This window comes from Flavobacterium soyangense, from assembly GCF_015277675.1.
GTDB lineage: Bacteria > Bacteroidota > Bacteroidia > Flavobacteriales > Flavobacteriaceae > Flavobacterium > Flavobacterium soyangense.
Genome location: NZ_JADHEC010000010.1, coordinates 57672 through 103456 on the forward strand (window position 1 = coordinate 57672; position 45785 = coordinate 103456).

The 45785-nt window shown below is 35.1% G+C and carries 44 protein-coding genes and 1 tRNA gene (1 of these 45 only partly in view); 32 read left to right on the forward strand and 13 right to left on the reverse strand.

The features are described 5' to 3' along the window. The 16 genes from IR213_RS06415 to IR213_RS06490 all read left to right on the forward strand — a co-directional run. Positions 1 to 220 carry the 3' end of a Fic family protein gene (locus IR213_RS06415; protein WP_194311479.1) on the forward strand. It extends 869 nt beyond the left edge of the window, so 220 of the gene's 1089 nt are visible here — the last part of the coding sequence; its start codon lies off the left edge, out of view; the stop codon is at positions 218 to 220. A 469-nt stretch (positions 221 to 689) separates the two neighbouring features. Beyond that, positions 690 to 836: a hypothetical protein gene (locus tag IR213_RS06420; RefSeq protein WP_194311480.1), complete on the forward strand. Its 147-nt coding sequence runs from the start codon at positions 690 to 692 to the stop codon at positions 834 to 836. 83 nt (positions 837 to 919) lie between these two features. Continuing rightward, positions 920 to 2182, forward strand: coding sequence for an ABC transporter ATP-binding protein (locus IR213_RS06425; RefSeq protein WP_194311481.1), 1263 nt, complete (start codon positions 920 to 922; stop codon positions 2180 to 2182). A gap of 3 nt (positions 2183 to 2185) precedes the next feature. Then, complete coding sequence (locus IR213_RS06430; protein ID WP_194311482.1) at positions 2186 to 3088, forward strand: methyltransferase domain-containing protein; 903 nt, start codon at positions 2186 to 2188, stop codon at positions 3086 to 3088. Then, a complete protein-coding gene (locus IR213_RS06435) occupies positions 3085 to 3978 on the forward strand; it encodes an NAD-dependent epimerase/dehydratase family protein (protein WP_194311483.1) in 894 nt (297 codons plus the stop codon). The genes IR213_RS06430 and IR213_RS06435 overlap by 4 nt, the downstream gene beginning before the upstream one ends. Then, positions 3957 to 5102 carry a glycosyltransferase family 4 protein gene (locus IR213_RS06440; protein ID WP_194311484.1) on the forward strand — a complete coding sequence of 382 codons (1146 nt, stop codon included), beginning with the start codon at positions 3957 to 3959 and terminating at the stop codon, positions 5100 to 5102. The genes IR213_RS06435 and IR213_RS06440 overlap by 22 nt, the downstream gene beginning before the upstream one ends. Positions 5103 to 5116: 14 nt before the next feature. After that, a complete protein-coding gene (locus IR213_RS06445) occupies positions 5117 to 5899 on the forward strand; it encodes a glycosyltransferase family 2 protein (protein WP_194311485.1) in 783 nt (260 codons plus the stop codon). 1 nt (position 5900) lies between these two features. After that, positions 5901 to 6743, forward strand: a complete 843-nt coding sequence (locus tag IR213_RS06450) for a glycosyltransferase family 2 protein (RefSeq protein WP_194311486.1) — start codon at positions 5901 to 5903, stop codon at positions 6741 to 6743. After that, the gene (locus tag IR213_RS06455; protein WP_194311487.1) at positions 6743 to 7648 is read left to right on the forward strand and encodes a glycosyltransferase family 2 protein; all 906 of its coding nucleotides are present in this window, start codon (positions 6743 to 6745) and stop codon (positions 7646 to 7648) included. Before IR213_RS06450 ends, IR213_RS06455 begins: the two co-directional genes overlap by 1 nt. 133 nt (positions 7649 to 7781) lie before the next feature. Continuing rightward, entirely contained in the window at positions 7782 to 8669 is an 888-nt protein-coding gene (locus IR213_RS06460; protein WP_194311488.1) for an FkbM family methyltransferase, read from the forward strand. A gap of 2 nt (positions 8670 to 8671) precedes the next feature. Beyond that, the gene (locus IR213_RS06465) at positions 8672 to 9613 is read left to right on the forward strand and encodes a glycosyltransferase family 2 protein (RefSeq protein WP_194311489.1); all 942 of its coding nucleotides are present in this window, start codon (positions 8672 to 8674) and stop codon (positions 9611 to 9613) included. A gap of 1 nt (position 9614) precedes the next feature. Continuing rightward, on the forward strand, positions 9615 to 10748 hold the full coding sequence (locus IR213_RS06470) for a glycosyltransferase (protein WP_194311490.1): 1134 nt from the start codon (positions 9615 to 9617) through the stop codon (positions 10746 to 10748). Continuing rightward, positions 10749 to 11690 (forward strand): glycosyltransferase family 2 protein, encoded by a 942-nt coding sequence (locus IR213_RS06475; RefSeq protein WP_194311491.1) that lies wholly within the window; start codon positions 10749 to 10751, stop codon positions 11688 to 11690. Beyond that, entirely contained in the window at positions 11691 to 12701 is a 1011-nt protein-coding gene (locus IR213_RS06480) for a glycosyltransferase family A protein (protein WP_194311492.1), read from the forward strand. It abuts the gene before it with no gap. 5 nt (positions 12702 to 12706) lie between these two features. Next, positions 12707 to 13618: a glycosyltransferase family 2 protein gene (locus IR213_RS06485; RefSeq protein ID WP_194311493.1), complete on the forward strand. Its 912-nt coding sequence runs from the start codon at positions 12707 to 12709 to the stop codon at positions 13616 to 13618. 378 nt (positions 13619 to 13996) lie between these two features. Beyond that, positions 13997 to 14380: an HU family DNA-binding protein gene (locus IR213_RS06490; RefSeq protein ID WP_194311494.1), complete on the forward strand. Its 384-nt coding sequence runs from the start codon at positions 13997 to 13999 to the stop codon at positions 14378 to 14380. A 690-nt stretch (positions 14381 to 15070) separates the two neighbouring features. Here IR213_RS06490 and IR213_RS06495 read toward each other — a convergent pair. Next, positions 15071 to 15454 (reverse strand): HU family DNA-binding protein, encoded by a 384-nt coding sequence (locus IR213_RS06495; RefSeq protein WP_194311495.1) that lies wholly within the window; start codon positions 15452 to 15454, stop codon positions 15071 to 15073. A gap of 443 nt (positions 15455 to 15897) precedes the next feature. On the opposite strand from IR213_RS06495, the gene IR213_RS06500 reads away from it, so the two are divergent. The 15 genes from IR213_RS06500 (at position 15898) to IR213_RS06570 (ending at position 33680) form a co-directional block, all read left to right on the forward strand. Then, positions 15898 to 16602, forward strand: coding sequence for an acylneuraminate cytidylyltransferase family protein (locus IR213_RS06500; protein ID WP_194311496.1), 705 nt, complete (start codon positions 15898 to 15900; stop codon positions 16600 to 16602). 748 nt (positions 16603 to 17350) lie between these two features. Further along, positions 17351 to 18394 (forward strand): N-acetylneuraminate synthase family protein, encoded by a 1044-nt coding sequence (locus IR213_RS06505; RefSeq protein WP_194311497.1) that lies wholly within the window; start codon positions 17351 to 17353, stop codon positions 18392 to 18394. Between the two features lie 260 nt (positions 18395 to 18654). Then, a complete protein-coding gene (gene neuC / locus IR213_RS06510) occupies positions 18655 to 19785 on the forward strand; it encodes a UDP-N-acetylglucosamine 2-epimerase (RefSeq protein WP_194311498.1) in 1131 nt (376 codons plus the stop codon). Between the two features lie 95 nt (positions 19786 to 19880). Further along, on the forward strand, positions 19881 to 20801 hold the full coding sequence (locus IR213_RS06515) for an alpha-1,2-fucosyltransferase (protein ID WP_194311499.1): 921 nt from the start codon (positions 19881 to 19883) through the stop codon (positions 20799 to 20801). 151 nt (positions 20802 to 20952) lie between these two features. Further along, positions 20953 to 21924 (forward strand): glycosyltransferase family 2 protein, encoded by a 972-nt coding sequence (locus tag IR213_RS06520; RefSeq protein ID WP_194311500.1) that lies wholly within the window; start codon positions 20953 to 20955, stop codon positions 21922 to 21924. A 57-nt stretch (positions 21925 to 21981) separates the two neighbouring features. Continuing rightward, on the forward strand, positions 21982 to 23379 hold the full coding sequence (locus IR213_RS06525; protein ID WP_194311501.1) for a CDP-glycerol glycerophosphotransferase family protein: 1398 nt from the start codon (positions 21982 to 21984) through the stop codon (positions 23377 to 23379). Then, positions 23372 to 24457 (forward strand): glycosyltransferase family 4 protein, encoded by a 1086-nt coding sequence (locus IR213_RS06530; RefSeq protein ID WP_194311502.1) that lies wholly within the window; start codon positions 23372 to 23374, stop codon positions 24455 to 24457. Before IR213_RS06525 ends, IR213_RS06530 begins: the two co-directional genes overlap by 8 nt. A 162-nt stretch (positions 24458 to 24619) precedes the next feature. Beyond that, complete coding sequence (locus IR213_RS06535) at positions 24620 to 25027, forward strand: endonuclease domain-containing protein (RefSeq protein WP_194311503.1); 408 nt, start codon at positions 24620 to 24622, stop codon at positions 25025 to 25027. A gap of 29 nt (positions 25028 to 25056) precedes the next feature. Beyond that, complete coding sequence (locus IR213_RS06540) at positions 25057 to 26280, forward strand: glycosyltransferase family 4 protein (protein ID WP_194311504.1); 1224 nt, start codon at positions 25057 to 25059, stop codon at positions 26278 to 26280. Then, a complete protein-coding gene (locus tag IR213_RS06545; protein ID WP_228479107.1) occupies positions 26277 to 27086 on the forward strand; it encodes an FkbM family methyltransferase in 810 nt (269 codons plus the stop codon). The genes IR213_RS06540 and IR213_RS06545 overlap by 4 nt, the downstream gene beginning before the upstream one ends. Before the next feature lie 4 nt (positions 27087 to 27090). After that, positions 27091 to 28638 (forward strand): glycosyltransferase family 2 protein, encoded by a 1548-nt coding sequence (locus IR213_RS06550; protein WP_194311505.1) that lies wholly within the window; start codon positions 27091 to 27093, stop codon positions 28636 to 28638. Further along, positions 28628 to 29629: a glycosyltransferase family 2 protein gene (locus tag IR213_RS06555; RefSeq protein WP_194311506.1), complete on the forward strand. Its 1002-nt coding sequence runs from the start codon at positions 28628 to 28630 to the stop codon at positions 29627 to 29629. Before IR213_RS06550 ends, IR213_RS06555 begins: the two co-directional genes overlap by 11 nt. A gap of 44 nt (positions 29630 to 29673) precedes the next feature. Further along, the gene (locus tag IR213_RS06560) at positions 29674 to 31035 is read left to right on the forward strand and encodes a glycosyltransferase family protein (protein ID WP_194311507.1); all 1362 of its coding nucleotides are present in this window, start codon (positions 29674 to 29676) and stop codon (positions 31033 to 31035) included. 192 nt (positions 31036 to 31227) lie between these two features. Further along, on the forward strand, positions 31228 to 31959 hold the full coding sequence (locus IR213_RS06565; RefSeq protein ID WP_194311508.1) for a class I SAM-dependent methyltransferase: 732 nt from the start codon (positions 31228 to 31230) through the stop codon (positions 31957 to 31959). A gap of 374 nt (positions 31960 to 32333) precedes the next feature. Beyond that, the gene (locus IR213_RS06570; protein ID WP_194311509.1) at positions 32334 to 33680 is read left to right on the forward strand and encodes an O-antigen ligase family protein; all 1347 of its coding nucleotides are present in this window, start codon (positions 32334 to 32336) and stop codon (positions 33678 to 33680) included. Between the two features lie 156 nt (positions 33681 to 33836). Here the strand turns inward: IR213_RS06570 and IR213_RS06575 are convergent, their stop codons facing one another. The 12 genes from IR213_RS06575 to IR213_RS06625 all read right to left on the reverse strand — a co-directional run bounded on the left by IR213_RS06575 (position 33837) and on the right by IR213_RS06625 (position 44738). Then, a complete protein-coding gene (locus IR213_RS06575) occupies positions 33837 to 34196 on the reverse strand; it encodes a four helix bundle protein (RefSeq protein ID WP_194311510.1) in 360 nt (119 codons plus the stop codon). A 155-nt stretch (positions 34197 to 34351) separates the two neighbouring features. Further along, complete coding sequence (locus IR213_RS06580; protein ID WP_194311511.1) at positions 34352 to 35233, reverse strand: SDR family oxidoreductase; 882 nt, start codon at positions 35231 to 35233, stop codon at positions 34352 to 34354. Between the two features lie 554 nt (positions 35234 to 35787). After that, the gene (locus IR213_RS06585; RefSeq protein ID WP_194311512.1) at positions 35788 to 36915 is read right to left on the reverse strand and encodes a methionine aminotransferase; all 1128 of its coding nucleotides are present in this window, start codon (positions 36913 to 36915) and stop codon (positions 35788 to 35790) included. Between the two features lie 598 nt (positions 36916 to 37513). Beyond that, positions 37514 to 37666 carry a hypothetical protein gene (locus IR213_RS16260; protein ID WP_228479108.1) on the reverse strand — a complete coding sequence of 51 codons (153 nt, stop codon included), beginning with the start codon at positions 37664 to 37666 and terminating at the stop codon, positions 37514 to 37516. A gap of 38 nt (positions 37667 to 37704) precedes the next feature. Continuing rightward, the gene (locus IR213_RS16265) at positions 37705 to 37896 is read right to left on the reverse strand and encodes a Cif family virulence factor (protein WP_228479109.1); all 192 of its coding nucleotides are present in this window, start codon (positions 37894 to 37896) and stop codon (positions 37705 to 37707) included. Positions 37897 to 38333: 437 nt separating this feature from the next. Further along, entirely contained in the window at positions 38334 to 38915 is a 582-nt protein-coding gene (locus tag IR213_RS06595; protein WP_194311513.1) for a transposase, read from the reverse strand. 274 nt (positions 38916 to 39189) lie between these two features. Further along, positions 39190 to 41367, reverse strand: coding sequence for a methylmalonyl-CoA mutase (scpA, locus tag IR213_RS06600; protein WP_194311523.1), 2178 nt, complete (start codon positions 41365 to 41367; stop codon positions 39190 to 39192). Beyond that, entirely contained in the window at positions 41367 to 41822 is a 456-nt protein-coding gene (locus tag IR213_RS06605; RefSeq protein WP_194311514.1) for a hypothetical protein, read from the reverse strand. Before IR213_RS06605 ends, scpA begins: the two co-directional genes overlap by 1 nt. Before the next feature lie 14 nt (positions 41823 to 41836). Continuing rightward, entirely contained in the window at positions 41837 to 43201 is a 1365-nt protein-coding gene (locus IR213_RS06610) for a methylmalonyl-CoA mutase subunit beta (protein ID WP_194311515.1), read from the reverse strand. A gap of 262 nt (positions 43202 to 43463) precedes the next feature. Beyond that, on the reverse strand, positions 43464 to 43796 hold the full coding sequence (locus tag IR213_RS06615) for an FtsB family cell division protein (RefSeq protein ID WP_194311516.1): 333 nt from the start codon (positions 43794 to 43796) through the stop codon (positions 43464 to 43466). A 118-nt stretch (positions 43797 to 43914) separates the two neighbouring features. After that, complete coding sequence (gene udk, locus IR213_RS06620; protein ID WP_194311517.1) at positions 43915 to 44523, reverse strand: uridine kinase; 609 nt, start codon at positions 44521 to 44523, stop codon at positions 43915 to 43917. Positions 44524 to 44663: 140 nt separating this feature from the next. After that, positions 44664 to 44738 (reverse strand) — tRNA-Pro (locus IR213_RS06625). Between the two features lie 157 nt (positions 44739 to 44895). Between IR213_RS06625 and IR213_RS06630 the strand changes: the two genes are divergently transcribed. Beyond that, on the forward strand, positions 44896 to 45369 hold the full coding sequence (locus IR213_RS06630) for a hypothetical protein (RefSeq protein WP_194311518.1): 474 nt from the start codon (positions 44896 to 44898) through the stop codon (positions 45367 to 45369). Positions 45370 to 45785: the final 416 nt, after the last annotated feature.

The following is a 45785-nucleotide window of genomic DNA, read 5'->3' on the forward strand; positions in this document are numbered from 1 at the left end:
GGAAACGCATCGTACTACTGATTTTAACCCGCGTCAACAAAAAATACTGCAGCTACTTTTGGAGGATTTTTTTGGCAAGCTTACCGTTTCTAAATATGCCAAAATTACTAAAGTCTCAACGGATACTGCTCTAAGGGATATTCAAGATTTGATGGCTAAAGGTATCTTGGAAAAAGAAGGAAGTGGTAGAGGGATTTCTTATCATTTGCTTATTGTTTAATCGCTTAATCGTTTAACTGTTTTATTGTTTAACCGTTTAACTCATACCCAACACCCAACACCTCAAACCTCAGGTGCCTAATATGGTAAAGAAATCCGTCCCGATGGCTATCAGGAATATCTGTGACTTCGCTTTAGCGAATCCGTGTTCATCTGCATCCAAAAAAAACAGCATCTCACTTGTGAAGTGACAAAAAAAAAATAACTTTGTCCTTTAGCGCCTTCGTGGCAAAAATAGTTTAATCGATTAACTGTTTAAACGATTAACCCCATAACCAATTAACCTTCTCTTGAAAGACATTATCTTAAAAGCCGAAAACATCGCCAACGCCATACCTGTCCATAAAACATAGATTTGATTACCTTTGTAACAATGAATAAAAATCTTTATATAATCGCAGAAAAAACATTAGAGTCTGAAATTACTATTTTGAACGAGCTCAAGTTCAATAAATTGAAAAATCAATACTATGAAAACCTATAAAAGAACTCCCAATCAAACTAAAATAATTGAAGGAATGGACAAAGTTTATGAAAAGCTGATTGAATTCAAAAAGAAAATGAATAGCGAGTTAGTAATTCTTAAAGAAGACAAAATAGTAAGAATAAAACCTTAAATAGTGAGAAGCGAGAAGTAAATAGTTTCACCATTCACGCTTCATCAAATAACCAAATAAACGATTAACCAATTAACCTTCTCTTGAAAGACATTATCTTAAAAGCCGAAAACATCTCTAAACAATACCGTCTTGGGCAGGTAGGAACGGGCACGCTCAGTCATGACCTGAACCGCTGGTGGCACCAGGTGCGCGGCAAGGAAAATCCCTATCTCAAAATAGGCGATACCAATGACCGCAGTACCAAAGGCGAAAGTGATTATGTATGGGCATTGCAAGACATTAATTTTGAAGTAGAGCGTGGCGAAGTTTTGGGCATTATAGGCAAAAACGGAGCGGGGAAATCTACCCTCTTAAAAATATTATCCAAGGTTACAGCGCCTACCACGGGCAGCATCAAGTCCCGAGGGCGTATTGCTTCTTTGCTGGAAGTAGGTACAGGATTTAACGGCGAAATGACGGGACGCGAAAATATCTTTTTGAACGGCGCCATTTTGGGCATGACCAAAAAAGAAATTGCCTCTAAGATAGATGAAATCATTGAATTCTCTGGTTGTGAACGCTACATAGATACCCCCGTAAAACGCTACTCTAGCGGAATGACGGTGCGACTGGCTTTTGCCGTAGCGGCTTTTCTTGAACCTGAGATTTTGGTAATTGATGAGGTACTGGCCGTGGGAGATGCTGAGTTCCAGAAAAAAGCGATTGGCAAGATGCAGGATATTTCTCGTACTGGAGGCAGAACGGTTTTGTTTGTGAGTCATAATATGGCGGCGGTTAAACAATTGTGTAGTAAAACTATCGTTCTTGAATATGGTGCTGTAGTTTTTGAAGGCAATACTAATGAAGGGATAGAGTATTATTTACAGTCTAACCAGTACGATGGTTATATAGGGCATTATGTAAATGAAGTTGTTGTTGAATCCGGATTTGTGAGTCTTGCTCTTGTGGATAAAAACGATGCCATTAGAACCGAGTTTGGATTTGACGAACCTATTGCCATCAAGATAAAAGTGAAAGTATCTGAAGAACACCTGAAATCTTATTTGAGTTTTAGAGTTTTAGACAGGAATGAAAGAATAATATTTACTTCTGAAATTAAATTAGCATCTGAAATAGATAAAGCTGGTTTGCATCAGTTTGAAGCAAAATTACCAAAGCAGTTTTTAGTGCCTAGCAAACTAAAACTTACCTTCGGGATGCATATTCCCAATGTCGAATTGATTGATTACCGAGAAGAATGTTTGTCTTTTGAGATTTTGGAAACTGGTACTGATTTTCATATTTATGGAAGTGCAGATTATGGCTGTGTATTAATTGATTGCAATTGGAACTTAATTAAATAAAAAATGTTTAAAAAGATTATAGTAAAAGCTTTCTCTTATTTTTCAAAAAAAGAAGTTGAAGCAAAATTGCAGAAACAAAAGCAAATTGCTAATATTTTCTTAGAAAACGGACAGATTCCTTGGTCGGAAGGATACGTAAGTCATAAAGAAGAATCAATTATTGCTAGTGTTTATAGTGCAGCTGTATTAGAAAAATTTATCAAGAAAAAAGTACCTGTTAATTATGGTTATCGTTTAGATGAAAGAATTGTAGAATACCCGTGGATTTTTGCTAACCTTAAAAAAGGAAAAACTATTTTTTTGGATGCGGGATCAACATTCAATTTTGACTATTTATTGAACAATGAATTAATCGAAAATAAAGACAAATATATTTATACTTTCTTTCCTGAAAGCAAGAGTTACAATCAAAAAAAAATATCTTATGTCTATGGCGATTTAAGAGATTTACCTTTTAGAGATAATTTTTTCGAAGAAATCGTTTGCCAATCGACCATTGAACATATTGATATGGATAATTCAATGTATGGGTATGATTTGAAATCAACTTTGGAACTTGTTACAAACAAGAGTTATGAGTATTTAAAAGTTATTGAAGAATTATTGAGAGTTTTAAAAACCAATGGTCAGTTATTGTTAACCTTTCCTTACGGAAAATTTGAAAACCATGGATTCTTTCAACAGTTTGATGATGAGATGGTAGCTAGAATAATTGATAAAATGAAAGATTTAGGATGTTGTGAATTAACTTTTTTTAAATATTTAGCAAAAGGATGGATTATTGCTTCTCAACAGGAGTGTAATGATGCGGAGTCATTTAATCCTCATACTCAAATAGGAAAAAAGGATGATTTTGCAGCTCATAGTAGAGCTATTTGCTGTATGAAATTTATTCAAACAAAATGAAAATCTTAATCATAGGTTCCAAAGGATTTATCGGCAGTCATTGCGTAGATTATTTTACGGCAAAGGGATTCGAGGTTTTTCAGGCTGATGTAAACGAATCTTCAGAAAGCAATTTTTATAAAATAAAACGGCTAAATTCTGATTTCTCGGCACCTTTCAAAGAAAATCAATTTGATATCTGTATCAATGCTTCGGGTTCTGCCCATGTGGGTTTCTCTTTCGAAAACCCTACCAAGGACTTTGAATTGAATGTGGTCAATGTTCAAAAAATATTGGTAGCTATCAGGGATTATAATAGTGATTGTAAGTTGATCAATTTTTCGAGTGCGGCCGTTTATGGGAATCCAAAAGTATTACCCATTATAGAAAATAGTGGTTGCAAGCCTTTGTCTCCTTATGGTTTTCATAAATTGCAAAGCGAGTTGTTGCTCACGGAATACCACAAGTTCTTTGGGTTGAATACTTGTAGTTTGCGTGTTTTTTCGGCTTACGGGCCCCGATTAAAAAAGCAGTTGTTTTGGGATTTGTATCAAAAGGCCAATCAAGGAGATGAGGTTTCACTTTTTGGTACAGGCAACGAAACCCGTGATTTTATATATATCGATGATTTGATGCAAATTATGGATTTGGTGATCCAGCATTCCCCCTTTCAAGGTTCTATTTACAATGTTGGCAGTCAGGTCGAAACTACAATAGCCGAAGCTGCACAAATTTTCCTAAATGAATTTTCTCCCAAGAAAAAAGTCATTTTTACTGGAGAAGTCAAAGTGGGTGATCCCAACAATTGGCTTGCCGATATGGGAAACCTCAAAAGGTATGGCTTTAAACGCCAATATAATTTATCTTTGGGACTTAAAAAATATGCTGAATGGCTAAGGGAAAACGAGTAGGAATTATATACAGCTTCGATGAAAATTGGATTGGAGGCGCTTATTATATCCAAAATTTAATTCGTTCCTTGAATTATCTCCCAGAAAAGGAACAAATTCAATTGTATGTTTTGACCAAGGATAAGTTTCATTTTCAAGAATTACAAAAAGTGACGGGTTATCCTAAATTGAAATTTATTCAATATAAACCGCAATGCAACAAAATAGAACGGTTTGTTAATAGAGTTTCTCAAAAACTTTTTAAAAAGAAATGGATTGTAAAAAAGATTAAGCTGGATTGGGTTTTTCCTCTTTACGGAATTCCATTAGATTTGAAACATATTAAAGAATTAATTTTTTGGATACCAGATTTTCAGGAAAAATACTTGCCAAATTTTTTTTCGCAGGAAGAGGTAATGAATCGACAATCGTATTATGAAAATATGGTAGTTTCCAACTATCCTATCGTTTTTAGCAGTCAGTCCGCTTTAAATGATTTTAATATTTTTTTTCCTGATGCAAAGAACAAAAAAAAGGTTTTACAATTTGCAGTTGTTCATCCAGATTTGAAATCAAACGATATTGGAGAAGTAAAATTAAAGTACGGTATTGAAGAAAATTATTTTTTTTCGCCCAATCAGTTTTGGCAACATAAAAATCAGACAGCCATATTGGAAGCGGCAAAAATACTGAAAGACAAGGGAATTGGGGTGAAAATTATTTTCACTGGCAAAGAACACGATTACAGGAATCCTGACTATACTAATGATTTGAAACAAAAAGTAAATGAGTATGGACTAGAAAATGAAATCTTGTTTTTAGGTTTTATTGATAGAATTGACCAGTTAGTGCTAATGAAAAATGCACAAGCCATAATTCAACCCTCGTTATTTGAAGGTTGGAGTACCGTTGTAGAAGACGCGAAAGCATTGGGTCAAACCTTAATTGTTTCCAATTTAGCAGTTCATCAGGAACAATTAAGCGACAAAGGATATTATTTTTCACCAAATAATTATAATGAATTGGCAAATAAAATAGTTGAAGTAATGGAGAATCCGGTACACAAATTAAGATATGATTTGGACTATTCGGCAAATATCAAAAAGTTTGCTTTAAATTTGAAATCACTAATAAATAATAACTAAGATTATCTTTGATAATGAACAAAAAGCTATCCATAATAACCATCAACTACAACAACCTCGAAGGACTTCAACGAACCATTGAGAGTGTTTTGAACCAAACTTGGAAAGAGTTTGAATATATCGTTATTGATGGTGGTTCTACGGATGGCAGTGCAGCTTATATTGAAAGTCAAAGTGAGAATATTGATTATTGGGTAACTGAGCAAGACAACGGAATTTATAATGCCATGAACAAAGGCATTCTAAAGGCTACTGGCGAATATTTGTTGTTTTTGAATAGTGGGGATTGTTTTTTTTCTCAAACGGTACTACAAGAAAATTATAATTTAATAGTGAATAATGATTTAATTTATTTCGATCTTCAAGTAATTGGCACAACGGAAACATTCATTAAAAAATATCCAGATGAATTGTTATTTTCATATTTCATAAACGATACTTTGCCTCATCCTGCAACTTTTATCAAAGCTTCGTTATTTGATAAAATTGGGTTGTATGATGAAAGTTTAAAAATTGTTTCCGATTGGAAATTTTTTATAGAAAGTATATGTAAATTTAATTGCTCGTATCTAAGAATAGATGAAACTTTATCTACTTTTTATTTGGATGGCTTAAGTTCAGACCCTCAAAATAAAGTTTTGATTTTTGAGGAAAAGCAGAATTTTTTAAAATCAGATTTCCAAGCATTCATTCAAGATAGAGATGAATTATTTGAATTAAAAACTATTATCTCAAATCTCAGAAAATCAAGAAAAATTAAAATATTAGTGAAGTTCGGAATATTAAATAAATTTTAAAATGAATGCTATAGTTTCTATAATTGTTCCATGTTACAATCAAGCCCAATACTTGGATGAGGCTTTACAATCGGTATTAGACCAAACTTATCAAAATTGGGAATGTATTATTGTAAATGATGGCAGTTCAGACAATACAGAGGAAGTTGCTCAAAAATGGGTGCAAAAAGATGTGAGATTTCAATATTTTTTTAAAAAAAATGGAGGAGTAAGCAGTACCAGAAATTTGGGTATATGTTATGCAATTGGTGAGTTTATCTTGCCTTTAGATGCAGATGATAGGATTGGGAGAACTTATATTAATTCAGCAGTAAGGGTATTTAGGCGCAATTCTACTTTAAAACTAGTGTACAGTAAAGCCGAATATTTTGGTGATAAGACTGGATTATGGTACTTACCGTCATTTTCAATTCAAAATTTGGCACGATTTAATATGATTTTTTGCTCTGCAATATATAGGAAAAAGGATTGGGAGTTGGTAGGTGGGTATGATGTAAATATGATATATGGCATTGAGGACTGGGAATTTTGGATCGCAATTTTAAAAGACGGAGGAAATGTTTTTCGTTTAGATACAGTAGAATTCTATTATCGGGTAAAAAAAGTTTCAAGACAAAAACAATTAGATGGGAAAATGACAAAAATGATGAATGAATATATGTGTATTAAACATGTGGATTTCTTTGTTAAACAATTGGGGTCTTTTCTTGAGCTCAATGAAGTGATAGAAGCTAATAAAAAATGTTCTGAAAACTTAAAAAGCGAGAAATTTGTAATAGATGTTTTTTGTACTACTTTTTTTGGTTTTTCTGTATTTGGATTGTATAAAATAAAAAAACAGTAATGCTGGCTATAGTAATTCCCTATTACAAACTCATTTTTTTTGAAGAAACGTTACTGTCGCTAGCCAATCAAACAGATCAGCGATTTAAAGTTTATATTGGTGATGATGCGAGTCCAGAAAATCCTAAGAATTTATTAGAACAGTATAAAGGAAAATTTGATTTTGAGTATCATCGGTTTGAAAATAATTTTGGAGGAACATCTCTAGTGAAACAATGGGAGCGTTGTATTGCATTGTCTATTGAAGAGGAGTGGATTATGATCTTAGGTGATGATGATTATTTGAGTGATAATGTTGTTGCTTCGTGGTATAAACATTATGGTGAGTTTGATGAAAAATCTAATGTTATCAGGTTTGCTTCACGATCTGTTAATATGAAATTGAATGGAATTATTAGTGATTCCTTTACTCATCCTTTGTGGGAAATAGCACCGGATGCTTACTATAGAAGGTTTAAGGGGCTGACAAGAAGTACGATGTCAGAATATGTTTTTTCTAAAAAATCTTTTTTGAAATATGGGTTTTATGATTATCCATTGGCTTGGCATAGTGATGATGCCGCTTGGTTAGATTTCCCTGATTATAAGCCTATTTACACCATTAATGAAAGTGATATATTTGTTCGATTTTCTGAAACTAGTATTTCTGGAAGTAGTGGAAATCTAAATTTAAAAAATCTGGTATCCGTTGATTTTATTAAGAAAAGTATCTTAAATAAACTCTGTTTATTTAGTAAAAATCAGAGAATAGATTTGTTATTTTATTATGAAAGTGCAATAAAAAAAAATAGAAAATTGAAATGGAGTGAATGGGGTGCTTTACTGTATCATTACACAATGAATTTTAAATTTTTAGATTTTATGAAATTTTTAAGAAGATTTTTTGTTGCGTTAATTTACGAATGAAGCCGAAGGAATATCTGATAAATAATCTTTCAAAATTATAATTATTTAACATTTTTCATATTTTTTTTTTCAGTAATTATAAATATTTATAATTTTAGTATCAATTTATCAATTTAATATAATATAATAATCAATGAAGAAGTATATTTATCAGTTATTTAGAAAATTTGGATATAGAATTTCTAATGAATCGAAAAGGAAAAAAGAATTAATGGATTTAGTTAAATCTTATGGCATTGATAAGGATTATAATAATTTAACCTTTAGAGCTATTAGTTACTATAATAAAATAAAAGACCATTACCCTACTATTATTATAAAATCACATAAACAAGGGGTAATTATTGAAATTGAAAACTTAAAACTTTATTTAGAATCACCAGAAGAATTCTATATTGTAAAAGAAGTTTTTGTAGAAAAAGATTATAATTTTTTAGCTGATAACAAATTTGTTGTCTTTGATATTGGAATGAATATCGGTATTAGCTCCTTGTTTTTTTCTTTGAATAAAAACATTGATAAAATTTATTCTTTTGAACCCGTTTTAACAACTTATAATCAAGCACTTTATAATTTAGGATTAAATACTAAAAATTCTAATAAAATAGAAACTTTTAATTTTGGATTAGGTGGTTCAACAAGAATGGAGAAGGTTTTATATAATTCTCAAGCGAAAGGTAATTGTGGGATACGGTTAGGTTTAAGTCCCAGTATAGATATCGATAATTCTAAAGAAATTGAAATTGAAATTAAAGCAGTTGAGGAAATACTTCCGGAATTATTAGGCCAGCATCTAAATCAAAAAATAGTTTTCAAAATTGATTGCGAAGGAGCTGAATATGAAATTATAGAGAAATTAAGCAGTGAAAATTTGTTGAATATAATTGACATGCTATTAATTGAATGGCATGATAAAGGACCTAAGATGATTGAAGAAGTATTGATTAATTATAATTTTATCATAATTTCACGAGTATTTAGCCCGATTTCTGGGATGATTTATGCTTTCAAAAAAGAATAATTATGAGTCCATTAGTATCTATTATTATTCCCACTTACAATCGAGCACACTTGATTAGCGAAACGCTGGACAGTATTGTAGCTCAAACATATACTAATTGGGAATGTATCATTGTTGATGACGACAGTACTGATAATACGGTAGAAATAATAAATAAATACATTAAAAACGAAAGTCGTTTTCAATATCATTTGAGACCAAAAGGCCGGCAAAAAGGACCTAATTCTTGTCGAAATTTTGGATATGAATTAAGTAAAGGTAAATTTATAAATTGGTTTGATAGCGATGATATAATGTTATCTTGTTTCTTAGAAAAACAAATATGTTCAATTTCAAAGCAAGCTGATATGAGTGTTTGCAAGTTGGTTTATTTTGACTTTGATAAAGAAATCATAACCAAAGAAAGCACAATAGTTTCAAACAATTTAATAGAAGATTATTTGTTAGGTAAAATCCAATTTTATGTTTCGCCTCCTATGTGGAATAAAGTATTTCTTATAAAACAAGTTGAATTATTTGACGAAACTTTAACTAATTTAGATGATTGGGATTTTAATTTACGAATGTTATACCAAGCACCAAAAATAGCACTTGTAGATGAAGTATTAATTAAATATAGGATACACGCTAGTTCTTTATCACAAGAAATAAACAAACTCAATTTTGAAGAAATTAAATCCGAATTTAGAGCCAGAGAAAAACATTTGAAATTAATAAAAGGAAATAAGAATGTGAATTTATTTGTTGTACAAACATACATCAAAGATCGTTATAAGTATATATTAAGAGACGTTATGGTACAAGGAAACGTTCAAAGACGGTATTTTTTAAAAAAACTTTTATTTTCACAAGTAAAACTTTTTGATTTCGCCGGAATTTTGAAAACGTTATTTAGTTTCATAATATTTAGTATTTTTAGGAAAGGTTATAAATTTTTGAATTAATATGAAAATACTATTTATTTCTATGCCTTCTATTCATGTCATTCGTTGGCTAGAAAATCTGAAAGATACTTCTCTTGATTTGTACTGGTTCGATGTGTTAAGTAGAGGAAAACTAGATACTTTTGATAATGTAAAACAGTTTGTAGATTGGGAAAAGCGAAAGTTACCATATATACGAGGAGAGTATTTTTTAAGTAAAAAGTTACCAGAAGTTTACGAAAAAGTCAAGCCCATATTTGAAGTAACAACAAATGAAGCTTTGGAAAAGATAATTTTAGAAATACAACCTGATGTTGTTCATAGTTTTGAATTGCATTATTGTTCATTTTCAGTATTAAAAACAATGAAAAAATTTCCAGATATCAAATGGATTTATTCTTGTTGGGGTAGTGATATTTTTAGACATCAAGTTTTAAAAAGTGATATTCAAAAAATAAGGGAAGTTCTACAGCAGGTTGATTTTTTAATAACTGACTGTGAAAGAGATTTCAATTTAGCAACACAATATGGTTTCAAAGGTTTGTTTCTTGGAGTTGTTCCAGGTGGAGGTGGATACAATATAAAAGATATTGGAGCCTATTTTCAAGATATTGAATCTAGAAAGTTAATTTTAATCAAGGGTAATCATAGTGAAACAGGGAGGGCAATTTTTGTATTAAAAGCAATAAAAAAAATAATGCATTTGTTAGATGATTACGAAATTTATATATTTTCAATTAGCAATCAAACAATTGAATTTATTGAAGCACATTCAGAAATAAAAGCGAAGATTAAAATGTTGGAAAGAATCAATCAATCAGAACTTTTTAATTATTTTGGCAAAGCATTTTTATATATTGGAAATAATTATTCAGACGGACTGCCAAATACATTGTTGGAGTCATTATTGTTGGGGGCAATTCCTTTACAGTCTAATCCAGGTAATGCGACCTCTGAACTTATCGGTAAAAGATATTTTGGTGAATTGATTGACAATCCTGAAAATTCAGATGAAATTGCTGAAAAAATTTTAAAACTTGTAAAAAATAAACAAATCTATGCCGATTTTGCAAAAACTAACCATTTTAAAGCAATTGAAGATTATAATTATGAAAAGGTTGGGAATTCAATATGTAATATCTATAATTTGCTGTAAATGAATCATTCTTTAGTTTCCATAATCATCCCATCATTCAATCGTGAGGGCCTTTTGAGCGAAGCACTCGATAGTGTTTTAGGTCAGACCTACGCCAACTGGGAGTGTATCGTTATCGATGATCGATCGACTGATGGAACAAATACCTTTCTCAGAGAATATTCAAAGAAAGATGGACGATTTATAATAATTTCTAAACCTGAAGAATTTAGGAGAGGGGCTAGTGTTTCAAGAAATTTAGGACTCCAAATAGCAAGAGGAGAATACATTCAGTTTTTAGATTCAGATGATATTTTATCAGATGATAAATTAGAAAAACAGATTTACACTTTAAAAAATGAGGATAAAAAAGTAATTTCTGTTTGTATAACCAGTAATTTTAAAGAAAAAAAGGATGCAGTTATTTTTGATTCGGACAGAAAAGATTTTCGTGATTTTAATAATCCTGAAGAATATTTTGGTGTAATTAGTGAGTTTGGAGGATACTATCCGCCAGAAAGTTTTTTAATAAGTAAAGAATTAATTGATTTTTCAGGGCATTGGAATGAGAATTTGACTTTAAATGACGATGGGGAATTTTTTTTCAGGATAATTCACAACTCCAATAAAATTCTTTTTAATAATGATACTTTTGTACGTCACAGACAAAATACAGGGGATAATTTAAGTATGCTCAATTCCTTTCAAAAAGCAAACAGTCTTTTAAACAGTTGGAAAATTATTGAAATATTGTACAATACAAAATACAATGCATCAAATTCTAAATATTTAGATAAAAAGAAATGGGCCGTTTACAATGAATTAAAAAGAACCTATCCAATATTAATCAAAGAAAATAAGTTGTTTTTTTTCAATCAAAAAAAGAGAGATAATTTTTTGTTCAAACTTGATAAATTAAAAAAAAGAGTCAATTTAAGATTAAAAAACATTTTTAAATATTAAATGCGAGTAGGCTTCAATCCACATAAAGACAAACCACAATCAGCATCTGGGTATTTACATCAGGTCATCATTCCTGTTTACATTCCAAATGAAGAAGATTATTTTAAGGATAGTTTTAAAATATTTCAACTATGTTTAGAATCCGTATTCTCAACTGTACACTCTAAAACGTTTATCACAATAGTCAATAATGGGAGTGGATATTTCGTGAAGGAATATTTGGATGAATTGTTGAAGAAAAACAGAATTCACGAAGTGATTCATAACCAAAATATTGGCAAACTAAACGCCATTCTGAAAGGTTTAGTTGGTAACACTATAGAACTGGTTACCATTACAGATGCAGATGTTCTGTTCCAACCCAATTGGCAAAGGGAAACGACTAATGTTTTTCAACAATTACCCAAAGTGGGTGTGGTGGGAATAGTTCCTCAATTTAAAATGTATGAAAGTAATTGTGGGAATGTACTTTTTGATAATTTTTTTAATCCAAATTTAAAATTTCTTCCAGTTCTAAATCCAAGTGCTTTAATCCGGTTTTATGATAGTATTGGCTGGGACAGGAATTATAATCAAGACTATTTAGAATATAATTTAGGTCTAGAAATAAACAAAGATTTTAAAGTTTTAATTGGTTCAGGTCATTTTGTAGCAACCTACAAAAAGGATATTTTTGAAGAAATTCCATCTTATTTAGGTTACAAATTAGGAGGAAATAGTGAAAAGTATTTAGATGGGGCACCTCTTAAAAAAGGATATTGGCGAGTTACTACTAATGATAACTATGCCTATCATATGGGGAATACTTATGAGGAGTGGATGAAAACAGATACTAAGCAAAATTACGATGGACAATTCCTAAGTTCTAATTTTAATAAAAATACTAGTCTAATTAGTGCTAGTTACTTTATAAAAAACAGGCTTTTTATAAAATTTATTTCCATAAAGTGGTTAGTCAATTTATTTCTAAAATGGAAAAAATTACCGAAAGAAATGATTGAAAAGTATTAAATATTATGAAAAATAAAAATACTTTTTCTTTCCTCATCACTACTAAAAATCGAAAAACCGATTTGGCTTTTACTTTGGATAAAATCAAATATCTTTTAAAAGACAATAGTGTGGAATGCGTAGTTTTCGATGATGGTTCTACTGATGGTACTTATGCTTATGTAAAAAAAAACTTTCCCAAAATTCAACTGCGCAGCAATGCCGTTTCCAAAGGCTATATTTTTTGCAGGAACAAAATGCTCAATGAAACTAAGGCTGATTATGCCATTTCTTTAGATGATGATGCTCATTTTCTTACCGAGAATGCATTGGAAATCATCCGCAACCATTTTGAGGAAAATGCCCATTGTGGTTTGCTAGCTTTGCGCATTTTCTGGGGACTCCAAGAACCTTTTTCCAAATTCTCTAACGAAAAACCCCATCGAGTCCAAGATTTTGTGGGTTGTGCCCATGTCTGGAGGATGAAAACTTGGCGAACCCTACCCAATTATCCTGAATGGTTTGTTTTTTATGGTGAAGAAAACTTTGCTTCCTATCATTTATTCAAAAAGAACTGGCAAATCCATTACCTTCCTGAAGTCTTGGTACATCATCGAGTAGACGTGAGATCTCGAAGAAAGGATGCAGATTATACGATTCGGTTGCGACGTTCTTTACGTTCGGGTTGGTATTTGTTTTTCTTATTTTATCCCATTGCTGTTATCCCAAGAAAAATGGCGTATTCGCTTTGGATGCAATTCAAGCTTAAAGTTTTCAAAGGCGATTTTAAAGCCTTGCAAGCGATACTTTTGGCCTTGTTTGATTTAGTTTTAAATATTCCAAGAATCCTGAAAAATAGTAATCGGTTGACATTGAAAGAATATATTGAGTACAGCCAACTTCCTGAAGCTAAAATTTATTGGCAACCGGGGAAATAGGTATTACATTTTAAACCGCACAAATTGAAAATTACGTTTTCAATTTGTGCGGTTTTTTTTATTTACGCTGTTATATCATTGTAAATAAGGTATTTAATAGGTTGAATAAAAATAAATAACCCCATAGTTATCAATGTTGATGGGCTAAAAAGAGAGAAACTATTTGTTGATATCGTTTTTTGATTGCTGCATTTTGACTTCAATTTTCAGGTAGTTTATAATTGTTAGGTTTCTAAACTAAATTAAAATAATAAGCGAGATGCAAATAAAAATTGCTAAGTACTGATTAAATTATTATTTGTAATATCCGTTTTTAATGGCCTTTTTCGATAGCTTTGTATTTGCGAAATTACTGTATAAATGTAACTCCATCACATTATGTCAATATCTTATAAAATGGTTCTAAAAAAGCAATCTTTGGTAACTCCACCTACCGAAAAATACTATCCTTGTGCAATTCATGAGGGTATGGATGACTTAGATAGTCTGTCGAAGAGAATAGCCTTAAATTCAAATATCAGTAAAGCAGATTGCTACAGGATTGTCATGTCATTGACAAAAGAGATCGAAGAATCATTGGCTATGGGGCGTGTGGTTCATATTATGACACTGGGTTCTTTTAAAATTAACATTCATGGAAAAGGAGTTGACAGCCCAGAGGATTCAACCAAAGCCGAAATTACAGGGGCTAAGATAATATACAATCCTTCCCCAAATATGAATGAAACTCTCGGTCAGTTGACTTACAAAAGAATAAAGTAAAATCTACCTACAAGTGTAATCATTTGAAACGATGTTTGATTGCTTTCAAAACTGCCACTTTGATTAGTTTTTGGTACTTGAATACGACTGTCTTTTTTTAGGGTAGCTTGGGGAACTATGGCAATACGTTGGCTTCATAAAAATTTAAATAATTTGAAATACGGCAACGGTACCCTGGAATCGTATTAAAAAAAATAAAAACTTGTCACAGTTTATGAACAAAAATTTGTTCATGAGGAAAATTAATTTTATTTTTAACCATTGTTAACGAGTAACTGTAATTGCTCGAGGTCTTACAATAATTAACTTGCTCAAGAAAACGGGGTCCTACCAGTTATTTTTGGGCTTTTTTTATGGTTTTAGATGGATAAAAAGGATGATTATTTAAGAATTTTATGATAAATATAAGCTCTATTTGTAATCCGAAGCCATTTTTTTAAGCTAAAATTGTCTTTTGATGTTTAAAAAACCAAATTTTTTTATATTTTTTTGTGCTTTTAATCCATTTTCAGAAAGTCAATGTGAAAAAATCATCTGGTCAAGACGGAATAAAAGTCTCGTCAAGCTGGGGCAAAAGTCTTGTCAGGACGAAATGAAGGGTATTTTTGTTAAAAAACTAAAAAAAAAGACCCCGAGTAACTGTAATTACTCGAGGTCTTACAATAATCAGTTACTACTGATTACGGGGTCCTAACCAGCTTTTTTGAATGATAATCCATTCAACATAGTGCGCAAATTTTTTCCTGGACGGAAAAGTATGCGACTCTTGACAATGTTAGTCGATGAAACTTCGGTTGCGGTATCTTTTCCTTCTGAACTAATGCCCACCTGAAAATTACCTAGTCTACCCAGTTTAACAATTCGACCTTGCCCCAATTCTCCAATGATGTTATGCTCCAAAGAGAGCAAAACGGCATAACAGTCAGTGGCCGTGACTGTGCATTGGTAGGAAATCAACTCTGCGAGTCTATCCAAATCGACATCACCGTCTGCGATTGCAGCGGCATAAAATTTTTCGGGAGCAGTGGTGTCCCGAGGGTTCTTTCTAGGAAGAACTTTGTACTTAACAGCCATAGTTTCTAGCGTATTAATTTTGTATTTAATTATTTGCCTTAGTATACGGATTAATAGTATCTAACTGACATTTACAAATATACAATCGCTTAGCTTTATATAATAGCCAAACTTATTCACAATTGGCTTGAGTTTTTAACAAATGTAAGATTACATGGTTTTTTTTATATAATATATAAAATGTTGAAAATTAACAACTTAGTAAATGTGATTTTAATTCGTCCTGACGAACTTAAAAATCAGAAAACTTTTTATTTAAAAAACAAGTTTTTTTATTAAAATAAACAGTAGTTACAAACAAAGCCTGTTTTTTAAAATAGCGAGCTGAATATAAAATTTAGTATATCCCAAAACTTTGGTATTATGATTTTGACACTCAATTTTAAAAATAAATTCATAGCTCTTCAGAAAAATAAGTATTTTTACCATCAGCAAAAATTAAAATGAAAACTATAGCCATAATTCCCGCTCGCGGAGGATCCAAGCGATTGCCCAACAAGAATATTTTGTCTTTGGGAGGAGTTCCCTTAATAGTGCACAGTATTTTATATGCCCAGAAAAACAAAGCCATTATTGACGAAATCTATGTTTCCACGGATGATGAAACGATTAAGAAAATAGCTCTTGAATATGGAGTTCAAGTGATTGATAGACCTGAATATTTGTCTGGGGATTTGGAGCCTACTGTTTCGGCTTTGAGACACGTTTTAGAAAGCTTGGATTTTGAAGTGGAAAATGTAATTTTATTACAACCCACCAATCCACTGCGAGAAGAAAAATTATTAAAAGATGCTTTTGAGGTTTATCAAAAAGGAAATTTCGACAGCTTATTTACCGTAAGCAGGAGCCATCATAAGTTGGGTAAAATAAATGACAATACCTTTATTCCTTTCAATTATGAAATTGGGCAACGCAGTCAAGATTTAGACCCTTTGTATTTTGAAAATGGATTATTGTATATTAGCAAAGCTCCTTTGATTTTACAAGAAATCATTATTTCAGAAACGGCCTATCCTTTGGAAGTAAATTCGAATTTTGCCAATGTTGATATAGATACTCAAGACGATTTGGATTATGCGGAATATTTATGGGATAAATTTTCTTTCAAGAAACAACACACCCCCAACCCCTCTCAAGAGGGGAGTTAGGAGTGCCGTCAATTATATATGTACAGATTAGATTTATTGTTTAACGACAAAACACGAATGATAGCAGGGTTTTATTCCCCTCTTGAGAGGGGCTAGGGGTGTGTCAATTATACATGTACAGATTAGATTTATTGTTTAACGACAAAACACTAATGATAGCAGGGCATTATTCCCCTCTCGAGAGGGGAGTTAGGAGTGCCGTCAATTATACATGTACAGATTGGATTTATTGTTTAATGACAAAACACTAATGATAGCAGGGTTTTATTCCCCTCTTGAGAGGGGCTAGGGGTGTGTCAATTATATATGTACAGATTGGATTTATTGTTTAACGACAAAACACGAATGATAGCAGGGCATTATTCCCCTCTTGAGAGGGGCTAGGGGTGTGTCAATTATACATGTACAGATTGGATTTATTGTTTAACGACAAAACACGAATGATAGCAGGGTTTTATTCCCCTCTCGAGAGGGGCTAGGGGTGTGTCAATTATATATGTACAGATTGGATTTATTGTTTAACGATAAAACACGAATGATAGCAGGGTTTTATTCCCCTCTCGAGAGGGGCTAGGGGTGTGTAAAATGGCAATTAAAACAAACAAATTACCTAAATACTGAATCATATTCCCTCTTGAAATCGGAGATTCAACGACTCCAAAACAAATATAAACTGGAGTTATAGAACTTGTCCCTTTTTTTGAACGGGAGGTTAGGGATGTGTCCTTAAAATTTGAATATAAAAAAGATGAAAAATCCATACATAGAAATAGCCGGAAGAAAAATAGGACTTGATTTTCCACCTTTGGTCATTGCCGAAATCGGCATTAATCATGAAGGCTCTTTAAAGGTCGCCAAAGAAATGGTCGATGCAGCACACAGAGCAGGAGTGGAAGTGGTCAAACACCAAACCCATATTGTAGCAGATGAAATGAGTGGTGCCGCCAAAAAGGTAATTCCGGGCAACTCCGATGTTTCAATTTATGAAATTATGGAGCGTTGTGCGCTCAATGAAGTTGATGAACTGGAATTAAAAAACTATGTCGAGACTAAAGGGATGATTTTCATATCTACCCCTTTTTCCCGTGCTGCCGCCAATCGATTGCAAAGTTTTGATATTCCTGCCTATAAAATTGGTTCCGGAGAATGCAACAATTATCCCTTACTGGAACATATTGCTTCTTTTGGCAAACCCATTATTTTAAGTACTGGGATGAATACCATTGAAAGCATACGTAAAGCGGTAGCTGTTTTTGACGAACATAAAATTCCCGTTGCCTTGTTACACACTACTAATTTGTATCCAACACCTATTTCTTTGGTACGATTGGGAGCCATGACAGCCATGCATGAAGCGTTCCCTAATAAAGTTTTCGGGTTGAGTGATCATACCCTGAACAACAATGCCTGTTTGGGTGCAGTGGCTTTAGGGGCAAGTATCTTAGAACGCCATTTTACAGACCATCTGGAGCGAACTGGTCCGGATATTGTGTGCAGTATGGACGAACAAGCTACTGCAGCATTAATTGTCAGTTCCAATGAAATCTGGCAAATGCGTGGTGGTACGAAAGAGCCTGCCCAAGAAGAGCAAGTTACCATTGATTTTGCTTTTGCTACAGTTTGTACCATTGCTCCAATAAAAAAAGGAGAACTATTTACAAAAGAAAATATTTGGGTAAAACGTCCTGGAACCGGGGAGATATTGGCGGAGCATTTTGAAGGTGTTTTGGGTAAAATAGCCATCAGGGATGTGGCAAATGATGAGCAGTTGGGGTGGGAGGACTTTAAATAACACACCCCCAACCCTATAACTCTAATTTAGTTTTAGTTTTGGAATCGTTGATTCTTCGATTTCAAGAGGGAAGCTAGGAGTGTAAATAATTGCGAATCTATAATTAAAGGGGTTATTTAAATACTAAAAAATTTATGTAAGCAGGATTAAGTTCTCCTCTTGAGAGGGGTTAGGGGGTGTGTAAAAACTAATTAAATGAATCATAAATATATTTTTCGCATCTTTGAACTTATTGAGAAAAAAAGAGCAAGTATTCAAAAATGAAAAGAATCCTATTCCTCACCGGAACCCGTGCCGATTTTGGCAAAATAAAATCACTGATCCAAATTTTGGAACAACAGCAAGGATTTGAAGTCTTTGTATTTGTCACGGGCATGCACTTACAAAAAGAATATGGTTATACCTTGATCGAAATAGAAAGATGTAATTTCAGTAACGTACATACTTTTGAAAACCACACCCATGAAACTACCATGGATTTGACTTTGGCCAAAACCATAGAAGGATTATCGACTTATGTAAAAAGCATCAGTCCTGATATGATTATTGTACATGGAGATCGGGTCGAAACCTTGGCAGGTGCCATTGTGGGTTCGTTGAATAATATTTTAGTGGCGCATATCGAAGGTGGCGAAATCTCGGGTACTGTTGATGAATTAATTCGCCACAGTGTGAGTAAACTGAGTCACATACATTTTGTTTCCAATGCGGAAGCTGCCAAGCGACTGAAGCAAATGGGCGAAATAAAATCTTCTATTTTTACTATTGGTTCTCCTGACATTGATAGTATGTTTTCGTCAGAATTGCCTAGTTTAGAAATAGTCCAAGACTATTACCAAATCCCTTTTGATGCGTATGCCATTGTCATGTTTCATCCCGTTACTACTGAAGCCGCAGCCATGCAAAAGTATTCAGAAGATTTTATAAAGGCTTTAGTAAACGACACCCACAATTTTGTGGTTATTTATCCCAATAATGATTTAGGAAGTCAATGTATCATTGAAGCATACAAAAAACTGAAAGACAATTCGCGATTCCGGATTTTTCCTTCGTTACGCTTTGAATATTTTTTGACCCTGTTGAAAAACAGTCAGTTCATCATAGGCAACAGTAGTGCCGGAATTCGGGAAGCCCCTTATTATGGTATTCCCATTATTAACATTGGCACGAGGCAACAAAACAGAGCTATACATTCCGATATATTGAATGTAGATTATAGTATTACAAGTATTGCTATTGCATTAAAAAAAATAGATGAGCACAAAGTAAACAATACAAAGCCTGATTTTGGGGAAGGAAATAGTGCTCAATTATTTTTTGAATCAATAAAAAATAAGAATATTTGGACTATTAATCATCAAAAACAATTTAGAGACATCAAAAACAATTAGAATTTTAAAGAGTTGGCCATAGAAAATTAGTATTCATTAGGCAGTTAAAAATAAAACAATCCATAAGATTAAAAAGATTAAATTTATATTATGCAATGATAACATATTCTAAACTTGGTATTAAAGGAAATCTTGGTAATCAAATGTTTCAAATTGCTTCAACAATTGGGATTGCAGAAAAGAATGGACAGGGCTATTTTTTTCCCAATTGGAATTATTCAAAATATTTTGATTATGACTTGCCCATTTCTCATAAAAACGAAAATTTCAAAATAATAAAAGAAGTAAAACATAATTACCACGAATGGAATTTAGCAAATGGAGATTATGATATTGAGGGATGGTTGCAGTCTGAAAAGTATTTTAATTGTGAAAAAACAAAAAAAATCTTTAAATTGAAGAATGCATTATTCAAAGAATTGTATCCTAAATATGATTTTTTATTTTCAAAAAAAACAATTTTAATTTCTGTTAGAAGAGGTGATTTTGTAAATAACCCTAATTTTTTTCAATTATCATACAAATATTATTTGGGGGCAATAATAAATAATTTTCCAGATTGGAATAATAGAAATTTAATTTTCACAAGCGATGATATTGATTATTGTAAATACCATTTTTCATTTTTAAAAAACGCATTTTTTTTAAAAGATTTGACACCTTTAGAACAGTTGGCGATAGGAATAAAATTTGATGATTTTGTAATTAGTAATTCGACTTTTTCATGGTGGATCGCTTGGTTAGGGGAAAAAAAAGATTCCAAAATAATACATCCAATAAAAAGTTTTAGAGGTCTTTTTGGCATTCAGAACGATGATTCAGATTTTTTCCCTTCAAGGTGGATTTCTTTCAATGATAGTTTATTTAAATTAGAAAAGAAATATTTTATTTTGAATATAAAAGGGAATGTTTATTCTTTATTTGTAAATCTAAAATTTGAGTATTTAAGTTTAAAGAAAAAGAGTAAAAATTTTATAAAAGGTGGATTAGTGTTTTTACATTTGCGTAAAGACTGATAACCTAAATTTTAAAAATTAGGGTATAAATACTTTATTAAATCGAATTTCATTAAAATTCTAAAACAAAAAGAACTTTCTTTGTAACATTAGTCCCCATGTTTATTGAAAAAATAGGTACTAAGTATTAATTTCATTAACTTTTATCGTAATGATTCCTGAAATAAATATAATTATTCCCTTATATAATGAAGAGAAAGTTTTCCCGTTGTTAATATCGAGGATTACGGCATTATTAAACCAAAGCCAATTGGCTATAATGGTGATTCTGGTGGATGACGGCAGTACTGATGCTACATCGCTCTTGATGAAGCAGCTTTCAATAGAAGACGAACGATTTTCAAGTATAATTTTGTCTCGAAATTTTGGACATCAATTGGCTTTGACTGCCGCTTTGACCATGGTCAATGCCTCGGAAGCGGTGCTAATTATTGATGGTGATTTGCAAGATCCTCCCGAATTGCTGGGCGACATGTATTTGTTGTACAAAGAGGGAAATGATGTGGTTTATGCTGTAAGGGAGTCCAGAAAAGAAGGTTTCTTTAAGGTGGGATTTTACAAATTATTTTACCGTATGTTGCAAAAAATAGCCTCGATAGATATTCCTTTAGACTCGGGTGATTTTTCACTTTTAAGTCGCAGAGTTGTTAATGTTTTTAATGCCATGCCGGAAGAAAGTCGATATTTGAGAGGGATGAGAAGTTGGGTGGGTTTTAAGCAAATAGGATACAAATACAGTCGCCCGGATCGTCAAGCTGGAAATACGCAATATACTTTCAGACATCTTTTACGATTGGCGATGAATGGCATCTTTAATTTCAGTGAATTTCCCATTAAATTTATTACTTTCATGGGCGTTTCCACGATGTCGATAGGTGTCATTTATTTTATAATAACATTGATTAAGCGATTTTCGAGCGATTATGTGCCAGACGGATTTACAGCCATCGTTTTTTTGATTATTCTGTTCGGCGGGGTTCAGCTTATTTCAATTGGCATTATTGGAGAATATTTAATTCGCGTTTTTTTTCAAGTAAAAAAGCGTCCTTTGTTCATTATTAAGGAATTAATTGTCGATAAAAAGGAAATTAAGAATAATGATAGTACTTCGAGACTATTTTAATAAAATAAGTTATTCAATGAATTGGCTTTATCAGAAAGGAAACAAGATTTAATATAAATGAAAAAGCTAGGAATAGTTATAACGGATGGGGTAGGTTTTCGCAATTTTATCATGAGTGAATTCATTTTGGAAGCTACAAATCAGTTTGATGCCATCACCATCTATTCGGGTTTGCCGATAAGTGCTTTCCATTCCATTTCGAAAAATAATATAGACATCAAAGAATTGGATGTTTTTGTAGAAGGAAAGGCAACCTGGTTTTTCAGAAAATGGAAAGAAGTCGCACATTTGCAAAAGCATCAGTCTTTTTATGGAATGAAAGATAATCTAATTGTTGGTTATCCTAAAAATAATTCGGCAAGAGCGCTATTGGTAAAGTTGATTTATTTTTGCACTCGATTTGTCCATTCGGATGTTAGTATTTTATTAGCTGAAAAATTGCAGTTTCTCTCTTTTTCTAAAAATAAAATCGCCCAATCCTATTTTCGAATATTAGAAGAGGACAAACCCTCTCACGTCTTTTTCACCCACCAAAGACCCCCTTTTTTAGCCCCTTTTTTATATGCAGCACAACAATTAAAGATAACCACAAGCACTTTTATTTTCAGTTGGGATAATCTGGCTTCCAAAGGAAGGATGTTAGGGGCTTTTGATTGTTTCTTGGTATGGAGTCATTTGATGAAAGCCGAGTTGGTACATTTTTACCCTATGGTAAAAAGCGAAAAGGTAAAAGTTGTGGGAACTCCTCAGTTTGAGCCTTATGTAATGTCAAAATACAAAACCACAGCCGAAGCATTTTATACCAAATTCCAATTGGATTCTCGTTTAAAAACCATTTGCTACAGCTGTGCCGATGTTTCCATTGGTTCCAACGATCCTATAGCTATTAGAGCCATTGCTGATGGTATTCGGAATAATTCCATAACCACGAAAGTACAATTGCTAGTGAGAACTTCTCCCGCTGAAGGCGATTCAAGATTCCATACGATTCGAGCGGAATACCCGGAGATCAAATGGAATGTTCCCAAATGGGTTTTGACCCGGGGAAACCACGCCGAAAGTTGGTCACAACGTGTGTCTTCGGAAGAGGATATAAAAGACTTACGATCCTTACTGGAATATGTCGATTTAAATGTTAATATGTGTTCGACGATGAGTTTGGATTTTATGTTGTTTGATAAACCTGTAATCAATACCGTTTTTGGGAATCCTGAAAATGGTTTGTATAATGACCAACGCTTTTTGAATTACGATCATTATAAAAAAGTGGTCGATAGTCAATCGGTGACCATTGCCAAAAATGAAACCGAGTTGATTGATCAAATCAATCAGGCATTAAGCCATCCAAAGGAAAGAACTTTACAAAGAAAGACAATGATAGATTTACAAATAAGCGAACCTTTAGAAGGTACCAGTAAAAGAATATCCAAAACATTATTTTATTTGAATGACTAATCCAACAAAAATAGCTGTCGTCTGCAATTATGCCTTGAATCCAAACCGCATTGGGGGAATGGATCGGTTTTATGTAGCTTATGACCAAAGAGCAAAAGAACTGGGCTATTCCATTGATTGGTATTTTTTGCAGTATGAACCCTTTGCTTTCTACTCGGGACTGACTATTTATAGTGCAAACCACCAAAATGTGGAATCCTTTTTCCTGGAAAAAGTAAAACAAGAGTATTTAAAATATGATATATTAGTCACTCATTTTTTGGCTTTGTGTACCTCTTTTTTCAAAAAAGCAAAAGCTTCGGGTATTCAACAAATCATCGCTGTCAATCACAATCCAAGACCTCTGGAAGGTTTTTCGCTTTTTAAAATCATAAAAAATAAAATGAAAGGAGTTTTGTATTCCCAATACATTGATCAATTTATTGGTGTTTCTAATTACACCCGAAAGCAGATTCTAAAGGATTATGGTTTTTTTCTGGACAATAAAACGTCTGTGATTTATAATGGGATTGCTACTTCAGTTTTCGTAAAACGAACTCAAGAAAATAGTAATACGTTTGTAATAAGTTCGCATTTGCGCCATTCTAAAGGAATTCAGGATTTGATAAAAGCAGTTTCCGTCTTGGAGGATGCTATCAAAAATCAGATTCAAATTGATGTGTATGGTGAAGGGCCGTACGAAACCGAATTAGTCAAATTAACCCAAAAGGATAATCTAGAAGGTGTTATCCATTTTAAAGGAGGTTCTTCCCAACTCAATGAATTATTGTCCCAGTATAGGTATTTGTTACAGCCTACTTATATGGAGTGTTTCAGTCTTTCCATTTTAGAAAGTCTGGCAGCTAATGTGCCCGTAATCACGACGACTGTAGGGGGTAATCTTGAAATTATTACAAATGGTAAAAATGGATTTATCTTTGAACCCAAAGATTATTTGGCTTTGGCTGATATCCTGAAAAATATAGTATTAGGAAATTTAAAAATCGACAAAGACGTCAGCCTGCGAATTGAATCCGATTTCAATTTGGACAAGATGGTGGAGGGACATATTCAATTATTAGTGAATAGTGAGAAGTGACCCTCCAGCCCCCTAAAGGGGAGTCAGGAGTGCGAAAAATTGCGATTGTAATATAGAATATGTTTACCTGATTCCTATAAGATTTCTGTTAGCAGGGACAAATTCCCCTCTTGAGAGGGGCTAGGGGTGTGTAATTTATTGCAATTAAAAAATGGAGATATAATGACCAAAAGAAAAATCATACCCTACAATCCAAAGCTCAAAGAATTGGCTCTTCAATTGAGGAATGATTCGACCAAAACTGAAATTTTTCTGTGGTTAAAATTAAAAGGGAAACAGATGTATGGTTATGATTTTCATCGTCAGAAACCCATAGATAATTATATTTTAGATTTTTTTTGTTGCGAATTGATGTTGGCGATAGAAGTTGATGGTTATTCGCATCAGTTTTTAGAAGTTTATAATAAAGACGGAATAAAAGAAAAAAGGATGAACGAATTGGGGATTTCTGTTTTGCGATTTAGTGATGATGAGGTGTTAAATGATATGGAAAATGTACTTCGCGCCATTGAGTTTTATATTTTTGAATACGAGAAACACACCCCCAACCCCTCTCAAGAGGGGAGTTAGGAGTGGAAATAAAAAAAGTAAATAATAAAATGAAGATAGCCTTTCTAACCCCCGAATACCCACACCCCATAACAGGAAGTTCCGGTGGAATTGGCACGAGCATCAAGAATCTGGCTATTGGACTTTTACAGCAAGGTCATTCGGTTCGGGTTTTGGTCTATGGTCAAAAAGAGGAAGGTGTTTTTGATGATACCGGGATTACCATTCAGCAAATTAAAAATGTAAAGCTCAAAGGGTTGTCCTGGTGGCTGACACGAAAAAAATTGGAGTGTATTGTCAATCAATTGTATGCCAATCAGGAAATTGATTTGGTCGAAGCCCCTGATTGGACAGGAATCACTTCCTTTATCCAACCTCGAAAATGCCCTATTGTCATTCGATTGAACGGTTCCGACACTTATTTTTGTCATTTGGATCACCGTCCTGTAAAATGGATGAATAAATTCCACGAACGAAGAGCCCTCAAAAAAGCAGATGGCTTGCTCTCCGTAAGCCAATTTACTGCCGATTTGACAAATAAAGTATTTGGGTTGCATAAAAAATTTACGATTATTCCCAATTCGATTGATGTTGATTTTTTTAATGTCAATGGCAAAAACAATGATCAACAAAATTTAAGTATTTCAAGCTCCCCTGTCATTGCGAGGAACGAAGCAATCCTTTGGAGAGGGGTTGTGGGTGAGGATATTATATTGTATTTCGGTAGTCTGATTCGTAAAAAAGGATTGTTGGAATTACCATTCATTTTCAATGCAGTCATTGAAAAAAATAGGGAAGCTAAATTAGTACTTGTGGGCAAAGATGTGCCGGATATTGTTTCAGGGCTTCATTCTACTTGGCAAATGATGCAAGAATTATTTACACCTGAGGCCATGCAAAACGTGAGCTATTTAGGAAGTGTTCCGTATCCGGAAATAAAAAAGCAAATAGACTTGGCGACGGTCTGTGTTTTTCCTTCCTTTGCCGAAGCCCTGCCCGTTTCCTGGATTGAAGCAATGGCCATACAAAAAGCAGTAGTGGCTTCTGATATTGGCTGGGCTAAGGAAATTATTACCGATGGAGTAGAAGGTTTTTTAGTCCACCCAAAAGAGCACCATCAGTATGCCAATAGGATTCTTGAGTTATTAGAGAATTCGGAATTGCAACAAAAATTTGGTATAGCCGCCCGAAAAAAGATTGTCAATACTTTTAGTATTGAAATTGTAGCAAAACAAAGCCTATTATTTTATGAAGGTATAATCAAATCAAAATGAAGAAACAGTTAAAAAAAATAATAAGTGCCCTTTTTCCAAAAGGCAATCTGAAAGAACAAATCAAATTAGTCTATTACAGCATCAATAGACCTAAGCATACAAAATATGAACTAATAATAGATAAAGAAGGTAGAGTAGCTTTCAAAACTACTTTTGAAGAGGTGTCTATGATTACCAATGAAGCTTTATACTTTATTGTTCCGGATTTTAATTATTATCAGCATTTTTACAAAGTAAGGGCAAACGATATTGTTTTGGATGCCGGTGCCAATTGTGGTCATTTATCCATTTTCTTTTCGAAATTGATTGGAAAAAATGGTCAGGTCTATGCTTTTGAACCCGATAGGTTTAACATTGCCCGAATTAATCAAAATAGGGTTTTGAATAAAGGCCTTGCGGATACTATTAAAATCGAAGAATTGTTGTTGTGGAATGAAAATAGATTAGTTGATTTTTACGAAGCCGGAACGGTGGGTTCTTCGGCGGTATGGATTCCGGATGCTGATAAATGCGTTCAAAAAGAAGCTGTAAGAATTGATGACTGGGTATTGAAAAACAATATTAAGAAATTGGATTTTATAAAGATGGATATCGAAGGAGCCGAAATAGAAGCCCTGGATGGTTGTGTGCAAACCATCGAAAAGCTAAAGCCTAATTTTGCCATAGCTTCGTATCACATTGTAGATGGAGCACCCACTTATATTAAAGTGGAGGAATTTTTTAAGAAAATGAATTATCCTTATCAAACGGTGCGATTCCGAAAAAATGAAATTATTACATTCGCTGGGGCATCCGTAAAAGAGTAATGCAATGATACTATTATATCATAATGGAGATACTATTGTGGAGCTGGCTAATGCCAGTGATTTTTCAATGGAAAAGCACCATAATTTATCTATTGCAGCCGTCCTTGTTGCAGTTGCCAAAGCCTATCCGGAGGAAATTTTAATATGGTGTCATCAAAGTCTGAATGAACAACTCAATAGTTCAGCAATAGAGACTTTGTTTCATCATAAGAAACTAATGCTTTCCTATAATCCATCACATACTAATTTTATAGACCAGAACATCGGTTATATTGATGCTTCTCCTTTTATCCTAATTAATAAAGCAGTCACTTTCGCTACTTGGCAAATGAGCAGCTGGGTAGGTGGTATCCATGCTGAAGTGCTTTTGGCTTTCAATGGTAAAATTCCTTTCGATAAAGATTTTGATTATTTCCTGTGTTCTCTAGCCAAGTTGGGAATGCAAAGGGGACTGTTGTGTTATTCCGAGCCCCTACTTTTTAAACAAAAGAAAGATAGTTCTCTAACAAAACCCAGCAACTACACCCTTTTTCGTTTTGTTAAACAACATTATAGAACACGTTGGGTATTCCTGTTATTTTTTAATTTAGCGGTGTATGAACGTAAAACCCCCTTTTTACCTTTCCTTTTTTCCCTTTTCTACAAGAACAGGACTAAGGCGAGTATCAATTTGGATACTATCAGGATGCAATCTTCGAGAAAAATAATCGACAAGGCAACTTTGGATGTTATTATACCGACTATTGGTAGAAAAGAATATTTGTATGATGTGCTTTCGGATTTGAAATCACAAAGCCATTTGCCCACCAATGTTATCATAGTGGAGCAAAATCCAGATGAAGGAAGTCAATCGGAACTGGATTATTTAACCAATCAAGAATGGCCATTCAAAATAAAGCATATATTTACCCATCAGGCGGGAGCATGTAATGCCAGAAATGTTGCTTTGAAGCAAATAACCAGCGAGTGGGTTTTCTTTGCTGATGATGATATCCAAATAGAGGTTGATTTTATTGAAAAAGCGCTTGAAGAAATTGCTGTATTTGGGGTTAAAGCGGTTTCTGTTCAATGTTTTCAAAAAGGCAATTCTAAAAAAGGAGGCGTGGTTTTTCAATGGATTACCTTTGGAGCGGGTTGCAGTTTTGTTTTTGCAGATAGTATTAAACAATCTAACTTTAATAGGGGTTATGAATTTGGTTTTGGAGAAGATGGTGATTTTGGGATGCAATTGCGCAATCAGGGTACCGATGTTTTGTATCTGCCGGATCCTGCTATCCTGCATTTGAAAGCGCCCATAGGAGGTTTTAGGACAAAACCACTATTGCAATGGCAAAATGGTAGCATTCAACCCAAACCTTCTCCAACAATAATGTTGTTTCAAATTTCGCATCATTTGCCGGAACAAATTAGGGGGTATAAAACCATTTTGTTTTTTAAGTATTATGCGATTCAATGCATTAAAAACCCCATCCTATATTATATTCATTTTCAAAAGCAATGGAAACAAAGTGTATTCTGGGCCAACAAACTAAAGCAACAAAATGAAGTTTAGTCTTATCATCTGTACTTATATGCGGCCAGAGGCATTGCTGCAATTGTTGCAATCGGTTCAGCACCAAACGGCGTATCCAGATGAAATTCTGATCGTTGACGGCTCCGCCAATAGAGAAACGGAAATTATTCTAAAAGGAAATCATTTCAAAAACCTGTATTATTATGCAGTGCCACCCGAACATCGTGGTTTGACCAAACAAAGGAATTACGGCATAGAAAGAGTGGGAACAGATATGGAAGTGGTTTGCTTTTTGGATGATGATACGGTGCTGGAAAGCGATTATTTTGAGCAATTACTCCAAACCTATGAATTCCATCCGGAGGCTTTGGGGGTTGGAGGTTATATTAGAAATGAATCTCAATGTGAATTTGTCGGGGAACAGTATCAGCCTAAAATAGACGACTATTTTTTTGATGGTTGGAAGCGAAAGGACAGCAGTCGTTTTATTCTCCGAAAAAGATTAGGATTGGATAGCGATTGTCCTCCGGGATACTCCTCTTTATACTCCCATGGACGTAGTGTTGGTTTTTTGCCTCCAAGCGGAAAAACATACGAAGTAGAAATGTTGATGGGTGGGGTTTCCTCTTTTAGAAAAACCATATTTAGGACCCTGAAATTCTCTACCTATTTTGAAGGTTATGGGCTGTATGAGGATGCTGATTTCACTTTGAGAGTCTCCCAAATCGGGAAATTATATATGAATACGGCTGCACAATTAAACCATTATCACGCTAATTCTGGCAGACCCAACCAATACCAATACGGTAAGATGGTAGTCCGAAATGGATGGTATGTATGGCGAATCAAGAATCCAAATCCAGTATTAAAAGACAAATTAAAATGGCATTCTATTACTATATTGTTGACTTTGATACGATTTTCCAATACATTTACCACCAGTAAAAGAAAACAAGCTATTACAGAAGCTGCGGGAAGATTGGTGGGCTGGTGGAGTCTGTTTTTGAATAAACCCAAATTAAAGATTTAAGTATTATTTTTAAATTAATAAATTTTCTCAAGCAATAGGAATATATGAATAAAATAGATTTTTCTACTAAAAGAATCAATTGGACAATTGTGTTGATTTCAGTTTTATTGATGTTGGTAGTTTTGAATTTTCCTTTTAGGGCGAACCGTTTTGGAGATGCTACCTTTCACGTGGAGTCAAAGAATTTAGCTTTGTATCTTAAAGGAGAAGTTGCTGCAGACAAGGTGATGATTACCAAGGCTCCCGGGCCCATATTGTTTTATACGCCAGTCTATTTGTTAGCCGCAGTTGATGCGAATGATGATCGGTTATGGGTGTATGCGGTTGTCTTTACATTCATTATTGGTATGATTAGTTTACTGCTTATTTTTAGAATAGGAACCACCTTCTTTTCCAAAGAAGTAGGGCTTTTGAGTGTGTTGTTATTTTTTGCATTCCCCATTCATTGCTATTATTCCTTGGGGATATTAGCGGAGATGCCCGCTTTTTTTTCTTTGGCTTTGGCTATTTATGGTTGGTCCATAGCCTTCGAGGATCCCGATAAAAAGAAAGGTTGGATCCTTTTATCACTTGGAATGTGGTTGTTAATTCTGAACCGACCCAATGCCATCTTGCTACTTGGGGTACTTTTTTTAGTGATTGTGTATTCCTTTTTTAAAAATAAAACGTTCTATGCAACCTATGGCAAAAAATTAAGTTTTACTTTTTTGACAGTCTTGATTTTGGGTATGGGGACATTACAATTAGCACGAAGTATAAATGGAAACGAGTCAGGAGGAAGTCAGGAATCCTATTTTTACTATGTGGCGCATATTGGACGTTTTCAGTTTAGGGAAGAACCCACCGATTTACGGTTTTGGGAAAGTGATAATCGACCGGATAGTAAAGATTATCAAAGTTGGATACGAAGCGGAGGCGAGCTGGATGCGGTTATGGCTAAAACAAAACGTACTTATAATACTGTTTACAGCCATTTTATAATTGGCGATATGCTGGAACATCCCTTTTGGACAGCAAGACAGTTTGTGATTCGGTGTTTTTATGGGCATATCAATATTATCAGCAAAGTACAACCTGATCAATTTGATTTAGGACCATTCAAAGGGTCTCTTGGCTATTGGACTTTTCTTTTCATTATCAATTCCATTAATTTATTGGTACTTGTGGGGGCAGTTTTATTTTTGTATCACGAAAAGAACTTGATTCAGTATTGGATTTTCTGGGGAATATCTGTGGCTTTGCTTATTTTTCATGGATTGACTTATATGGAACCCCGCTATATGTTTCCTTCTAAAGTGGCCTTGTATAGTATGAGTGCAGCAGGTTTATATCGTATTCCTTTGATTAAAAAAATAATCGATAAAATTTCAATACATGTATTTCCAATTGCTAAACCTGTAAGATGAGGTTTGGTATTTTAATAACCTATTGAAACTTTTTTGTGGAAATAAACTACTTCGGGCTTGCACGGAGAGATATTAGTAAAGTTAAACACAAATTCCGCCAATTTACACAAACAATAAATCTGAGTAAATCTGTGCAATCTGTGGCAAAAAAAATAGTCCGCTTGGCGGACGTAAAAAAATAAAGAACGTAGAATGGAAATAGAGTACGAAAAAAAATATCATGAAGTGGAAACCGAAAACTGGTGGTTTGTCTCCCGGCGACGTTATTTGCTCGATGTTTTGAAAAATGCACCAAAAGACAGCCTACTATTGGATATTGGTTGTTCCTCTGGGATTTTTCTAAAAGATTTAGAACGGATAGGCTTCAAACCGGAAAACCTTTTTGGGATTGATATTAGCGAAAAGGCCATCGCAAACTGTAAAAAGAACGGGATTCAAAATGCCTTTGTGATGGATGCCCAAAAGATTAGCTTATCCCAGAAATTTGATATTATTGTAGCTTCGGATTGTCTGGAACATTTACGTGAGGACACCGCAGCTATTATAAATTGGTCTGATTTATTAAAAACAGGAGGTATGCTGTGTGTTTTTGTCCCCGCTTTTCAATCCTTATGGAGTACCCATGATGAGGTGAATATGCATTATAGAAGGTATACCAACAAGGAATTAAAAGATAAATTGATAAGCGAAAAATTCACTATTTTGAAATCGAGTTATTGGAATTTTTTATTGTTTGTTCCTCTTTATCTTTTCAGAAAAATCGATGCTGTTGTATCGAGAAATAAGAAAAAAGAAGGGCAGATTATTGATGGAAAATTCACTAATGTTATTTTATTGAAACTCCTTTTGTTCGAAAACAAACTCCTGAAATATGTCAATTTCCCTTTTGGAGTAAGTACCTTTTGTATCGCCCAAAAAAGGTGAATTAAAAAGTCAATCCCAATAAAAGATACTACAGGTTTTAATAATTTCCACAAACCAAACCATTGTAATTTTCTCTTAATTTTGTCTCTTATGGCATTTATTGCAACCAGCCTATTATTTTAAAAAAGAATTTCACTAAACCAAAATTCAATAGTTCAGATAAAAAAATATTTCTATTTTGAATACGTGCTTTATTTAACTAATTTCACATCCAAAGTAAGCCAAGCAGGAGATAGCATAATAGGAGAAGGTATTGTCGGAGCCTCAATTGCATATTTGGTAAATTGGTTTGTACGGACGACTTTTTTTACTGGTCGAATTTAATTAATGCCTAAGAGAAATAAAATATCAATAGGGTCTAAAAATAGCTATAAATGAAAAAAGAAGATCTAGTCTATTTCAATTTAATCCTTTTCCATGCGGTATTGGGCTTCTTAGTGTATGTATTTCCTTTTGTATCCAAACTCTATGGCTATGCCATTTTTGTTGTGGGTTTCTTTTACGTCTTAAAAAAACAAAATAAGAACAACGAAGCCTTGATTTTCGCTGCTTATATTGTAGGGAGTGAAGTTTTTTTGAGGATGACAGGGGGTAATCCTTTGTACGAAATATCCAAATATGGGGTAATGTTTTTTGTTTTTATGGGGATGTATTTTAGCGGGTTCTCCAAGAGTGCCACCCCGTACTGGATTTTTCTGCTGTTACTGGTACCCAGTATTGTGATTACCACCTTTGTACTTAATTTTGGCACTAACATAAAAAATGCCATCGCCTTTAATATCTCAGGCCCCGTTTGTTTGGGCGTAGCCTCTATCTATACCTACAGGCGAAAGATTCCCTTGGAACAGATGAATTCCATTTTGCTCAGTTTGGGACTTCCCATTGTGACCTGTATGGTGTATCTGACCTTTTATACGCCTAACATTCGGGATGTGATTACCTCTACCCAATCTAATTTTGAAACCTCAGGGGGTTTTGGTCCCAACCAAGTGGCTACTATTTTAGGGTTGGGGATGTTTATCTTTTTTTCCAGAATGATATTGGAGTCCAGAACGAAATTTATGTTAGGACTCAACTTACTCATTGCCATTAATATGAGTTATCGGGGTATAGTGACCTTCTCGAGGGGTGGTATGATTACGGGCTTTCTAATGATTTTATTGTTAGTGCTATTTCTCTATTTCAAATCCAACTATACCGGCAGGGTCAAACTCAATTATATTATTGTGTTTATTGCCGTAGCTATGGTTGCGACCTGGGTCTATACTTCCTCGCAGACAGGGGGGCTCATCGATAAACGCTATGCGAATAAGGATGCCGCAGGAAGAGAAAAGGAATCCAAATTTACCGGGAGGGAGGATGTCGCAAAGGGTGAAATCAATGCTTTTCTGAATAATCCCATTTTTGGCGTGGGCGTGGGCAAAGGGGTTGAGGTACGTCTGGCTGAGACTGGAGATGGGACTTTGTCGCATGATGAAATTACCCGTATGCTTGCGGAACACGGTTCACTGGGTATTGTGGGTTTGCTGATCCTGTTTTTTACGCCTTTGTTTTTATATGTGGAGAACAAATTTAATATGTTCCTGCTGTGTTTTGTGGCGTTTTGGTTTTTTACCATCAATCATGCCGCCATGCGCACCGCTGCACCGGCCTTTGTGTATTCGTTGTCGTTGCTTAATGTTTATTTTCAGGAGAATAGTCGGGTAGTAGAGGGCAGGTAGCAGGTAGCAGGTTGCAGAGGGCAGGTAGCAGGTTGCAGGTTTCAGGTTGCAGGTTTCAGGTAGCAGTTGGTAGATTTCAGGTAGCAGGTAGCAGGTAGCAGGTAGCAGATGGCAGATGGCAGAGGGCAGATTGCATGCAGTTGCATATTGAAATATTTATAAAAATTTATCTGGATTATTCATCATATAGTTTAATAGCTTACCAACTTCAAGGCTTTTTGATGTTAAGGTTTCTAAATCATTTTTAGTAATATAATCACAAGCATTTGCATATTCTAATCCTACTTGAGTTTCAGCATTTTCAGCATCACTATCTGTTAATTTCGAAACAAAATGTTTTTCATATTTTCTTTTTCTTGTTGCTTCTGCGATATTAGCCGATACACTTCTGGAAGAACGCCTAATTTGATCTGTCAATGAATATTTTTCTTCAGAAGGAAAACTTTTTGAAATAGAAAAGATTTCCATTGCTAATTCAAATGATTTCTTATAAGCTAGTAAATCCTGAAATCTCATAATTTATTATTTTAAATTTATCCAATCTGTTTTCTGATACCTGCTACCTGAAATCTGCCGTCTGCTTCCTGAAATCTGCCATCTGCCGTCTGCTACCTGAAATCTACCGTCTGCTTCCTTACTCCCGCCGTCTGCAACCTGCCTTCTGAATACTGCTAACTCCTCTTCTTCGCCTTGATCATCATTTCCAACTGATCCCAAAGTGCTTCCGGAATGGCTTCGAGAATGTTGAATTCTCCGGCTCCTTTCAGCCATTCGCCTCCGTCAATCACGATGACTTCGCCGTTGATGTAGCCCGAGAAATCAGATACCAGATAGGCCGCGAGATTAGCCAATTCCTGATGGTCACCCACTCTTCCCAAAGGTACTTTTTTAGCCATATCAAACTTTTCGGCCAGGTTACCCGGCAACAATCGATCCCAGGCACCTTTCGTAGGGAAGGGGCCTGGAGCAATGGCATTGGAACGGATTCCGTATTTTGCCCATTCTACAGCCAGACTTCGTGTCATCGCCAGAACCCCTGCTTTTGCGGCTGCTGAAGGCACGACATAAGCCGAACCGGTAAAGGCATAGGTAGTCACGATATTCAATATGGTTGAAGAGGTTTGTTTGGTGTCAATCCAATGTTTTCCAAAAGCAAGCGTGCAGTTCTTGGAACCTTTCAAAACGATATCAATTACGGTATCAAAAGCATTCGCCGATAATCTTTCGGTAGGAGAAATGAAATTCCCTGCGGCATTGTTCAATAAAACATCTACTTTGCCATATACTTTCAGCACTTCCTGCAACATGGCTTCGACCTGGTCGTAATGGCGTACGTCGCATTGCACTGCCAGACAGGTTCCACCAGTCTCCAATTCCAATTCCTTGGCTGTGGTTTGCAGTTTTTCGAGATCACGGGAGCTAATGGCGACGTTTGCACCCAGTTCCATAAAATATTTAGTCATGGCTTTACCTAGTCCGCTACCGCCACCCGTTACCACAATTACTTTGCCTTTTAGGGCATCGTCCCGAAGCATTTTTGCTGAGAAATCCATAGTCTTGTTTTTTTTAGAGTTGTAAATATAAGGAAAAATAATTAGTAGGCGTGCATAGTAAAAGTAGAAATGTAGGAGTGTTTGCAAAGAAGACTACTCGTTGTTTTTTTGCCAGAGATTATTCGGATGAAACGGATTTTGCTTGAATAAAATAATGTGTCTCTTCGAGTGATTTTAATAGTAAAGCGACAGCTTTACTATTAAAAATTGTATCGAGAAGCATTTTGAATCAGATGGTTCCCGATACTATTTTTAAAGTATTATATTTTTTTCATTCTTCAACATATGTTCGGCCTTAAAAATCACAACCATTGACACTTAATGTATTGAAAAATAGTATTTATAAAATAACACACCCCCAGCCCCTCTCGAGAGGGGAGCTAGGAGTGATTCTAATTGTTATCTGTTTTTTATTTCCTTGCGCCGGCTGGCTCCTTCGCTAAAACAGTCCACTGGACTGTTTTTTAACGCTCGACCCTCAAAGTCAAGGGGCGTAGGAATAAAAAAAAATATTAAATGCGCCATTTTATTGGGCTTTATTAGAAATAACATTATTACACCCCACACAATCGCTTTGCGGCGTCTTCCAGGGTTTTGTTGTCTTTGGCAAAGCAAAACCGAATCCGTTTTTCGTCTTTGGCATCGCCATAAAATGAGGAAAGCGGAATGGCTGCCACGCCGTGTTCCACTATGAGTCGCTTGCAAAAGTCAACATCATTCTCAGCACTGATGGAAGCATAAGAAGCCACCTGAAAATAGGTTCCTTCGCAGGGCAGTAATTCAAATCGGCTGTTTTGAAGCAACGTTCTGAAATAGTCCCGTTTTTCCTGATAGAAAGTTCCAAGTTCATCTACGGCAACCACATCCAGATACTCGCTGATGGCAACCTGTGCAATACTGTTCACACTAAAGACCATAAACTGGTGTACTTTTTTGACTTCGTTCATCAAATGTACAGGTGCTACGAGATAGCCCACTTTCCAGCCTGTGATGTGAAAGGATTTTCCAAAAGATGAAATCACGACCGCACGATTTGTTAGTTTTTCCCGAGAATGTGCCGAAATATGGGACTGTTCAAAGGTGATGTATTCATAGACTTCATCGGATAACAGGATGACATCGGGGTATTTTTGCAGGAGTGTTTCCAATGCCTCAAAATCGGCTTCGGTCAAGGTTTTTCCTGCGGGATTGTGCGGATTGTTGACGATAATCATTTTAGTTTTCGGACTGAATGCTTTTTCGATTCGTTCCCAATTGGGGGTATAATCGTTATTTAAATTGATACGAACGGGTTTTGCCCTACACAACAGCACGGGGGCTTCATAGCAATCGAAGCTTGGATCCAGAATAATGACTTCGTCGTCTATATTTATCAAAGCCGTAATGGTGGTAAAAATGGCCTGGGTAGCACCGGCAGTCACGAGTATTTCTGTTTCCGGAAGGATAATTCGGTTATAGGATTTCAGTACCAATGCGGTTATCTTTGTCAATAGCGGGGTATACCCCGACATGGGGAGGTATTGGTGTACATTTTCTTTGGCCAGTCGGGCAAGGTTATCGGTCAGTCTTTCGTCGACTCTAAAATTTGGAAATCCCTGTGAGAGGTTGATGGCATTGTATTCGGCTGCCATTTTAGACATCACCGTAAAGATACTCGTTCCGACGTGGGGTAGTTTGGACATACTCTGTGTTTTGTGTTCTAAAAGTAGGTAAAAGGTTTTGCTTTAGAAAATGTTTTTTTAGGAGGCCGATGGTGTTGAGGGTTTGTGGGGCGACTGATTTGGTGCGTTAATTGGTGCGGATTCGCTTTGCGTAACATAGATTTTTTTGGACACGGATTGACACGGATTCGTTTTGCGAAACAAGGATGAAAACGGATTTTTTTGATTGTTTATTATATTTTTATTAAAATTCTATTTATGATTGAATAATGTGATTCTAATTGTCATCTGTTCTTTTTTCTCTGCGCCGCCTGGCTCCTTCGCTAAAACAGTCCATCGGACTGTTTTTAAACGCTCGGCCCTAGATTTTTGCAGAATCTTCGAAAAGTGGGTGCCCTGCTGCCACAGTCAATGGGCGTAGGAATTCAAAAAAACAATAAATGTGTCATTTTATATTGCTTTTTAATAAAAATTATCCCTTGAACTGACGGTTTTAATAAGTACACACAACGGTTTATTTAATGAAATTTTTATCTGAGGGAATGCTTTGGGAGATAGGTTACCAAAAAAAAGCACTCCAAATTGAAGTGCTTTTGTAAAGGTTTAGGCATGTATTTTATTAATTTGGGGAATCTGAATTGCCCATATCTCTGATGCAAACATATTTGCCATCTCTTTTTTCGAAAAGGCTGAAGTAGTTTCCGCTTCGTAATTTTGTGCCCGTGGAATCTGAAAATTGGAATGCTCCAATTTCTAATACGTATTTTTCCATTATCGGCTACATAAACCTCTTTGGTTTCAAAGGCAATTTTATCCCTTTTTGCAAAATTGGCCAGTTCTTCTTTCAAGGATTTCTTTACCCACTACAGCTAATTTACCGTTGAAATAACTTGTCGTATCGTCTGCATAATAAGTCAGGGCATCTACATTTCCTGTATTGTAAACGCTTGCAAAAGCATCTTCAATGGCTTGAATTTCAGCTTTTACCTGTTCTTTGTCCACTACCGGAGCGGTAATAATTTTTTCCTCTTTCTTTTGATTGCAGGCTATTGATACAATCAGTATAATCCAGCTATTAATATCTTGATTTCATAATTATAATTGGTTTAAAAGTTATTTATAGTTGGTTTAATATCAGTGTTTTAAATAATAAATTCAATTAAAAATATTGAATATCCCGTAATTTTATTCGTTTTTTTAAAACTGACCCGTTTGGATTGATAAACCTGTCCCGTTTTGAAATCTGTCCCGTTTGGATTGATAAACCTGACAGGTTTCTAAAACCTGTCAGGTTTGGTGGGATGTAAACCTGTCCCGTTTGGATTGATAAACCTGACAGGTTTCTAAAACCTGTCAGGTTTGGTGATATGTAAACCTGTCCCGTTTGGTGGGATGTAAACCTGTCTGGTTTGGAAAAGACCTGTCTCGTTTGGCAACGTCTAAATCCCTAAGAACGTTTCTATTGGGAGACCATTACTTTTTATTTCATGAATGTATTTGAAGTTTTCAATGTCATCAAAAATTTCAATTACTTCTTTGCGTTTTAATTTTGTTGGTTGATTAGTAAGACAAGTGCTGTAAGAACTCCAAGGATAATCTAAAGGATGTTCGCAATAATTGTGGTGAACAGGATTATTATGGATATATACTATCCCGTTTTGAAAATAGTTTTCGCTTTCAATAGATTTTCTTCTAAAAGGTCTTTCGAAAAGAGCTCCATGTCTATTGTATTTTTTGTTAAATGCTTTTGTGTAGGCATTGAATAAATTAGAAAATGATTGCGATGGTTGTATTTTCTTTTCTGTTTTTATTTCATCAGCGTCTTTAATTCGTATCAAAAAGTGGAAATGGTTTTTCATCAGGCACCAAGCATAGGTTTCTGCTATGGGCTCAATATGTACATCATACAATTTCAGGAAATACTCATAATTACCATTTTCTTTAAAAAGGATGCTGCTATTTATACCCCGATTGTAAATGTGGTAGTACTTTCCGTTTTCAAGTGGTTGTATGGTTTGCATATAGTTTTGTTATTAAACCTGACCCGTTTTAAAAACGGGTCAGGTTGGGTTGGTGATATTATAAACCTGACAGGTTTTTAAAACCTATCCCGTTTGGTCGTTGTTACTAAACCTGACAGGTTTTAAAAACCTGTCAGGTTTGTGTTGTTGTTGAAAACTATCCCGTCTGGTCGTTGTTACTATACCTGACCCGTTTTAAAAACGGGCCAGGTTTGTGTTGTTGGTTGAAATCTATCCCGTTTGGTCGTTGTTGCTAAACCTGTCAGGTTTGTCGTTAGTCCGTCAGTAATATTTCCAGAATACTTATGGCTGCTTCACTGATTTTGGTTCCGGGACCAAAGACGGCTACTGCACCGGAATCAAACAAAAATTGATAATCCTGGGCAGGAATTACACCCCCCACAATAACCATAATATCTTCGCGACCGTATTTTTTGAGCTCATCGATTACTTGGGGTACCAATGTTTTGTGTCCCGCGGCGAGTGAGGAAACGCCAAGAATATGCACATCGTTTTCAACGGCTTGTTTGGCGGCTTCGGTCGGTGTTTGAAAAAGAGGGCCTATATCGACATCAAAACCCAGATCTGCATATCCGGTGGCCACTACTTTGGCCCCGCGATCGTGTCCGTCCTGACCCATTTTTGCAATCATAATTCTAGGGCGACGCCCTTCTTTTTTGGCAAATTCGTTGGCCAGTTGTTTGGCTTTCTCGAAGCTTTTGTCGTCTTTTATTTCTTTGCTGTACACGCCGCTAAAGGATTTAATTTGTGCTTTGTATCTTCCGAAAACGGTTTCCATGGCATCGCTGATTTCGCCTAGCGTCGCTCGGTTTCGCGCTGCTTCAACAGCCAGTTCCAGCAGATTGCCTTCGCCAGTTTGGGCACAAAGGGTTAATTTTTTGAGTGAAAGTTGTACTTTTTCGGTATCCCGATTTGCTTTAATTCCGTCTAATTGTTCGATTTGTTGTTTGCGTACCATTTGGTTGTCAATATCCAAAATTTGCAACGGATCTTCTTTCTCCAATCGGTATTTGTTGACCCCCACAATAATATCCTGACTGCTGTCGATTCGTGCCTGTTTTCTGGCGGCGGCTTCTTCGATACGCAGTTTCGGAACTCCGGTTTCTATGGCTTTGGTCATTCCGCCAAGTTCTTCGACTTCCTCTATGAGTTTCCAAGCATTTTGGGCTATTTCATTGGTTAAACTTTCGACGTAAAAACTTCCTGCCCAAGGATCTACGGTTTTGGTAATCTTAGTTTCTTCCTGTAAATAGATTTGGGTATTTCTGGCAATTCTGGCAGAGAAGTCCGTTGGCAAAGCAATGGCTTCATCCAAAGCATTGGTGTGCAAGGATTGTGTTCCTCCCAAAACTGCTGCCAAACCTTCGATGGTGGTTCGTGCCACATTGTTGAAAGGATCCTGCATAGTCAGGCTCCAACCCGATGTTTGGCAATGGGTTCGTAACGCCAAGGATTTTTCATCTTTGGGGTTGAATTGTTTGACGAGTTTCGCCCAGATCATTCGTCCGGCGCGCATTTTGGCAATTTCCATAAAATGGTTCATTCCAATGGCCCAGAAAAACGAAAGGCGAGGAGCGAAGTCATCGATTTTCATTCCGGTTGCCAATCCGGTTCGGATGTATTCAAGTCCATCGGCCAGAGTGTATGCCAATTCAATATCGGCAGTGGCACCTGCTTCCTGCATATGATACCCTGAAATGGAAATCGAGTTAAATTTTGGCATTTTCTTGCTGGTGAATTCAAAAATGTCGGCAATGATTTTCATCGAAGAAGTTGGTGGATAGATGTAGGTATTTCTCACCATAAACTCTTTCAGAATGTCGTTTTGTATCGTGCCTGAGAGTTGTTCGGGTTTCACGCCCTGTTCTTCGGCAGCGACAATATAGAATGCCATGATAGGTAAAACGGCACCATTCATCGTCATAGAAACCGACATTTCGCCCAAGGGAATCTGGTCAAACAATACTTTCATATCTTCGACAGAATCAATGGCCACACCAGCTTTCCCTACATCACCTACCACACGTTCGTGGTCAGAATCGTAACCGCGATGCGTTGGTAAATCAAAGGCGATGGAAAGTCCTTTTTGTCCTGCAGCCAGGTTTCTTCGATAAAAAGCATTGCTTTCTTCGGCTGTCGAAAACCCTGCATATTGCCGAATCGTCCAAGGGCGACGCACGTACATTGTGGCATAAGGGCCGCGTAAATTTGGCGCAAAGCCAGCTCCAAAATCCAGTTGTTCGAGGTTTTCGATGTCTTGCCCGGAGTAAGTTGGTTTTAGTTCGATGCCTTCGGCTGTGAGGAAGTTGTCAGGTTGCAGGTTGCAGGTTGCAGGTTGCTTCGCCAGTTCGCCATTTGGGCTCGGGTGCAAATTGAAAGCAACAGACTCAATACTGTTTTTTAATTTAATATGTTGTAGATTTTTGCGTATCACCTTTCAATAATTTTAAAGGACCATTTGTTATTAGAATTGTTGGCATTGATGCCTTCGAAAAGACCGGCACTTATGGTAACCCCTGAACCCACGGTAAACAGTAAAAAGGCAGCGTCATTTCCGCCGGAGGCTGCCACTAATGAAGCCCCTACGATTGCCAGTCCCACAATCAGCACCACGGTTTTAACCGTTGCCAATGTTTTGGGTTGATATTTAATGCTTTGCAGACTATCGATTTTCACCGTTTGATCATTGACTGTAAAGGTTAGCGTATCCAAAATTTTAAGGTTTCCAATGTGTTTTTTTCCGTCCAAAGTTCTTATTTTTATGCGATGGTTTTCTACAAAGACTTTCACTTTTCCCGTCTTGATATTGGTAATCTCAATGGTTCTGTGTTGCGAGAAAACAGCGTATGAAATTAAGAATACCAATAAGTATATTATTTTTTTCATTCTGTAGTTTTCAATTAATTTTCTTCTTTGAGTCTTTCCTGTTCTAATTTTTCGGCCAGTCGTTTTTCGATTAGGGGTGTTATCAAGGTTTTTCTTGGTTTTATTTTCACGAAAGGGAACAGTTCTAAATCGTCCTTCATTCGGTCTTTTTTGTTGGGATATTTATTGGTTCCCAGCAGGATTTCTTTTCCGGTATCGAATAATTCCTGTTCCTTGTCAGCACTTTCCTGAATTTTTCTTTTGATGATTCCATTGTTGATTTGCTTGAGGAAACCGCCGTTGGCTTCGATATCTTTGAATAAGGTCAATGCTTTTTCGGCTAATTGATGGGTTAGATTTTCGATGTAATAACTTCCATCCGCCGGGTTATTGACTTTGTCAAAGTAGCTTTCGTGTTTAAGAATAAGGAGTTGGTTTCGGGCGATTCTATCACCAAATTCATTGTCCTTATGGTATAGAGTATCGTAAGGTAAGTTTGCAATGGTGTCAGCTCCACCCAGAATAGCACTCATACATTCAGTTGTGGTACGTAGCATATTGACGTTGTAATCGTATAATGTTTTGTTGCGTTTAGAAGGCGAAACCAATAGATGACAATCGAATTCGTGGTTGTATTCCTTTGCGATTAGATTGAAAAGCAATCGGAATGCCCGTAGTTTTGCGATTTCGAAAAAGTAATTAGTTCCCACCGATATTTCGAAAACGATTGGATTATTTATGTTCGTGATTCGGTTAAAATATTCGTTGGCGTGCGCCAGGCAGTAGGCAATCTGTTGCACCATATTGGCACCGGCATTTTGATATAAACCTCCGTTAATACTGATGAAAGAAAGGTTTGTTGTTGCTGCCGAAATTAGATTTAAGGTTTCGAAATTGTTTTTCTCTTTGGTGGTAAACCAGTTTCCTTCTTTGGCTAATTGGCCAATGGGGTCCAAGGTGCAGAAAATTGTTGCGTTTTTCCGCTTGGCAATATCGTTTATTTTTTTCACGAAATCGATTGATATAAATGCCAAGTTGAAATAGGTAGTTATTTTTTCCAAAGGAATATTTTCCAATAGTTTTGCCACATCGGTATTTTCATTTTCAATGGTGAAACGAATGCTTTCCGCTCCGCGATTGATGCTGTCAATGGCTCGAAGGTTTGACTTTTCGAGGTCGTGAACAAAGATGTTTTGGCAAATCTTAAACTCAGATGCTTTTGTATTTAGGTTTGAGGCTCCCCGAAATTCATCTTTATGATAAAATGGTTTTACTTGGATGTCTTCGGGTGAATTCCAGATTAGGGTTTCGTTATAGTCGGCACCATTGAGTTCAAACTGGATTTTTTGTTTCCATTGTTTGGAGGAAATGGGATTGAAATCATCAAATAGATTTTTCATTTATTGGTTTAAGGGTTTAATATTGTATCCTTATGAAATTACTGCTGTAAGCTTGTCGATAGAATCCCTGCCAAAATCAGGATTGCTATCATGGATGTTTTTAAAATTACTATTATTGAAAAACAGTGTTTTAAAAAACACACCCCCAACCCCTCTCAAGAGGGGAGTTAGAAGTGCTTCTAACTCATAAATACGTCATATCATATTGCTTTTTTTAAAAATTCAACATCGATGAGGTGTACTATATTACTTAACTTCTAATCTATTTTTTAATGTCTTTTTCAATGGTATCACCTTCGAATTGGATGATGTAGATGTCTTCACTATCTTTTTTCATATAGTATTTTTCCCGGGCATATTTTTCGGTCTGGTCCGGATTTTTTAGTTGCCGAATGTTTTCCTTGTCTTTTTTGATTTCCTGCTTGTAGTAAGCAGCGTTGTCTTCGAGTTCATCGATTTGTTTGTCTAAAAAGCGATGGTCGAAATAGGAATAGTTATCCAGAAATATCATCCAGGTCGAAAAAAACAACAAAACCCAAACGTATTTGTTGCTTAAAAATTTGAACCAAGGTTTGTCTTTATATGAATTTGTCATTTAAAATTCTGTTTTTCTAGCCCTGATGGAGCCGATATCCTTTGTGAGGCACGAACAAAGATAAAGGTGACAGCGGGAAATAGCTTCAAATAATTAATGTTATAAAGTTACAATAAATTTATAAAATTCTTTGATTTATTACCGCACGAACCACATCGATTGCGACGGTGTTGTATTTGTCGTTTGGTATGATGATGTCGGCAAATGTTTTTGTGGATTCGATGAACTGCTGATGCATAGGCTTTAAAGTGGTCTGGTAGCGTGTTAATACTTCCTCCATATCACGACCCCGTTCTGCTATATCCCTTTTTAACCTTCGAATTAATCGTTCGTCAGAATCGGCGTGAACAAATATTTTGATGTCGAACAAATCACGAAGTTCGGGATTAGAAAGAATGAGAATTCCTTCAACTATCATTACTTTTCGGGGATGTGTTACTATTGTATCGTCGGTTCTGTTGTGTGTGGCAAAGGAATAAACGGGTTGATTGATGGTTTTTCCTTCTTTGAGTTCCTTAAGGTGTGTAACCAATAAATCGAAATCAATAGCTCTGGGATGGTCAAAGTTGGTTTTTGAACGTTCTTCGTAACTCTCGTTTGTGGATGCTTTGTAGTAGGAATCCTGAGTAATAATTCCCACTTCGGTATGTGGCAATTCATTCATTATCTGATGCACTACGGTTGTTTTTCCGCTTCCTGTTCCGCCTGCAATTCCTATTATCAGCATAAAATAGTTTTGTTGTGTTATTGATGCAACAAAAATAGGGATTTATCTTTTTAGATTTAGGATTTATTTTTGATTACAGGGGGCTGAGTTTTGTTTAAAATAAAAAAATCCCTTTTGCAAAGCAAAAAGGATTTCTTGTGTCGGGGTGGCAGGATTCGAACCTGCGGCCTCCTGCTCCCAAAGCAGGCGCGATAACCGAGCTACGCTACACCCCGAAAGCGGTGGCAAATATATAACAAATTTTTGCTTATCCAAAACTATTTTAGAAATAAGAAATTGATCAGATCTAATCCTGAGTAAATCGTATGAATTACATCCTTGAATTAATTTGTAACTTTACCAATCTAAATAATTTCAAATAAATGACCTGCGATGAAAAAGACAATTCTTGTTTTATGTATACTGTTACTTATTGGATGTAAATCAAAATCTGTTGTAATTAAACCCGTTGAAAAAAAATGTGTGAAGCTGTCTATTTCAGAAGTAGATGAAAGTCAAAAGAAAAAAGCATACGATTTAGGTAAAAGAGTTTTAATGATTTGCAACACTTCAAAGTTTATTCCGTTTAATAAAAGCGAGGCAACGCCATCTGTAATTGCAAATACAACTTTAGAAAAACACTCTGCAACCTGTTTAAAATTCCGAGCGAGATATGGTAGTTTCAAAGACCTTAAATTGGTAGAAATACATAAAAATATAACAGAAAACACCACTATTTTTCGCTACAAAGCACTTTACGAACACGAAAATGCCAATAAGGAACTTCGGGTAACGCTCAGTCAAGAAAACAAGGTTTCGTCCTTAAAAACAATGGAATGGGCGGATGTATTTAAATGTAAATTTTAAAAGCTGAAACACTTCTTGTTTAGTCAGAAACAATAGTCTTTGTTCTTATTCAAATGATTTTTCGTGTTTTATTCGTAACTTACAAAAAAAACTGGAGAGACAGTCTCGATTTATATCGTTTGGAATAGCATGAATTTTGTAACTTCTTTTTTTAGCAACCTCATTATTATCCTCACACTTCAATTAAAAATGTGTGAATTATACAACTTTTTTATAAAGTTATATAAGTCTTCCAGAGCATTTTTTATTGACTTTTACATAATCCTTCAAAAATAAAATAATTTGAAATTATATATAAAATCACTACTAACCGATTAATATTTTTAAACAGAAAGGGCTACTTTTAAAAGTAAGCCCTTTTTTTCATATATTTTGAGTGACAAAAAACAAAATTTATGAGTTCCAAAGATATTGAA

Bases quoted from the DNA above. Each gene is read 5' to 3' on its own strand.
- IR213_RS06595 (WP_194311513.1), bottom strand. From the start codon at position 38,915: ATGCAAACCATACAACCACTTGAAAACGGAAAGTACTACCACATTTAC.
- IR213_RS06530 (WP_194311502.1), top strand. From the start codon at position 23,372: ATGACTAATCCAACAAAAATAGCTGTCGTCTGCAATTATGCCTTGAAT.
- IR213_RS06610 (WP_194311515.1), bottom strand. From the start codon at position 43,201: ATGAAAAATCTATTTGATGATTTCAATCCCATTTCCTCCAAACAATGG.
- IR213_RS06540 (WP_194311504.1), top strand. From the start codon at position 25,057: ATGAAGATAGCCTTTCTAACCCCCGAATACCCACACCCCATAACAGGA.
- IR213_RS06605 (WP_194311514.1), bottom strand. From the start codon at position 41,822: ATGAAAAAAATAATATACTTATTGGTATTCTTAATTTCATACGCTGTT.
- IR213_RS06485 (WP_194311493.1), top strand. From the start codon at position 12,707: ATGAAAAATAAAAATACTTTTTCTTTCCTCATCACTACTAAAAATCGA.
- IR213_RS06465 (WP_194311489.1), top strand. From the start codon at position 8,672: ATGAGTCCATTAGTATCTATTATTATTCCCACTTACAATCGAGCACAC.
- IR213_RS06520 (WP_194311500.1), top strand. From the start codon at position 20,953: ATGATTCCTGAAATAAATATAATTATTCCCTTATATAATGAAGAGAAA.
- neuC (WP_194311498.1), top strand. From the start codon at position 18,655: ATGAAAAGAATCCTATTCCTCACCGGAACCCGTGCCGATTTTGGCAAA.
- IR213_RS06585 (WP_194311512.1), bottom strand. From the start codon at position 36,915: ATGTCCAAACTACCCCACGTCGGAACGAGTATCTTTACGGTGATGTCT.
- IR213_RS16260 (WP_228479108.1), bottom strand. From the start codon at position 37,666: ATGGAAAAATACGTATTAGAAATTGGAGCATTCCAATTTTCAGATTCC.
- IR213_RS06525 (WP_194311501.1), top strand. From the start codon at position 21,982: ATGAAAAAGCTAGGAATAGTTATAACGGATGGGGTAGGTTTTCGCAAT.
- IR213_RS06430 (WP_194311482.1), top strand. From the start codon at position 2,186: ATGTTTAAAAAGATTATAGTAAAAGCTTTCTCTTATTTTTCAAAAAAA.
- IR213_RS06500 (WP_194311496.1), top strand. From the start codon at position 15,898: ATGAAAACTATAGCCATAATTCCCGCTCGCGGAGGATCCAAGCGATTG.
- IR213_RS06490 (WP_194311494.1), top strand. From the start codon at position 13,997: ATGTCAATATCTTATAAAATGGTTCTAAAAAAGCAATCTTTGGTAACT.
- IR213_RS06535 (WP_194311503.1), top strand. From the start codon at position 24,620: ATGACCAAAAGAAAAATCATACCCTACAATCCAAAGCTCAAAGAATTG.
- IR213_RS06560 (WP_194311507.1), top strand. From the start codon at position 29,674: ATGAATAAAATAGATTTTTCTACTAAAAGAATCAATTGGACAATTGTG.
- IR213_RS06495 (WP_194311495.1), bottom strand. From the start codon at position 15,454: ATGGCTGTTAAGTACAAAGTTCTTCCTAGAAAGAACCCTCGGGACACC.
- IR213_RS06470 (WP_194311490.1), top strand. From the start codon at position 9,615: ATGAAAATACTATTTATTTCTATGCCTTCTATTCATGTCATTCGTTGG.
- IR213_RS06615 (WP_194311516.1), bottom strand. From the start codon at position 43,796: ATGACAAATTCATATAAAGACAAACCTTGGTTCAAATTTTTAAGCAAC.
- IR213_RS06455 (WP_194311487.1), top strand. From the start codon at position 6,743: ATGCTGGCTATAGTAATTCCCTATTACAAACTCATTTTTTTTGAAGAA.
- IR213_RS06555 (WP_194311506.1), top strand. From the start codon at position 28,628: ATGAAGTTTAGTCTTATCATCTGTACTTATATGCGGCCAGAGGCATTG.
- IR213_RS06550 (WP_194311505.1), top strand. From the start codon at position 27,091: ATGATACTATTATATCATAATGGAGATACTATTGTGGAGCTGGCTAAT.
- udk (WP_194311517.1), bottom strand. From the start codon at position 44,523: ATGCTGATAATAGGAATTGCAGGCGGAACAGGAAGCGGAAAAACAACC.
- IR213_RS06630 (WP_194311518.1), top strand. From the start codon at position 44,896: ATGAAAAAGACAATTCTTGTTTTATGTATACTGTTACTTATTGGATGT.
- IR213_RS06570 (WP_194311509.1), top strand. From the start codon at position 32,334: ATGAAAAAAGAAGATCTAGTCTATTTCAATTTAATCCTTTTCCATGCG.
- IR213_RS06505 (WP_194311497.1), top strand. From the start codon at position 17,351: ATGAAAAATCCATACATAGAAATAGCCGGAAGAAAAATAGGACTTGAT.
- IR213_RS06475 (WP_194311491.1), top strand. From the start codon at position 10,749: ATGAATCATTCTTTAGTTTCCATAATCATCCCATCATTCAATCGTGAG.
- IR213_RS06480 (WP_194311492.1), top strand. From the start codon at position 11,691: ATGCGAGTAGGCTTCAATCCACATAAAGACAAACCACAATCAGCATCT.
- IR213_RS06545 (WP_228479107.1), top strand. From the start codon at position 26,277: ATGAAGAAACAGTTAAAAAAAATAATAAGTGCCCTTTTTCCAAAAGGC.
- IR213_RS06460 (WP_194311488.1), top strand. From the start codon at position 7,782: ATGAAGAAGTATATTTATCAGTTATTTAGAAAATTTGGATATAGAATT.
- IR213_RS06565 (WP_194311508.1), top strand. From the start codon at position 31,228: ATGGAAATAGAGTACGAAAAAAAATATCATGAAGTGGAAACCGAAAAC.
- IR213_RS06575 (WP_194311510.1), bottom strand. From the start codon at position 34,196: ATGAGATTTCAGGATTTACTAGCTTATAAGAAATCATTTGAATTAGCA.
- IR213_RS06435 (WP_194311483.1), top strand. From the start codon at position 3,085: ATGAAAATCTTAATCATAGGTTCCAAAGGATTTATCGGCAGTCATTGC.
- IR213_RS06580 (WP_194311511.1), bottom strand. From the start codon at position 35,233: ATGGATTTCTCAGCAAAAATGCTTCGGGACGATGCCCTAAAAGGCAAA.
- IR213_RS06515 (WP_194311499.1), top strand. From the start codon at position 19,881: ATGATAACATATTCTAAACTTGGTATTAAAGGAAATCTTGGTAATCAA.
- IR213_RS06445 (WP_194311485.1), top strand. From the start codon at position 5,117: ATGAACAAAAAGCTATCCATAATAACCATCAACTACAACAACCTCGAA.
- IR213_RS06440 (WP_194311484.1), top strand. From the start codon at position 3,957: ATGGCTAAGGGAAAACGAGTAGGAATTATATACAGCTTCGATGAAAAT.
- IR213_RS06450 (WP_194311486.1), top strand. From the start codon at position 5,901: ATGAATGCTATAGTTTCTATAATTGTTCCATGTTACAATCAAGCCCAA.
- IR213_RS06420 (WP_194311480.1), top strand. From the start codon at position 690: ATGAAAACCTATAAAAGAACTCCCAATCAAACTAAAATAATTGAAGGA.